General features: G+C 45.9%; 49 protein-coding genes (1 of these 49 running past the window's edge). 43 read left to right on the top strand and 6 right to left on the bottom strand.

The window, feature by feature from the left end; translation table 11 throughout:
- From FGQ85_RS09810 to FGQ85_RS09800, 3 genes are all read left to right on the top strand, one after another.
- A protein-coding gene (locus tag FGQ85_RS09810; protein ID WP_118637225.1) for an acetylornithine/succinylornithine family transaminase crosses the window boundary here: on the top strand, window positions 1-793 show its 3' portion. Its footprint begins 452 nt before the window's first position; only the last 793 of its 1,245 coding nucleotides appear in the window; its start codon lies off the left edge, out of view; the stop codon is at window positions 791-793.
- Window positions 794-849: 56 nt separating this feature from the next.
- Window positions 850-2,097 (top strand): alanine--glyoxylate aminotransferase family protein, encoded by a 1,248-nt coding sequence (locus FGQ85_RS09805; RefSeq protein ID WP_118637227.1) that lies wholly within the window; start codon window positions 850-852, stop codon window positions 2,095-2,097.
- Window positions 2,098-2,267: 170 nt separating this feature from the next.
- Window positions 2,268-3,524 carry a dicarboxylate/amino acid:cation symporter gene (locus FGQ85_RS09800; RefSeq protein ID WP_138373356.1) on the top strand — a complete coding sequence of 419 codons (1,257 nt, stop codon included), beginning with the start codon at window positions 2,268-2,270 and terminating at the stop codon, window positions 3,522-3,524.
- 89 nt (window positions 3,525-3,613) lie between these two features.
- Here FGQ85_RS09800 and FGQ85_RS09795 read toward each other — a convergent pair whose 3' ends face one another.
- The gene (locus tag FGQ85_RS09795) at window positions 3,614-4,483 is read right to left on the bottom strand and encodes a DUF2877 domain-containing protein (protein ID WP_138373355.1); all 870 of its coding nucleotides are present in this window, start codon (window positions 4,481-4,483) and stop codon (window positions 3,614-3,616) included.
- 215 nt (window positions 4,484-4,698) lie between these two features.
- Here FGQ85_RS09795 and allB (FGQ85_RS09790) point away from each other — a divergent pair, with 215 nt between their 5' ends.
- From allB (FGQ85_RS09790) to allB (FGQ85_RS09780), 3 genes are read left to right on the top strand one after another with little or no spacing between them, the layout of a single operon-like run.
- A complete protein-coding gene (gene allB, locus FGQ85_RS09790) occupies window positions 4,699-6,105 on the top strand; it encodes an allantoinase AllB (protein ID WP_087253822.1) in 1,407 nt (468 codons plus the stop codon).
- 51 nt (window positions 6,106-6,156) lie between these two features.
- On the top strand, window positions 6,157-7,500 hold the full coding sequence (locus FGQ85_RS09785; protein WP_138373354.1) for an NCS1 family transporter: 1,344 nt from the start codon (window positions 6,157-6,159) through the stop codon (window positions 7,498-7,500).
- 36 nt (window positions 7,501-7,536) lie between these two features.
- Window positions 7,537-8,910 (top strand): allantoinase AllB, encoded by a 1,374-nt coding sequence (allB, locus tag FGQ85_RS09780; RefSeq protein ID WP_087253815.1) that lies wholly within the window; start codon window positions 7,537-7,539, stop codon window positions 8,908-8,910.
- A 72-nt stretch (window positions 8,911-8,982) separates the two neighbouring features.
- Here allB (FGQ85_RS09780) and FGQ85_RS09775 read toward each other — a convergent pair whose 3' ends face one another.
- On the bottom strand, window positions 8,983-9,831 hold the full coding sequence (locus FGQ85_RS09775) for an alpha/beta hydrolase (RefSeq protein WP_138373353.1): 849 nt from the start codon (window positions 9,829-9,831) through the stop codon (window positions 8,983-8,985).
- Between the two features lie 441 nt (window positions 9,832-10,272).
- On the opposite strand from FGQ85_RS09775, the gene allE reads away from it, so the two are divergent.
- The 22 genes from allE (at window position 10,273) to FGQ85_RS09665 (ending at window position 34,128) form a co-directional block, all read left to right on the top strand.
- Window positions 10,273-11,061, top strand: a complete 789-nt coding sequence (gene allE / locus FGQ85_RS09770; RefSeq protein WP_087253812.1) for a (S)-ureidoglycine aminohydrolase — start codon at window positions 10,273-10,275, stop codon at window positions 11,059-11,061.
- Window positions 11,062-11,422: 361 nt separating this feature from the next.
- Entirely contained in the window at window positions 11,423-12,475 is a 1,053-nt protein-coding gene (allD, locus tag FGQ85_RS09765; protein WP_138373352.1) for an ureidoglycolate dehydrogenase, read from the top strand.
- A 15-nt stretch (window positions 12,476-12,490) separates the two neighbouring features.
- Window positions 12,491-15,499, top strand: coding sequence for a DUF1116 domain-containing protein (gene fdrA / locus FGQ85_RS09760; RefSeq protein WP_138373351.1), 3,009 nt, complete (start codon window positions 12,491-12,493; stop codon window positions 15,497-15,499).
- A 20-nt stretch (window positions 15,500-15,519) separates the two neighbouring features.
- Window positions 15,520-16,455 carry a carbamate kinase gene (gene arcC, locus FGQ85_RS09755; RefSeq protein WP_087253801.1) on the top strand — a complete coding sequence of 312 codons (936 nt, stop codon included), beginning with the start codon at window positions 15,520-15,522 and terminating at the stop codon, window positions 16,453-16,455.
- 41 nt (window positions 16,456-16,496) lie between these two features.
- Entirely contained in the window at window positions 16,497-18,107 is a 1,611-nt protein-coding gene (locus tag FGQ85_RS09750; RefSeq protein ID WP_138373350.1) for an L-lactate permease, read from the top strand.
- A 14-nt stretch (window positions 18,108-18,121) separates the two neighbouring features.
- Window positions 18,122-18,331, top strand: coding sequence for a hypothetical protein (locus tag FGQ85_RS09745; protein ID WP_087253794.1), 210 nt, complete (start codon window positions 18,122-18,124; stop codon window positions 18,329-18,331).
- 21 nt (window positions 18,332-18,352) lie between these two features.
- Complete coding sequence (locus tag FGQ85_RS09740) at window positions 18,353-19,591, top strand: M20 family metallo-hydrolase (protein WP_087253791.1); 1,239 nt, start codon at window positions 18,353-18,355, stop codon at window positions 19,589-19,591.
- A gap of 114 nt (window positions 19,592-19,705) precedes the next feature.
- On the top strand, window positions 19,706-21,370 hold the full coding sequence (locus FGQ85_RS09735) for a PucR family transcriptional regulator ligand-binding domain-containing protein (RefSeq protein WP_138373349.1): 1,665 nt from the start codon (window positions 19,706-19,708) through the stop codon (window positions 21,368-21,370).
- 137 nt (window positions 21,371-21,507) lie between these two features.
- Complete coding sequence (locus FGQ85_RS09730; RefSeq protein ID WP_087169063.1) at window positions 21,508-22,749, top strand: Zn-dependent hydrolase; 1,242 nt, start codon at window positions 21,508-21,510, stop codon at window positions 22,747-22,749.
- A 28-nt stretch (window positions 22,750-22,777) separates the two neighbouring features.
- Window positions 22,778-23,935 carry an FAD-dependent oxidoreductase gene (locus FGQ85_RS09725; RefSeq protein ID WP_087169064.1) on the top strand — a complete coding sequence of 386 codons (1,158 nt, stop codon included), beginning with the start codon at window positions 22,778-22,780 and terminating at the stop codon, window positions 23,933-23,935.
- Window positions 23,936-24,014: 79 nt separating this feature from the next.
- Window positions 24,015-24,809, top strand: coding sequence for an electron transfer flavoprotein subunit beta/FixA family protein (locus tag FGQ85_RS09720; protein ID WP_138373348.1), 795 nt, complete (start codon window positions 24,015-24,017; stop codon window positions 24,807-24,809).
- Window positions 24,809-25,789 (top strand): electron transfer flavoprotein subunit alpha/FixB family protein, encoded by a 981-nt coding sequence (locus tag FGQ85_RS09715; RefSeq protein WP_138373347.1) that lies wholly within the window; start codon window positions 24,809-24,811, stop codon window positions 25,787-25,789. Before FGQ85_RS09720 ends, FGQ85_RS09715 begins: the two co-directional genes overlap by 1 nt.
- 24 nt (window positions 25,790-25,813) lie before the next feature.
- Window positions 25,814-26,338: a nitroreductase family protein gene (locus FGQ85_RS09710; RefSeq protein WP_087169067.1), complete on the top strand. Its 525-nt coding sequence runs from the start codon at window positions 25,814-25,816 to the stop codon at window positions 26,336-26,338.
- Window positions 26,339-26,502: 164 nt separating this feature from the next.
- Complete coding sequence (locus FGQ85_RS09705; protein WP_087169068.1) at window positions 26,503-26,961, top strand: hypothetical protein; 459 nt, start codon at window positions 26,503-26,505, stop codon at window positions 26,959-26,961.
- A 42-nt stretch (window positions 26,962-27,003) separates the two neighbouring features.
- The gene (locus FGQ85_RS09700; RefSeq protein ID WP_330677465.1) at window positions 27,004-28,296 is read left to right on the top strand and encodes a TrkH family potassium uptake protein; all 1,293 of its coding nucleotides are present in this window, start codon (window positions 27,004-27,006) and stop codon (window positions 28,294-28,296) included.
- 20 nt (window positions 28,297-28,316) lie between these two features.
- Window positions 28,317-28,982: a TrkA family potassium uptake protein gene (locus FGQ85_RS09695; protein WP_087169070.1), complete on the top strand. Its 666-nt coding sequence runs from the start codon at window positions 28,317-28,319 to the stop codon at window positions 28,980-28,982.
- Window positions 28,983-29,108: 126 nt separating this feature from the next.
- Window positions 29,109-31,106, top strand: coding sequence for a beta-galactosidase (locus tag FGQ85_RS09690; RefSeq protein WP_138373346.1), 1,998 nt, complete (start codon window positions 29,109-29,111; stop codon window positions 31,104-31,106).
- Between the two features lie 319 nt (window positions 31,107-31,425).
- Entirely contained in the window at window positions 31,426-31,761 is a 336-nt protein-coding gene (locus FGQ85_RS09685; RefSeq protein ID WP_138373345.1) for a hypothetical protein, read from the top strand.
- A 62-nt stretch (window positions 31,762-31,823) separates the two neighbouring features.
- On the top strand, window positions 31,824-31,994 hold the full coding sequence (locus FGQ85_RS18580) for a sigma-70 family RNA polymerase sigma factor (protein ID WP_195481779.1): 171 nt from the start codon (window positions 31,824-31,826) through the stop codon (window positions 31,992-31,994).
- 6 nt (window positions 31,995-32,000) lie between these two features.
- On the top strand, window positions 32,001-32,666 hold the full coding sequence (locus tag FGQ85_RS09675; RefSeq protein WP_087255508.1) for a zf-HC2 domain-containing protein: 666 nt from the start codon (window positions 32,001-32,003) through the stop codon (window positions 32,664-32,666).
- Between the two features lie 152 nt (window positions 32,667-32,818).
- Complete coding sequence (locus FGQ85_RS09670; protein WP_138373344.1) at window positions 32,819-33,181, top strand: hypothetical protein; 363 nt, start codon at window positions 32,819-32,821, stop codon at window positions 33,179-33,181.
- Between the two features lie 167 nt (window positions 33,182-33,348).
- Window positions 33,349-34,128 (top strand): hypothetical protein, encoded by a 780-nt coding sequence (locus FGQ85_RS09665; protein WP_138373343.1) that lies wholly within the window; start codon window positions 33,349-33,351, stop codon window positions 34,126-34,128.
- A gap of 247 nt (window positions 34,129-34,375) precedes the next feature.
- Here the strand turns inward: FGQ85_RS09665 and FGQ85_RS09660 are convergent, their stop codons facing one another.
- Window positions 34,376-34,984, bottom strand: a complete 609-nt coding sequence (locus FGQ85_RS09660) for a TetR/AcrR family transcriptional regulator (protein WP_087169655.1) — start codon at window positions 34,982-34,984, stop codon at window positions 34,376-34,378.
- Window positions 34,985-35,152: 168 nt separating this feature from the next.
- On the opposite strand from FGQ85_RS09660, the gene FGQ85_RS09655 reads away from it, so the two are divergent.
- From FGQ85_RS09655 to FGQ85_RS09645, 3 genes are all read left to right on the top strand, one after another.
- On the top strand, window positions 35,153-37,261 hold the full coding sequence (locus tag FGQ85_RS09655; RefSeq protein WP_138373342.1) for an MMPL family transporter: 2,109 nt from the start codon (window positions 35,153-35,155) through the stop codon (window positions 37,259-37,261).
- A 27-nt stretch (window positions 37,262-37,288) separates the two neighbouring features.
- Window positions 37,289-39,961 carry a hypothetical protein gene (locus FGQ85_RS09650; RefSeq protein WP_171027931.1) on the top strand — a complete coding sequence of 891 codons (2,673 nt, stop codon included), beginning with the start codon at window positions 37,289-37,291 and terminating at the stop codon, window positions 39,959-39,961.
- 190 nt (window positions 39,962-40,151) lie between these two features.
- Entirely contained in the window at window positions 40,152-40,649 is a 498-nt protein-coding gene (locus tag FGQ85_RS09645; protein ID WP_195481778.1) for a DUF4143 domain-containing protein, read from the top strand.
- 199 nt (window positions 40,650-40,848) lie between these two features.
- On the opposite strand, the gene FGQ85_RS09640 is transcribed toward FGQ85_RS09645, so the two are convergent.
- Window positions 40,849-41,094 (bottom strand): hypothetical protein, encoded by a 246-nt coding sequence (locus FGQ85_RS09640; RefSeq protein WP_138373340.1) that lies wholly within the window; start codon window positions 41,092-41,094, stop codon window positions 40,849-40,851.
- Between the two features lie 437 nt (window positions 41,095-41,531).
- On the opposite strand from FGQ85_RS09640, the gene FGQ85_RS09635 reads away from it, so the two are divergent.
- The 12 genes from FGQ85_RS09635 (at window position 41,532) to FGQ85_RS09580 (ending at window position 56,154) form a co-directional block, all read left to right on the top strand.
- Entirely contained in the window at window positions 41,532-42,389 is an 858-nt protein-coding gene (locus FGQ85_RS09635) for a tyrosine-type recombinase/integrase (RefSeq protein ID WP_087169659.1), read from the top strand.
- Between the two features lie 370 nt (window positions 42,390-42,759).
- Entirely contained in the window at window positions 42,760-43,137 is a 378-nt protein-coding gene (locus tag FGQ85_RS09630; RefSeq protein ID WP_087169660.1) for a hypothetical protein, read from the top strand.
- 100 nt (window positions 43,138-43,237) lie between these two features.
- Window positions 43,238-47,707 carry a fibro-slime domain-containing protein gene (locus tag FGQ85_RS09625; protein WP_138373339.1) on the top strand — a complete coding sequence of 1,490 codons (4,470 nt, stop codon included), beginning with the start codon at window positions 43,238-43,240 and terminating at the stop codon, window positions 47,705-47,707.
- Between the two features lie 106 nt (window positions 47,708-47,813).
- Window positions 47,814-49,322, top strand: coding sequence for a SpaA isopeptide-forming pilin-related protein (locus tag FGQ85_RS09620; RefSeq protein WP_138373338.1), 1,509 nt, complete (start codon window positions 47,814-47,816; stop codon window positions 49,320-49,322).
- A 184-nt stretch (window positions 49,323-49,506) separates the two neighbouring features.
- Window positions 49,507-50,403, top strand: coding sequence for a class C sortase (locus FGQ85_RS09615; protein ID WP_118637954.1), 897 nt, complete (start codon window positions 49,507-49,509; stop codon window positions 50,401-50,403).
- A 3-nt stretch (window positions 50,404-50,406) separates the two neighbouring features.
- Entirely contained in the window at window positions 50,407-51,288 is an 882-nt protein-coding gene (locus FGQ85_RS09610; RefSeq protein ID WP_138373337.1) for a class C sortase, read from the top strand.
- A gap of 49 nt (window positions 51,289-51,337) precedes the next feature.
- A complete protein-coding gene (locus FGQ85_RS09605; protein ID WP_138373336.1) occupies window positions 51,338-52,348 on the top strand; it encodes a DUF5979 domain-containing protein in 1,011 nt (336 codons plus the stop codon).
- 13 nt (window positions 52,349-52,361) lie between these two features.
- A complete protein-coding gene (locus FGQ85_RS09600) occupies window positions 52,362-52,898 on the top strand; it encodes a hypothetical protein (protein ID WP_138373335.1) in 537 nt (178 codons plus the stop codon).
- Window positions 52,898-53,665, top strand: coding sequence for a hypothetical protein (locus FGQ85_RS09595; protein ID WP_087169667.1), 768 nt, complete (start codon window positions 52,898-52,900; stop codon window positions 53,663-53,665). Before FGQ85_RS09600 ends, FGQ85_RS09595 begins: the two co-directional genes overlap by 1 nt.
- A 15-nt stretch (window positions 53,666-53,680) precedes the next feature.
- The gene (locus FGQ85_RS09590; RefSeq protein WP_087169668.1) at window positions 53,681-54,505 is read left to right on the top strand and encodes an LPXTG cell wall anchor domain-containing protein; all 825 of its coding nucleotides are present in this window, start codon (window positions 53,681-53,683) and stop codon (window positions 54,503-54,505) included.
- The gene (locus FGQ85_RS18375) at window positions 54,502-55,605 is read left to right on the top strand and encodes a MucBP domain-containing protein (RefSeq protein ID WP_171027930.1); all 1,104 of its coding nucleotides are present in this window, start codon (window positions 54,502-54,504) and stop codon (window positions 55,603-55,605) included. The genes FGQ85_RS09590 and FGQ85_RS18375 overlap by 4 nt, the downstream gene beginning before the upstream one ends.
- 30 nt (window positions 55,606-55,635) lie before the next feature.
- Window positions 55,636-56,154, top strand: coding sequence for a signal peptidase I (locus tag FGQ85_RS09580; protein ID WP_243128532.1), 519 nt, complete (start codon window positions 55,636-55,638; stop codon window positions 56,152-56,154).
- 78 nt (window positions 56,155-56,232) lie between these two features.
- Here FGQ85_RS09580 and FGQ85_RS09575 read toward each other — a convergent pair whose 3' ends face one another.
- On the bottom strand, window positions 56,233-57,300 hold the full coding sequence (locus FGQ85_RS09575) for an Rpn family recombination-promoting nuclease/putative transposase (RefSeq protein WP_138373334.1): 1,068 nt from the start codon (window positions 57,298-57,300) through the stop codon (window positions 56,233-56,235).
- 170 nt (window positions 57,301-57,470) lie between these two features.
- Window positions 57,471-57,671, bottom strand: a 201-nt coding sequence (locus tag FGQ85_RS18575; RefSeq protein ID WP_207670228.1) for a hypothetical protein, incomplete at its 5' end; no start/stop codon positions are given.

Genomic DNA, 57,671 nt, shown 5'->3' with positions numbered 1-57,671 from the left:
TGCGCTTTCCGCGACAGGACAGCCGGACAACGGATGCCAGCTGGGATATAAACCGGTACTTCCGGGATTTTCCTATGCGGAATTTAACAATCTGGAAGATTTTAAGAGCAAATGTACTGAAAATACGATTGCGATCATGATTGAGCCGGTACAGGGTGAAGGCGGAGTTCATCCGGCCAGCCAGGAATTTATCGAAGGCTTAAGGAAGCTCTGCGATGAGAGAGGAATGCTTCTTCTCCTTGACGAAGTACAGACCGGATGGGGAAGAACAGGAGATATCATGGCATTTATGGGATATGGCGTGAAGCCGGATGCGGTCACGATGGCAAAAGCGATGGGAGGCGGAATGCCGATCGGTGCATGTTGTATGTCAAAGGAGCTCGCAAGGGTCATGACATCCGGATCCCATGGTTCTACTTATGGAGGACATCCGGTAGCATGTGCGGCGGCGCTGGCATCAATTTCAGAAATCCTTGATCAGAATTTGAGCGAAAATGCCAAAATCATGGGAGAGTATTTCATGAAACGGATGAAAGAACTTCCTCATATTAAAGAAGTCCGCGGAAGAGGACTCCTGACAGGATGTGAATTCGATATTCCGATTGCACACGAAGTCAAGGCGGAATGTATGAAGAGACGCCTTTTGATCACGGCGATCGGCGATAGCACCAACCGGATGATCCCGCCGCTGATCTTAAAGAAAGAGCATGTCGACCAGGCAATTGATATTATGAAAAAGGCAGTCCATGCGGCGGTGCTTTCCTATCAGTCTGAGAATTTCCGGACTGCATAATCAAAACAGGAATTCGAAAAAAGGGTTTGTAAAGTAGGAAAAGGAGTTAACGAAACATGAGAAAATTCAAAGAAATCAATCCATCACCACGCACACTGATGACACCGGGACCGGTTGAGGCGGACCCACGTGTGCTGCGCGCGATGAGTGCACATATTCTGGGACAGTTTGACCCGGAGTTTACCGAACTGATGAATGAGACAATGGAGATGGAACGCTATGTGTTCCAGACGAAAAACCGTCAGACATATCTTGTGGATACTACCTCCAGAGGAGGACTTGAGACGGTTCTTACCGGAGCCATCTGTCCGGGGGATAAAGTACTGATCCCGGCATTCGGACGTTTCGGATATCTGCTGGCGGAGATCCTGGAGCGCTGCGGAGCGCAGATCACGCTTTTGGAGAAAGAATGGGGAACTGTGTTTGATCCGCAGGAAGTGGAGGATGCGCTGAAAAAAGACAGCTATAAGGCAGTAGCCTGCATCCACGGGGAGACTTCTACATCCATGATGCAGCCGCTGAAAGAAATCGGAGAAATCTGCGAGAGGTACGGAGCCCTTCTGATTGTAGATGCAGTGGCAACTCTGGGAGGAGCAGAAGTAAAAGTCGATGAATGGAAATTATCTGCCTGCATTTCCGGAACACAGAAATGTATTTCCGCTCCGTCAGGCTCTGCCCTGATCACTTACAATGAGCAGATCGAGCAGATTGTCAAAGCGAGAAAACGTGTGGAGAAAGGAATCCGTACGGCGGATGATGTGGCGGGGCAGCTTGCCGGAATCCCAAGCAACTATCTGGACCTTGGACAGCTGGAAGATTACTGGAGCCCGCGCCGGCTTAACCACCATACAGAGGCAACCAGCATGCAGTATGCGGTGCATGAAGCACTCCGCTGTATCGTGGAGGAAACGCTCGAAGCACGGTTTGCAAGACATCAATTAAATGACCGGGCACTGACAGCCGGCCTGCAGGCGATGGGGCTTGAAATTTTCGGGGATCTGGAGCACAAGATGCCGGTTGTAACCGCCATCAATATTCCGGAAGGAGTAGACGGAAAAGCAGTCAGAGGAATGCTGTTAAACGAGTTCGGTATTGAAATTGCCACCTCCTTTGGCCCGCTGGACGGAAAAATCCTGAGAATCGGAAATATGGGATATTCCAGCCAGAAACGAAATATCCTTCTGCTTCTTGGAGCGCTGGAAACGGTTATGCGAAGAAACGGCGCAAAAGTGACAGCAGGAAAAGCCGTAGATGCGGCGCTGGATGTTTATATGGCAGAAGAAATAAACAAAAAGAAAGAATAATTTTTGGTTGAATAGACGAAAAACAGAAAGAAACAAGGATTAAATTATACAAAATGGATAAAAAAAAAATATTTTCCCTCCTTTTTGCATTGTAATGTGCGAAAGCATTCTGTAGAATAAAACTATATTTTCCGTATGAGAAATATTATAAAGAAAGGAAGGAAATATGGATGGAAAAGAAGAAAAAACTGTCAATTTCGTTGACAACACAGATCCTGATCGGTACGGTTGGTGGTCTGGTTTTCGGAGCGATCGTAGGACCGTGGGCATCCAACCTGAAGTTTATCGGTGATATCTTCTTACGTCTGATTCAGATGTCCGTTGTGCTTCTGGTTATGTCTGCCGTGGCAGGCGCTGTCGGTGGAGGAGACGGACGGGATGTTGGAAAGATGGGCTTCCATACATTCAAATGGATCATCGGGTTTACAATTTTCTCTGCTGCACTTGGTGCAGTAATGGCAATACTTGTAAAACCGGGACTTGGCATTGATCTGTCAAGTGCAGAGGAAGTTACGGAAACAGCAGTATCCACATCTCTTCAGGATACGATCACTGCATTTGTACCGACCAACATCATTCAGTCCATGGCAGAAGGATCCATGGTTCCTTGTATCGTGTTTGCATTGTTCTTCGGTGTGGCGATGGGACAGTACACAAAGACGACAAAGAACAGAAACATTGCGGATCTGGTAGTGGGCGTGAATGCTGTCATTACAAATATTATCAAGATTGTCATGAAAGTAGCGCCGATCGGTATCTTCTGTCTGTTGGCAAATGTTGCCGGAAAGACAGGATTTGCGGTTATCGTGCCAATGGCAAAATTCCTTGGAATTCTTCTTGTCGGCGATGCAATTCAGTTCCTTGTATTCGGACCGCTTACTGCGGCTCTCTGCAAAGTAAACCTGTTTAAAATGCCGAAGAAATTTGCGAAGATGTCCATGATGGCTATTACAACCACATCCGGTGCCATCTGTCTTCCGACAAAAATGGAAGATGAAGTGGAGAAATTCGGTGTCAGCCGTAAGGTTGCAGACTTCACAGGCCCGATTACCATGGCAATGAACAGCTGTGGAGCTGCCCAGTGTTATGTGGTGGCTATTTTCTTTATGGCACAGTCCACAGGAATTGATCTGAGCCCGTATCAGATGGGTATGGCGATTCTTCTTTCCTGTCTGATGTGTCTGGGAACCATTTCCGTTCCGGGCGGATCTGTGATCGTTTATACATTCCTTGCGTCCTCTCTTGGACTGCCGATGGACAGTATTGCAGTTCTGATCGGTATCGACTGGTTCGCAGGAATGTTCCGTACATTGATGAATGTAGACGTAGACGTTATGGTTGCTATGCTGGTTGCATGCAAGATCGGAGAATTCGACTATGACGTATACAACGACAAGAAACAGGTTTCTTATCAGAGCCAGAAATAGTAGATGCGTGTCTGCCGGATAAGGTAGCACATAGAAAGAAAGTGTGTATCAGCTGAGACGCATATTCACTCAGCCGGTACACACTTTTTTTATACAGTTGGTTCTTTTGAAAAAGAGGTAAAAATATAGTAGATTCCACATAGGGTATCCGTCCCTGACGAGTGTCCGATGGCCTGGAAAGAGGAGAGGATTTCTCCAGCGGACCGGGCGGACGAAAGGGAACAGACTGCCTGGCTGAACTGCCCCAGAAGAGCACAGGAGAGAAAAGCCCGGCTGATGTCGTTGGTCTGATTCAGATGCTTGCGGACTTCCTGTTTCAGTGCAGTAAAAAAAGGATGACCGGTCATGTCGGCAAGGATCAGCCCTGCAAGAGCGCCGCACAGGAAGTCGTCACCGCTTGGGGTCAGACCGATGCCAAGCCCGGTCAGGCGGGACAGAAAACAGGCGGCCATCTCCCAGTTTCCCTGCCGGATTAAAGCTGTACACTGATCCAGAAGATGCTGTGCCGCTTCGTTGATCAGAAACTGACCCGGCGGGGCAGGATTTGCTTCCAGCTCAGGAAATAATATCCGGAATCCTGTAGTTTCAGCTGATGAGAGGGCCTTTCGGATGAGCGGTACAGCATGGTCAGGCAATCCTGAGCGGAGAAAAGAGTCCACAGTCTGCGTGCCTAAGAGCGTAAAGATATATTCCTCTCCGGAGGCGGAGAAAGCAAGACCGTCCGGTCTATTCTGGACGGGGATGCCGGGTGCTGCTTTTAGCATCTCCATTTCCGGCAGGGACAGGCAGGTGATCAGACTCAGCGGAGAGACAGGGGATCCAAAAGCCTGCAGGGAAAGCAGAGAGGAACCGCCGGAAAGATTGATGGTTTTCCGGTACACGGAATGCACCTGAAAAGATGCTGTTTTCTGCAGAAGAGAGAGAGCATACGAAGATGCGCAGATAACAGGAATATTCATAAGCAGTACGTCCTTTCTATCATGATAAGGGAATTATACCTCAGAAAAGGATAGATAAAAAGCACAAAAAAAGCGAAAATCAGGAGAAAAATTATACATAATAGATAAAAAGGAACAGTTTTTTTGCCTATTCGTACACTTGTTATGTGATACAGATTTTTTTATACTTTATAAAGCGGAAAAAATATATTGGGGAAAAGAAGGAGGTACACACCATGTATGACTTAATTGTAAGAAACGGGAAACTTGTTACACCAGACAGAATTTACGAAGCCGATATTGCAATCAAGAACGGCGTATACGCCGCATTTCTTGAAAAGGGGACCCCGGCAGAAGCAAAAGAAGAGATTGATGCCGGGGGGAATTATGTATTTCCGGGTATTATTGACTGTCATGCCCATTTAAACGAACCTGGATTTGAATATCGGGAAGATTTTGAAACAGGATCAAGAGCAGCTGCGGCGGCAGGGTGTACATGTCTGATTGACATGCCGCTGAACAATAACCCATCTCTGATGAATAAAGAAATCTTTGATCTGAAAATGGGAAAAATCAGCAAGCATTCAGCAGTGGATTTTGCTCTCTGGGGAGGAATTGTAGGAGACTATGATGATAAACCGGATTCGGTAAAGAATAATATGAACGATCTGGTTGACCTGCATAAATGCGGTGTTGCGGCATTCAAAGGATTTACATGCCCGAACGGCGATCTGTTTCCTACCGTTAACATGGGAAATGTCAGAAAAGCACTTGAAATTCTGAAACCTTATAATGCACTGTGCGGATTCCACTGCGAAGAATACGGACAGGTGCTTGAGCGGGAAAAAGAAGCGAAAGCAAAAGAAGGACTGAGCAGAGAAGAAAAGATCCGTGCATTCCTTGACGCGCACGACGTATGGACAGAATACGTTGCTACAAAAAATATTATTGATATGGCAAGAGCAACGGGAGGACGCGTCCATATCTGTCATGTGAGCCATCCGATGGTGGCACAGGTAGTAAAAGATGCAATTCACGAAGGACTTCCGGTAACTGCGGAGACATGCCCGCATTATCTTGGATTTACAGAAGACTTTGTATTTGAAAAGGGTGCTCCAGCCAAATGTACGCCTCCGATGAGGAAGAAAGAGGATATGGAAAAACTCTGGGATTACGTTCTGGATGGAACACTTTCCTGTGTTGGAAGCGATCATTCTCCGGCAGCAGATGAGGAAAAAGACAATGAGACAAAAGATATCTGGCAGGCATGGGGCGGACTGAACTCCATCCAGTTCTTCCTCCCTATGATGTTTGATATGGTAGTACATAAAAAAGGACTCAGCCCGAGTCTGATTGCCAAAGTTATGGATTATAATCCGGCAAAGGTATTTGGGCTGTATGGACAGAAAGGTGCATTTGAACTCGGCTTTGATGGTGACATTGTCATTGTGGATCCGGAGAAAGCATGGAAATGCAGACAGGAAGAACTGCTGACAAAAGGTCATGTGTCCTGCTTTGACGGTCTGGAAGGTAAAGGAGCACCTGTCTATACAATCATCCGTGGAAAAGTGGTCGCGAAGGATGGTATGTATAAGGAAGATGCGGTCGGCTACGGCAAATATGTGACACCGACAGAGAAATAAGGAAATTTCAGCCCTCTGATCAGGAGGGGGGATTAAGACAGGAGGAATAAAATGAGCGGACAGACAAGAGAAGGAGAAAACACAGGAGTTGAAGTCGGGAAAGACGGACTTGGCCCGGTACCGGCAGAAAAGAGGACAATGGGAGCCTTTTCCTACTGGCTGGTTTGGATTGGAGGGAGTGTTTCCACAGCGAACCTGACTTTAGGTTCCAACCTTGTGTCAGGAGGAATGAACCTGATGCAGGCCATTATCGCCATTGCATTAGGCGGATTAATCTGTGCAGTCTGCATGGCATTAAATGACAAACTCTGCTATAAGACAGGAATTCCGTATGTTGTACAGTTAAGAGGGGCGTTCGGATATAAAGGTACACTGCTGCCATCGTTATGCCGTGCGATTCCGGCGGTTATCTGGTATGGATTCCAGAGCTGGGTAGGCGCATCTGCAATTAATGAAATCAGCAAAATTATCTGCGGATTTGATAATATTGTATTATGGTTCATCCTGTTCCAGGCACTTCAGATTGTGCTTTCAGCAAAAGGATTCCAGGGAATTAAGATTATCAACAACATCGGCGGTGCGGTTGTTATTCTTGCCCTGATCTATGCATTGATTACGATTTTGAGCATGCATGGAGACGTTGTAACAGAAGTGGTAAACAAAAAAGGATCCTGGGGACTTCCGTTCTGGGGAGCGATTACAGCTTTCATCGGATCCAACTGCGCGCTGCTTGTAAATATCGGAGACTCTGTAAGAGAGCTGAAGCCGGGATACGGCGCAGGAACCCGCTGTGCAGCATATGGATTTGCGATGGTTCCTTCTGTGGTATTTATGGGAATCATCGGTCTTCTGGTTACAAGCGTAACAGGAATAGCAAACCCGATTGTTGGATTTGCCTACATCATGCCGAACAAAGTGATTACGGTTATTACGCTTTTAGGTATTGTATTCGGTGTTGTTACTGTTAATATGCTGAATAATGCACTTCCGCCTATTTATGTCCTGGCAGAGCTGGCAAAACTTCCGGTTAAGAAATGTGCGATCATTATCGGACTTCTTGCTTATGTGACATTCCCTTGGGAACTGGTCAAAGACTCCTCGGCGGCAGGACTGAATATTTTTGTACTGGTTTCAGGCGCTGTTCTTGGACCGATTTTTGCGATTCTTGTTGTTGATTACTATATTAATAACAGACAGAAAGTAACATTGAAAAACTATTATAATCCGGACGGACCGTACAGAGGAATTAATCTGGCGGCCATTATCGGTGTTGCAGTGGGAGCTGTTGTAGGTATTATTTTCCTGGATATTTCCTGGATTATCAGCCTTGTCCCGGCCGGACTGGTTTACTATATCCTGAATAAAATCATGAATAAGGATAAAGCGGCAGATTAAAACAGCATGATCTTAATGTAAAAGGAGGAAAAAGACATGTATGATTTATTGGTAAAGAACGGAAAAATTGTAACTGCAGAGGCTGTTTATGAAGGAAACGTAGCAGTGAAGGACGGAAAAATCGCGGCAATTCTTCTGGCCGGAGAGGAACCGGAAGCTTCCAGAACTGTGGATGCAAAAGGGGGTTATGTATTCCCGGGTGCAATTGATACTCATGCACATCTGAATGATCCGGGTTATGAATGGCGTGAAGATTACGAACACGGTACAGCAGCCGCGGCAGTAGGTGGATATACTACAATTATCGACATGCCGCTCCAGAATGAACCGGCTATGACAACGGCAGAAATTATGGAAAAGAAAATCGCGAAAGTCGACCCGAACGCATATGTAGATTACTGCTTCTGGGGCGGATTGATTCCGGATAACTTCCAGGATCTGAAAGGGCTTGACGAGAAAGGATGCGTGGCATTTAAATCTTTCATCGGACCTGTTTCTCCGGATTACTCTCCGCTGACGTATGGACAGGCTTACGAGGCAATGAACATTATTAAGGAATTTGGCGGAAGAGCCGGATTCCACTGCGAAGATTTTTCAACAATTAAATGGCTGGAAAAGCGTATGAAAGAAGAAGGACGCCTTGACTGGCAGGGGTTCCTGGATTCCAGACCGGTTGCCGCAGAAATGCTTGCGACAGTTGATATTATTGAACTTGCAAAAGCAACAGGATGTAAAGCGCATATCTGTCACGTCAGCAGTCCGGATGTTGCGCAGAAAATTAAAGAAGCACAGCAGGAAGGCTATGATATTACGGCCGAGACATGTTCTCACTATCTGAGCATGACAGATCAGGATGTGCTCAAGAACGGACCAATGTTCAAATGTGCGCCGCCGCTCCGTTCTCAGGAAGAAGTAGACAGACTCTGGAGCTACGTAGAAGACGGTACATTCAGCGGAATCGCAAGCGACCATTCTCCGTGTTCCTATGATGAAAAATATAATGAAATTCTTGGAACAAAGATCGAAAATGTATTTGACGTATGGGGCGGAATCAGCGGAATCCAGAGCGGTGTCCAGGTAAGCTTCTATGAAGGATGCGTAAAACGTAATGTATGTCCGACAGTTCTTGCAAACGCAATGGCAAAGAAACCGGCAGAAGCATTTGGAATTTATGGCAAGAAAGGTGATATCCGTGTAGGCTTTGATGCGGATATGATTATCATCGATCCGGAAAAAGAGTGGGAAATCACAAGTGATTCGCTGCTTTATGTTAACAAAATTTCCGCTTTTGTAGGAATGAAAGGAAAAGGTCTTCCGGTATGCACAATCGTAAGAGGAAATATTGTAGCAGAAGACGGCAAAATTGTTGCGGAAAAAGGCGTTGGAGAATTTGTAAAGAAAATCAAATAGACAGAAGAAGCTGTTAAAGAAAGGGACTATCTATTTACCGATAGCCCCTTTTTCTATCCACCCTTTTGCGGTTTACTCTATGGTTTTCAGAAAAGCAATTGTTTCGTCCAACAGTTTTGTGGTCTCCGGCGATTTCTCATCCCGGTCAAAGTCGTGGATGTTTCCGGCTGAAATATATCGAACCGGATTATACCGGCTGCAGAGGGCAGTGAATTCTTCATAAGGAACATCAGTATCCCCGGTACTGTGTGCGGTGAAAAGAGGGCACGGCAGTGTATCGATGGTACGAAGAGAGTAATCCAGATAAAAGAATTTTTCGCGTCCTTCGTAGATGAGCGATTTCCATTTTCCTGTCTGCCGTGCATATACATAGACACTGTAATGGGTATCCAGATCTCCGGAAGTATGGATTTCTTTTGGAATAGCATCCAGACAGGCTTCGGAAACTGCCGGGAGAGAGCAGTAGTAACTGCTGGGTGTTTCGTACCAATGGTCACAGAGAAATCCATAGCCATAGTAGGACAGGATTCCTGCGGGTTTTTCATCAAGTTTTCCGTGGGCGGCAGCGGTCAGGCAGAGATATGCTCCGGCAGAACGGCCAAAAAGAACATATGGAAGTCTTTTCGGGACATATTCCTGCCAGTGATTCAGGTAATGATTGATGGAACTGCATACACATGCCAAAATGGTGTCCAGCTTTGCGGCCGGAGCCAGAGGATACTCAAAAGAAACGACAGGGTAGCCGGCCTCGGTCAGTCTCTGCAGATGCAGGGAAGGAAGATCTTCCGCGTGTCCATATAGAAGCCCGCCTCCGTGGAAATAGAGAATACAGGCCCTGGGTTCGACAGATGGATTCGTATAGACAACGGCACGGACCGGAAATGCGCTGCCTTTTGTTTCGAGTTCTTTTATCGATATCATATTAACGATCCTTTCTTTTGTTATATTTGGAATTTCTGCCCGCATCCGGCACAGCTGCTGATGCAGGGCAGATGATTTCGATGTTTTGAAAAAACAGCAGTTTTGGTATTTACAACGTACAGCCGGATTGATGCACGGGAACCTGCTTCATAAATACGTAAACCGCTATGATTAGTTTAGCACGTATTTTGATACCCAACAACTATATATGCTGATTTTAAGATGATGGTATGGAGATGTAGGATTTATGAATGACAGACAGTGTCTGTTTACTGGGATCGGGAAGGAAGTCAGAGCTCCTGTGGAAGAAAAACAGGGCAAAACTGGATAAAAAACGGCAGGTATTTTATCTGATATTTTGCTTGAAAAAGGGAAAAAGAATTGTAATAATAAAATCATAAAGACTGAACGGTCCAAATAAAGTGAAAGAGAGGATATGTTATGAGCTATTTAAATGGTCAGACAGGATATCGCGAAGATCTTCTTAATACAAGATCCGTTGTAAAAATGGGAAGCTACGCAGTAATTGAACCAGACGGAATTGTAAAAAATGCAATCCCGGGATATGAGAACTGTGATGTGACCATTCTTGGATCTCCGGCTATGGGAGCAACTTTTGCGGATTACTTGATCACAGTACATGAAAACGGAAGCAATCCTGCATTTGGAGGAGAAGGCATCGAATCTTTCATCTATGTGGTAGAAGGAAGCATTACTGTGAAAAACGCAGATGAAGAGGCAACTCTGACAGCCGGCGGATACATCTATTCTCCGGCAGGAAATACAATTGCATTTAAAAACGCAGGTGCACAGGACGCTACACTGTTTGCATACAAACGTAGATATGAGGCGGTAGAGGGATACAGCGCTCATACAGTTGTAGCCAATATTAATGACACACCGTGGATGCCATATGAAGGAATGGAAAACTGCCACAGCAAAGATTTCCTTCCGGCAGCAGGAGATTTTGGATTTGATATGAACATGCATCTTCTGAAATTCAAACTGGGCGGATCTCATGGATATATTGAGACTCATATTCAGCAGCATGGTATGTACTTCCTTCAGGGAAAGGCAATGTACAGAATCGGTGATGACTGGATTCCGTTAAAGAAGGGCGATTATGTATTCATGGACAGCTACTGCCCTCAGGCATGCTATGGTGTAGGTAAAGAAGAGGATCTGATTTACATCTACTCAAAAGACTGCAACAGAGACGTACAGCTCTAATCAGCAGATGACGGTAAGTTATTCCTTAATAGTTTTATATAGAATGTTTGCGCAGAAATCGGCATTATCCATTTTGGATAATGCCGATTTCATTTTATCTCATAAAGGATGTGCAAAAAAAAGCAGGAGAGACGGAAAAACTGGGCAATAACACAAGGGATTTTAACCGGATGAAAGAACTTCTTGTCTGAAAGTACATAGAATCGGAAAATAATTGATAAAAATGAGACAAATTATACAAAACTAGATAAAAATGTTTTTGGTGTTTATCTAGTTCTACGCTTGAAAAATCCCCGGTAAATTGGGATAATAATGCTATCAGTTTTAAGAAGGGAACGAATAGTTAAGGAGAGATGGAAAAATGAAATTATCCAGAGAAGAATTGAAAGGCCTGATGAAAAACAAGCTGATGAAAGCCGGACTGAACGAAAAGCATGCTGATATTGCGGCAGAAGTTATGACATGGTCCGATGAGAGAGGCTATCATTCTCATGGAGCAGTGAGAGTGGAATACTACAGTGAAAGAATTGCCAAAGGCGGCATTACCGCGAATCCAAATTTCACATTTAAGGAAACAGGTCCATGTTCCGGTATGTTTGACGGAGACAATGGATGCGGATATGCAGCAGCAAAAGAGGCAATGGACATAGCGATCGAGATAGCAAAGAAGAACGGAATTGCCGTTATCGGTATCAGTAATATTTCTCATAGTGGTTCTATCGGTTACTACACGGAGATGGCGGCAAAAAACGATCTGGCTGCGATTTCTTTTTGCCAGTCTGATCCGATGGCAGTACCTCCGGGAGGAACAGAACCTTATTATGGCACCAACCCGATTTCTTTTGCGGCGCCGACAGCAGATGACCGGACAGTAGTTTTCGATATGGCAACTACTGTACAGGCCTGGGGCAAGATCCTGGATAAGAGATCCAGAGGTGAATCTATCCCGGACAACTGGGCGGTAGATGAGAAGGGAAATCCGGTAACTGATCCGAACAAGGTGAATGCCCTCCTTCCGATTGCCGGAGCAAAGGGATACGGACTGATGATGATGGTAGATATTTTCTCCGGTATCATGACAGGGGTTCCGTTTGGAAAGCATGTCAGCTCCATGTACCATGACTGCTCCAAGGGAAGAGAGCTTGGACAGATGCATATCGTGATGGACCCGGAACGCTTTGTGGGACTTGAAACATTTAAGAGAAATATGTCCGCAACCTGTGATGAGCTGAACGCAATGCCGACAGCCGACGGATATGATAAAGTGTATTATCCGGGAGAACGTGCGCAGATGAGAAAAGAAAAAGCATACAAGACGGGCGGCATTGAGATCGTAGATTCTATTTATGAATACCTGAAAAGCGATGATATCCACTACAATCGATATGATCATAAAAACAGATTTGCAGAATAGGAGTGAGAGAAAGACATGTTAAAAACAGTAGTAAAAAAAGGCAGCTATCATGACTCTGTTGTGCTGATGCTTCTGACCAACAAGATATCAGCGATTGAAGGAGTCAAAAAGGTTTCCATCATGATGGCAACGCCTGCCAACAAGGATATTTTCAAACAAAGCGGGCTGGACACAGAGGAACTTATGGCAGCAACAGCGAATGATATGGTTGTTGTAGCGGATATTGATGATGACAGCCTTCTGGATACAATTATGGAAGAAACAGAAGAGTTTTTCCGCCAGCAGTCCGCGGAAAGCGGTGAAAAAAAAGGAACAGAAAGCGTGAAATCATGGGACAAGGCGCTCCAGAAGCTTCCGGATGCAAACCTGGCTGTGATTTCCATTCCTGGTGCCTATGCAGCTCTCGAAGCAGACCGCGCGCTTGATGAAGGAATGAACGTATTCATGTTCAGCGACAACGTGACACTTGAGGACGAAGTCAGATTGAAAAAGAAAGCACATGAAAAAGGGCTGGCTGTAATGGGACCGGACTGCGGCACCGGCATTATTCAGAGCGTTCCGATTGCGTTTACCAATAATGTAGCGCCTGGTTCTATTGGGATTATCGGAGCATCAGGCACGGGAATTCAGGAACTGACAACAATTATCGACCGTCTTGGTGAAGGTGTAACCAACGCGATCGGAATCGGAGGAAGAGATCTGAATGCAGCGGTAGGCGGAATCACCATGATGGATATGATTGACGCAATGGAAGATGATGACACGGTGAAGGTTGTCATCATTGTTTCCAAACCGCCGGCAAAAGAAGTCCGTGACAAAATTGCCGCAAGACTGAGTAATTTCAGCAAACCGGTTGTCACATTGTTTGTAGGCGAAAAACCGGAATACCATGAAGAAAACTTCTACCATGCGTATACACTGGATGAGGCGGCAAGACTGGCAGTGGGGCTGATGAGAGGAACAGAGATTCCGGAAGCTGTTGCGGATGTGGATGAAACTACGTTTTACAAGGCGGAAGACGGAAAGACGATCAAGGCATATTATTCAGGCGGAACTCTGGCAAATGAAGCTGCCATGCTGATCAAAGATGCGATGGATGTGAAAGTACCGCCGGAAGATATCGAAGGATATATGCTTCAGCTGGATGGTAATGTTGTTGTGGATCTTGGGGATGACGCTTATACTCAGGGCAAACCTCATCCGATGATTGACCCTGCGAAACGGATTGAATGCATGCAGGAAGCGGTTGATGACGAGAGCACAGGAGCCGTTCTCCTTGATATTATGCTTGGATACGGATCTCATGAGGATATGGCAGGAGCTCTTCTTCCTACGATTAAAGAGCTGAAAGCAAAGGCTGATGCAGCAGGAAGGAAAGTGTTCTTTATTGCGACTGTCTGCGGGACAAGAAGAGACTATCAGGGATATGATGAGGCTGTACGTAAATTAAAAGAAGCAGGCGTAATTGTCTGTGAAAACAATAAACTTGCATGCCGGACAGCAATCCGGGCTGTCGGAAGAGATTTCACGGAACCGGTTAAGGAAGTACGTCCGAAGAAGGCAGTAGAAGCAGAAAAGGCAGTACCATCTGAAAAGCTTCGCGCGCTTCTTTCCGAGAAACCGAAGATCATCAACATCGGTCTGAAGAGCTTTGCGGAAGTCGTAGAACAGTTCGGATGTCAGGTTGTACAATATGACTGGATGCCGCCGGCAGGAGGAAATGTAGAATTAATCAGAACACTCAACTTCCTGCGTCACTATGAAGGTCTGGATATTGATGAAGCGAACCGGGAGGTTATTGCGAAAGTGGTTGCCAGCCAGCCGGTAATTATCGATAATGTCAGAGCAAAAGACGTGATTCCGGAAATGAATGAAGGAAAAGTGATTTTACATGCAGGACCGCCGGTTGCGTATGAGAACATGCCGGATCCAATGCAGGGTTCCTGTGTGGGAGCAGTTCTTTTTGAAGAGTGGGCGGATAATGAAGCGGATGCAAGAAAACTTCTGGAATCAGGGGAAATCCGGTTTATTCCATGCCACCATGTAAAGGCGGTAGGACCGATGGGAGGTATTACGTCCCCGAACATGGCAGTTTTCGTTGTCAAGAACATGACAGATGGAAATGAAGCATACTGTACAATGAACGAAGGTATCGGAAAAGTACTTCGGTTTGGAGCATATTCAGAAGAAGTAGTAGACCGTCTCCGCTGGATGAGGGATATTCTTGGGCCGACACTTGGAAAGGCAATCCGTGAGCTTGGCGGTATTGCAGTAAATCCGTTGATCGCAAAAGCGATTGCGATGGGAGATGAATTCCATCAGAGGAACATTGCAGCTTCCCTTGCGTTCTTAAAGGAAGTTGCGCCGACTATTACAAAGATGGAAATGGATGATAAAGATCGCTATGATGTGATTAAGTTCCTTTCCGATACAGACCAGTTCTTCCTGAATATCATGATGGCAACCGGAAAAGCTGTTATGGATGCGGCACGTACGATCGAAAAAGGAACCATTGTAACTGCGATGTGCAGAAACGGTTACGAGTTTGGAATCCGGATTGCCGGCATGGGAGACGAATGGTTTACAGGTCCGGTCAACACACCTCAGGGACTGTATTTTACAGGATATGATGGAGAAGATGCATGTCCGGATATGGGTGACAGCGCAATTACAGAAACATTTGGTGTCGGAGGAATGGCGATGATTGCGGCCCCTGCTGTTACGAGATTTGTAGGAGCCGGCGGATATGAAGATGCACTTCGTACAAGTACGGAAATGACAGAAATTACTATCGACAGAAATCCGAACTTTATTATTCCGAACTGGAACTTCCAGGGAATCTGCCTTGGAATTGATGCAAGACTCGTTGTGGAGAAAGGCATTACCCCGGTTATCAATACAGGTATTGCGCATAAAATTGCAGGATACGGACAGATCGGAGCAGGAACAGTACATCCTCCGATTGAATGTTTTGAAAAAGCAGTTGCTGCATACGCAAAGAAACTTGGCTATACTTCAAAATAAAGCCGGAAAGGAAGTCGGCGATGGAAGCAAAAAAGATTGTAATTGCCCTGGGCGGAAACGCCCTCGGCAATGATGTAGAAGAACAGAAAGAGGCTGTCGCCAAGACGGCGAAAGTGATTGTAGATCTTGCAGAAGAAGGATATCAGATGATTGTAACTCATGGAAACGGGCCTCAGGTCGGAATGATTCAGAATGCCATGGATGAGTTTGACAAAGATCAGGTGGATTCCAAGAAAGTTCCGCTTCCGACAAGCGTGGCAATGAGCCAGGGATATATTGGAATAGATCTGCAGAATGCAATCAAATATGAATTATTTAAAAGAAATATTGATGGAAAAGTATCTACAATTCTTTCTCAGGTGGAAGTAGATGAGAACGACGAAGCGTTCAGAAATCCGACGAAACCGATCGGAAGATTTCTTACAAAAGAAGAAGCCGAAGAAAGAGAAGCAAAAGGAATCCGCTGCATGGAAGATGCCGGAAGAGGATACCGTATTGTGGTAGCCTCCCCGATGCCGAAAAGAATCCGCGAACTGGAAACAATCCGGACCCTTATGAATGCCGGACATATTGTTATTACATGCGGGGGCGGCGGAATTCCGGTAATCAACCAGGGAGGAAAACTCGTAGGTGTCAATGCTGTCATTGACAAGGATAATGTAAGCAGCCTTCTGGCATCTAAAATCGGCGCGGATTATCTTGTAATTCTGACTGCCGTGGAAAAAGTTGCCATTAATTTCGGGAAACCGGATCAGGAATGGCTGTCTGATCTGACGGTAGATCAGGCTGAAAAATATATTGAAGAAAATCAGTTCGCAAAAGGATCGATGCTGCCGAAAATAGAGGCTGCGATCCGGTTTGCAAAGTCCGGAGAAGGACGTAAGACACTGATTACACTGCTGGATAAAGCAGCAGAAGGTATTGCCGGAAAAACAGGTACGGTAATCCATCAATAAAAAGATTGCGCTGAAGCGTAAGACAGTTTAGGAGAGAAAGCATGAATATACCGGTAAATCTTTTTATGTGGGTTCTGGCATGTCTGCCGATCATTGTACTTCTGGTACTGATGATCAGGTTTCAGTGGGGCGCGACCGATGCGGCTCCGATCGGGCTTGCCATTACCGTGTTTACAGGCATTGTATTTTACAAGGCAGATTTGAAAGTGATTGTTTCGGAAGGAAGCAAGGGAATCTGGAATGCACTGACGATTCTGATTATTGTATGGACAGCAGTACTGCTGTATCAGGTGGGAAATGAGACCCATGCATTTCTTGTCATTCGGGACGGCATGAGAAAGCTGCTCCCGAATGAGCTCCTGCTGATCCTGGCGATGGGATGGATTTTCGAAAGCTTTCTTCAGGGAATTACAGGATTCGGGGTTCCGGTAGCGGTGGGAGCGCCGCTGCTGATCGGAATCGGAGTAAAGCCGATGTGGGCGGTTATTATTCCGCTTCTTGGACAGTCCTGGGGAAATACTTTTGGAACACTGGCAGCAGCATGGGATGCGCTGGGAATGAGCGTCGGGCTGACTACCGGGAGCAGAGACTATCTGGTTACTGCATTATGGGCCGCTGTTTTTATCTGGGTCTGGAATCTGATTATCGGCGTAACAATCTGCTGGTTTTATGGAAAAGGAAAGGCAATAAGAAAAGGAATTCTTGCAGTTGCTCTGATTTCCGTGATTCAAGGCGGAGGTGAGCTGCTGCTGACTCAGGTAAATACAACAATTGCATGCTTTGTGCCGGCATGTATTTCCCTGATTATTATCCTGATGCTGGGCAGGCTGCCTGCTTTTCGCAATGAATGGAATGTAAAAGAAAGTCAGATTATGGAAAGAAAAACTGTCGCACAGGAAGATGGGGAGAAGCCGGAAGGCATGACGCTTGTTCAGGCGTTTGTTCCGTATTTCCTGCTTTCGGTAATTGCGCTGGTTGTTCTTCTGGTGGAACCGGTGCATACGTTTCTGGACCGCATACAGATTGGATTTTCATTTCCGGAAACAGTGACAGGATACGGATATGTAAATGAAGCGGTGGAGAGCTTTTCACCGTTATCGCCATTTACTCACGCAAGTATGTTTCTTCTTATTTCCTCTTTGGCGGGAATGATCTATTACCGGAAAAAAGGATGGATCAAAAAAGGAGGAATCGGAAGAATTTTTATCAGAGCCGTGTCCATGACCATGCCGTCCGGAATGGCAATCATCGGGCTGGTTATTATGTCAAAGATTATGGCAGGTACGGGGCAGACAGAGGTTCTGGCTAATGGTATCGCAAATGTGCTGGGAAAAGTCTACGTCATTCTTTCCCCGTTTATCGGACTTCTTGGCTCCTTTATGACAGGAAGCAACATGAGTTCCAACATTCTGTTTGCAGGATTCCAGTCCACAACGGCAAATCTGCTCCATGTAGATCCGTCTATCGTTCTGGGAGCGCAGACAGCCGGAGGGTCCATCGGAAGTGCGATCAGCCCAAGTAATATTATTCTCGGGACTACGACAGCCAATATTCTTGGAAGCGAAGGCAAGGTACTGAAGAAGATTATTGTAATTACGGTTCCTGCGGCTGTAGTGATCGGTATACTGGTGCTTGCGTTGACAAGCCTGTAAAAAGGAGGCGGATCATGGAAGAACAGAAATTTTTTCGGACAAGAGCAGGACGGCTGACGATTGCATTCTGTGTTATCATGGCGGCATTTGTGCTCATGCTGACAGGCCTGCATTCAGACAACAGTATGTTATATTCAGTCGGTTTCGTTATGACAGCAGCAGCAATGCTGTATTCTCCGATTGAAGTACATATATATCAACGCTTAAAAAAATCCAAAAAATAAAAAGAAAGAGAGGAACTATTTATGGGCATTGAAGAAGTAACAGGAAGAATTGCCGCGAATCTGGAACACTTGAAACAGTATACAGCGACACCGGGAGAGGGCTGTACAAGACTGCCGTTCACAAAAGAGGCAAGAGAAGCGGCGGAATATCTGAAGGGACTGATGGAAGAAGCAGGCCTGGAAGTCCGTGAAGACGCAGCAGGAAACGTAATCGGAATTATGAAAGGGGAAGATCCTTCTCTTCCGTGCGTTATGATGGGCTCTCACTATGATTCTGTTGTAAACGGCGGGGACTATGATGGTATTGCCGGCGTTATCTGCGCGGTTGAGGTTGCAAGACAGTTAAAAGAAAAAGGCATTACTCCGAAGAGAAACTTTGCGGTTGTAGGTTTCTGCGATGAAGAAGGAATGCGTTTCGGTACGGGATATTTCGGATCCGGAGCAATGCTTGGACACAGAGATGTAGAATACTGCAAAAAATTCAAAGACACTGACGGTATTTCCATTTATGATGCCATGAAAGGATACGGACTGGATCCGGAAAAGATCGGAGACGCAAAGTGGCCGGATGGATCTATCGGATATTTTCTGGAAGCACACATTGAGCAGGGGCCTGTTCTGGACGCAGAGAACATTGAACTTGGACTTGTCGACTGTATCGTAGGAATTCAGCGTTACATGGTAACCGTGCACGGAAGATCCGATCATGCAGGAACTACCCCGATGGATATGAGAATGGACGCTGTAGATGCAGCTACAAAAGTTATCTCCAAAATTGCGGACTGGGCAAGAGAAAAAGCAGACGGTACGGTTTCCACAGTAGGATATATCAATACGGTTCCGGGAGGCATGAATATCGTTGCGGAAGAATGTCAGTTTACAGTAGATATCCGTTCCAAGAATAATGACAATATCAATGATATTGCAAACCGGATCCGCGCCGCACTTGACAGAGAAGTAAAAGCAATGGGCGGAAGCTATGATATCGAGACAAAACTGGTAATCACACCGGTTGATCTTTCTCAGGAGATGCTTGGAATTATGGAAGAAAGCTGCAAGCAGCACGAATACAGCTACAAATACCTTCCAAGCGGAGCCGGACATGATGCGCTTGAGATCGGTCAGGTTCTTCCGACAGTTATGCTTTTCGTACCGAGCAAAGACGGAAGAAGCCACTGCCCGGTAGAGTTTACAAAGTACAGTGATTTTGCAAAAGCAGCAACAATCATGACAGAACTTGCAGAGAAGCTTCTCGGATAATCAGATCTGAAAAATAATTTGTTTGAAAGAGGCTGTGTCACAGGATTTTCTGTGACACGGTCTTTTCATTATGTTATACTATATGTATTACGAGAAAGAAACGGATGAGAAAACATGGGATTTACAGTAGAGGATCTTCTGCGTACGGAAGAAGGCAGAACGATGAAAATTGTCTGCGGAGAGCAGGGGCTGAATAATGAAATCAAAGGGGTAACCATAATCGAAGCACCGGACATTGTAAAGTTTATTAATGGCGGAGAACTTCTGCTAACCGGACTTTATGCGTTTAAATCCTGTAGTGTTGAAGAGTTCAAAAGTTATATCTATGAATTCAGAAAAAAGAAAATCAGCGGACTGATTGTAAAAAGAGGCAGGCTGGTAGATGATGCGGATAAGAAAATCGAACTTCTTCAGGAATATGCCCGAAAAAACAGGATACCTATCATGGAAGTGCCGTTTGAGATGTCATTCCAGAGGATTCTGGCGATAGTCATGGAGCATCTGTTTGATGAAGAGGTCATGCTTCTTAAATACTTCAAAACAACACATGATAATTTTACCGCGCTGACACTTGGAAACAGTGGATCAGAGAATCAGTTTCAGAAAATTCTGGATATGCTGGAAAAGCTGATTCGGAATCCGGTCTCATTATATAATCAGAATCTCACCTGCTATGCTTCCTCGTCAGGGGAGAAGGGAAATCTGAAGTTACTTGATAATCTTCAGGATTACGATCCGGATGTACTGACCAATTATCAGTACTGGAAACAGGTGGGAGAGTATATCCAGTATGTGATCCGGGTACGGATGAATGTCGGTATTCAGATGTATCTGGTGGTGACAGAAAAAACGCCTCCGTTTACAAAAATGGACTGTATTGCGATTGAAAATGCGATTGTTGCCCTTCAGTATGAGTTCTCCAGACAGTTTGCAGTTGAAGAACTGGAAAAGAAATTTCAAAATGATATCCTTAACAATATTTTAAACGGCAAGGTAACATCTGAGACAGAGCTTGAGAAGAATGCGGGGCTGCTCCAGATGGACAAAAACGGAACCTACAGGGTGCTTGTCTTTGGTGTAAAGCAGGATGGAAAGCCTCAGAAGAACATGAATGAAAAGCTGATGCATATTACCTGTCTGGAAGAGGCGGTAAGACGCCGGTTTCCGAACCTGAAAATTCACCGGGACCTTGATAAGATAGTGACTATCCGGGAAGCGGATTCTTCCAGAACACAGTCCGAGCACAGAAAAGAAATGCAGGACATTGTCCGTCAGGTTCAGGAGGAAATGAAATATCAGAACCGTAATCTGTGCGTGAGAGCAGGAGTTGGAAAGATTGTTACAGGAATAGCCAATCTCCCGGAATCGTACAAGGAGGCCGATGAGGCACTGACGTTCATTGATATTGCGGGCGATATATCGGGAGACGGAAATTCTTCGGTAATGATGTTTTCGGACTTTGGAATTTTCAAGCTGCTGTGCGAGCAGGACAATCTGCAGAATCTGATAGAATACATACCGGAATCTCTGCAGAAACTTCTTCAATATAAGAAGCCGCAGCAGGAGGATCTGATTACGACGTTAAAATCATACCTGAAGAATAATCAGAACCTCTCCAGAACTGCGCAGGAACTTTATGTACATTATAAAACTGCAGCGTACAGAATCGAAAAAATCGCAAGAATTACAGGCATGGATTTCGACAATGCCAACGAAATGCTGGCGGTGCGCATAGGCCTTATTGTGTATAAAATGATAGAAAACTACAATAAAATATAGTCAAAAAATTCTTTTTTAGGCAGTTTATCCAATCTGGATAAACTGCCATCTTTTTTTTATCATCTTCCGCCGATGTAATTTGTTAAATAATTATCTATACTGATCTCATAAGGAAGAGCCGGAAAGGAAGGGATTACGTGGAAGTTGATGTAAAAAAAGTCATGGAACATCTGGACGAAATCTATCAGTGCGGTGCAAAGCCGGACGGCACTTTTACAAGAATGGCATACTCCGAAGAGGATAAAAGAGGAAGAGCACTTTTCCGGAGCTGGTTTGAAAAACTTGGAATTCCGACACGGGTGGACGAGGCAGGCAACCTGATTGCCCGCATGGAAGGATCCGATCCGTCACTGCCGGCGATTCTTGTCGGCTCCCACCTGGACACGGTGCCGGACGGAGGAAAGTACGATGGAGCAGTCGGATGTATGGGAGGGCTTGCCGTATGTGAGACACTCAAAGCGGCGGGACAGATGCTCCGCCATCCGCTGGAAGTCATCGTCTTTACCGATGAGGAAGGCTTCCGATTTGGAAGCGGCCTGACGGGAAGCAGCGCCATCTGCGGAGAAAAGCTGGATATCAGTCCGGATGATCTGGATATGGACGGAAGAACGAGACGGGAAGTCTTTGAAAGCTGCGGAATTGACATTGAACGTATTCCGGAGGCAAAACGGGATCCGAAGTCCATTCACTGCTTTATCGAGCTTCACATTGAGCAGGGAGGAACCCTTGATAAAAACCAGATTCCGGTAGGAATCGTATCCTCCATTGCAGGCGTGAGCCGGTACGAGGTGACTATCACAGGCGAGGCAAACCACGCAGGAAGTACGATGATGGAGGACAGAAAGGATGCCCTTGTAGCAGCATCGCAGTTTATCGCAGAAGTGCCGAAGACCGTGAAGGCCTGCGGCAACCCATACACCGTAGCGACGGTGGGGACGATCCGGGTGACACCGAATTCTGTCAATGTGGTGCCGGGTACCTGCACATTCCAGCTGGAGATCCGGGATCAGCATGCGGAAGTTATGAAAGAGATCGAGACGAAGATGTTTGCATATCTGAAGGAGATCTGTGAAGAGGGAGGCTATACTTACTCCGTTTCCCCGATTTCCTACCACGCGCCGGCCCCGATGCACGAGGCGGTCAAAGGCGCGATCGAGCGGGCCGTGAAACGGACCGGAACGAAGTACACGGTGCTCCCAAGCGGAGCATTCCACGATTCCCTGCTGATGACAGGGTTCGTACCGACGGGCATGATTTTCGTGCCGAGCGAAAAAGGAATCAGCCATTCCAGATATGAATTTACAAAAGAAGAAGATATCGGACGCGGCTGTAATGTATTACTGGAAACTGTTTTAGAAGCAGACAATATGAAAATGTAATGAAAAAGAATAGAAAGGAGAACATCTTATGGAGAAGAAAAAAATTGGTATCATCGGCGGAGGTATTTCTGGTACATGTTTAGGTTACCATTTAAGCCTCTATGACAACGCGGAAGTGATCGTATTTGAAAAAGCTACGATCGGCGGAGCTTCCACAGCTAAATCCGCAGGAACAGTATGTCTTTTTGATGACTCTCTGAAAAACAGATACTGGGACGTAAGACTTTACGGATTTGAATCCTATCTGAAAATGGAAGCGGAAGAAAAAGGATCCGCTGGATTTGACAAGACCGGCACACTCGTTGTCGCTACAAACGAGCAGGTAGAAGCAACAATCAAAACCGGTATCGCACTTGCAAAAGCAGCAGGATATTCAGGTGAATATATCACAGATAAAGACAGAATCAAAGAGATTCTTCCGGACATCTCCACAGAAAATATTCTTGGAGCCGGATATACACAGGATGACGGCTACTTTGACGGAACCATGATCTCCAACACTTATGCAAAGAAACTGCAGAAAAACGGCGGAGTGATCAAGACCGGCGTAAAAGTGACAGAAGTCATTGTGAAAGACAATAAAGTCAAAGGATTAAAGACAAGCGAAGGCGAAGAATATGAATTTGACTATGTTGTAGACTGTACAGGACCATGGAGCAAATTTACAGGGGAACTTGTAGGTCTGGATGTACCGATCTGGCATACAAAAGCCGAGGCATTCTTCCTTTGCCCTCCGGGAAAGAAACTCAGCTACACATTCCCGGTACTGAAATATCCGGAATTCTATGCTTTAAGAGCGGGAGACAACATCTTTATCTGCAAATCCCACCTCTCCATGGATCTGAACAATCCGATGCATGCAGGACAGTGGGATCCGGACAAACTTCCGGAAACAGGCGGAACAGATGATTACTTTATCGACTTCCTGCTTGATCAGCTTGAAGTAAAAGTTCCTGGAATCGTAGACAGTGGTCTTGTATCATCATGGCTGTCTTACCGTGCAGAGCCGAAGGATTTCCTTCCGATTCTTGGAGAAACTCCAGTAGAAGGATACATCCTTGCTACGGGCTACGGCGGAAATGGTGTCATCGAAGCACCGGCAGCAAGCCGTGATCTTGCAAAACTGATTATGCGCGGCGAGTCCACTCCGTTACTGGAAGACTGGGCATTCAAACGTCTGCTTTAATTTTAGATAAAAATCTGGTGCAGTCCGGCAGTGAAGTTTCTTCGCGGCCGGACTGCTGTGAAAATTTCAGGAGGAAAACATGGATATAGCGGTTCTTATTAAACAGGTACCTGTTTCAAACAATGTATCAGTAGATCCGGAGACACATGCCCTCATCCGTGCAAGTGCAGAGGGAATGATCAATCCGGCTGACTTAAATGCAATCGAAGAAGCCATGATGCTCAAAGAGCAGACAGGCGGAAAGGTTGTAGTTTTCACGATGGGCCCTCCGGATGCCGAAAAGGCACTTCGTGAGGCAATGGCACACGGCTGCGATGAAAGCTGCCTGATCACAGACAGGGTAGTAGCAGGAGGCGATACGATTGCGACAGCAAGAGTACTGGCGGAAGCAATCAAAAAATATGGACAGTTTGATCTGATTCTTGGCGGCGCTCTGTCTGCGGACGGAGCAACAGGTCAGGTTGGAGCAATGGTTGCGGAATGTCTTGGAATTCCTCACATCTGTGAGATTCAAAGCATCAAGTATGATGAAGCTACTCCGGACAAAATCGAAGCGGTGAAAAAAGTATACGGGGAACGTTTCCTTGTACGTACTTCGCTGCCGGCAGTACTGTCTGTAAACTTTGGATGCAATGTGCCAAGACTTGCTACACTTCGTAGTACAAGAGCGGCAAAGAACAAACCGCTTGCTGTCTATACTAACGCGGACCTGAATCTTCCGGAGGACCAGGTCGGAATTAAAGGTTCTCCGACAGCAGTCATCGATTCCTTCGAACCGACAGGAGGAAGAATGGCAGAAATGCTGACCGGAACACCGGAAGAACTGGCTGTGAAACTGAAAGACCTGATCGATGAGGAGAAAGGAAATTTATAATGGCTAATGGAATTTGTATTTTCGCAGAAAATTATAATGGAAAATTAGAGCCGGCTTCTGCAGAACTTGTCTCCGCGGCACGTCTGATTCAGGAAACAACAAAAGAGCAGATCAGCGCGGTTGTTGTGGCAAAGGACTGCGACGGTATTATTGAAGAATTAAAAAATATTGGCGTAGAGAAAATATACGCTGTAAAGACAGATCATGATATCCTTTTTCAGGATGATGCTGCAAGTCAGGTACTTGCTGATATGATCAGAAAGATCGATCCGTCTTCTGTTCTGATTCCGGCGACACCGGCAGGACGTTCCATATTCTCAAGAGTAGCGATGAAATTAAACTGCGGACTGACCGCAGACTGTACAGAGCTGCTGGTGGGCACAAAAGAGGATGGATCCTACTATATTAAACAGAACAAACCATCTTATGGAGAAAACGTTTTTGTTACCATCGTTACAAGAGACGGATACTATCCTCAGATGATGACAGTACGTCCGGGTGTTTACACAATCCCGGAAAAGTCAGAGGGAGACGCGGAAGTTGTCTACATGGATGATATTCAGATCCCGGAATCCAGAATTGAGATCGCGGAAATTCTGCCTCAGGAAGATTCTACAGACAGCATTCTCTCCGCGGAGATTGTTGTCGTAGGAGGAAGAGGAACTCTGGAAGACGATAATTTTGAACTTGTAAAACAGTTTGCGGATAAGATTGGGGCTGCTATCGGCGGTACCCGTCCGATGGTAGATACAGAGACAATTCCGTTTGACCACCAGATCGGTCAGACCGGACTGACAATCCGTCCGAAAATCTGTATTTCTCTTGGTGTATCAGGAGCAATCCAGCACACAGAGGGTATCAAGGATACCAAACTTTTTGTTGCAGTTAATACCGATGAGAATGCGGCGATCTTCAAAGTGGCTGATTATGGAATGGTAGCCGATCTCCGTGAGGTTCTGGAAAATTATCTGAAACTGTAGTACAATACAACTGAGGTGAGACAAATGGAATTATTAGAATTAATGAGAACAAGACACAGCATCCGCAGCTATGGCGATGCGCCGGTATCTGAGGAAGACATCACAAAAATCCTTCAGGCAGGAATGCTTTCCGCGTCAGGAAAAGCAATTCGTCCATGGGAGTTTATCGTCGTGACAGATAAAGATGTCCTGCAGAAAATGTCCGACTGCCGGGCAGGATCTGTGAAGATGCTCAAAGAAGCAGCCTGCGCTATCGTGGTAGTCGGCAATGAGGACGCATCAGATGTCTGGATCGAGGACTGCTCCGCAGTGATGAGCAACATGCATCTGATGGCTCATGCACTGGGACTTGGCAGCTGCTGGGTACAGGGAAGACTCAGAAAAGCAGAGGACGGAAGAGACACGGAAGCATTTGTACGGGATATTCTCGGATATCCGGAAAACTACAAGCTTCAGGCGATTCTTACGGTCGGAGTGCCGGCGGAGGAAAAGAAACCTTATGAGTTAAGTGATCTTCCGACAGAGAAGATTCACTACGGAAAATTCTGATAAAACCCGGTGTCATGCGGGGTGGATCTGTACAGAAAACTGTATAAATCCACCCCGCTTTTTTTGCGTTTTTTTGCGGTTGACAAACGGTATTTTTCGTGATATGTTTAGGACAATTTCGTTATAAACAAGAAGAGAAATCAAGGTGAAAGGCGGTGGAGAATATGGATCTGGTCAAGAAGGTGATAGTGCTTGTCTGCAGTATCATCCTGGTAGGGTTTACCCTGACCGATTTCCATTCTGTCATTGCGGAGGATCCGGCGTATGCCGGACATCTTTTTGTCAATAAACCGGAGAAGCAGACACTCACAGCACACGAGAAGAAAAGCCATCCTGATTCGGACGCCAACAGAGAAGAAGCCGGAATTATGTGGAAGTATCTGAGAAGTGGAAAACAGAAAGCGGCCAGAGGACTGGCACTTTCCACGATCTTTCTGGCCGGGTCGGCTGCTGCATTGTTCCGGATTTTTGAAAACCGGCATTATCTGGGAGGTCTTCTCCTTCAGGTAGTTTATATGGCACGGTTCCTTTATGAACTGTCAGTGCAGAAAGACAAGGACGGCAAGAAAAGAACTTCCGCACGGAGGCTTCTGCTTTCGTTCCAGGACAGTTCAAAAATATAAGGAAGACGTGAAAGGAATTAAGGGAAAACCATGGAACGGTTTATGAATTTTATAAAGCGTCAGTCACCGGGGCTTGTCATCACATCAGGGTTTGCCATTGTGATTTTCATTGGAGCTCTGCTGCTTTTGCTTCCGTGTTCCGTGAAGGACGGGGCGACAGTGACATTTGTGGACGCACTCTTTACATCCACGAGCGCAGTCTGTGTAACCGGACTGATAGCCATTGATACGGCAGATCATTTTACTGCGATTGGACAGGCTGTTGTAGCACTGCTGATTCAGATCGGAGGTCTTGGAGTGACATCTGTCGGAGTCGGAGTTATGATCGCGGTAGGACACCGCGTCAGCTACAGGAGCCGGACACTGATCAAAGAGGCACTTAATGTGGATACCTACAGTGGAATTGTGAAGTTTGTAAAAGCGATTCTTCTGACGACGTTGTTTTTTGAAAGTTTGGGAGCAATTTTAAGCTTTATCGTATTCAGTCAGGATTATCCGACACTTCATGCCCTTGGAATCAGTGTATTCCATTCCATTGCGGCGTTTAACAATTCGGGATTTGATATTCTGGGCGGATTGAGAAATCTGATCCCGTATCAGGAGAATGTCCTGCTGAATCTGACCACCTGCGGATTGATTTTCTTTGGCGGTATCGGTTTCCTTGTCATTATGGATATTCTGAAGCAGAGAAAATTCAAGAAGCTTATGTTTCATTCAAAAGTTGTACTGACAACAAGTATTGTCCTGATTATTGTAGGGACAGTCCTGCTAAAGCTGACCGAGCACATCACATGGCTTGGCGCGTTGTTTCACAGTGTTTCGGCGAGAACAGCAGGTTTTTCAACATATCCGATCGGAAGCTTCAGCACAGCCGGACTCTTTGTCCTCTGTGTTCTGATGTTTATCGGTGCTTCTCCGGGATCAACCGGAGGCGGTATCAAGACGAGTACATTCTTTACCCTTGCACAGGCAGTCCGGAGTATGTTTTCAAAACGTGCGGTTGGCGCATTTAAGAGAAGCATCTCAAAACAGAATGTCAGCAAGGCGTATGCGATCACACTGCTTTCTGCAATTGTCGTGGTCGTAGCGGTATTTTTGATGTGCATTATTGAGCCGGATATCGACTTTATGAAAATCCTTTTTGAAGTGATTTCGGCGTTTGGTACCGTAGGACTTTCTACCGGCATTACGCCGGATTTGAGTGATCCGGGGAAATTGATCATTATCCTTGTCATGTTTATTGGAAGACTCGGAGCTATGACCCTGATCACCATGTGGGTAAACCGGCCGGAGCCGAATATCCGGTATGCGGAAGAACAGATTTCAGTTGGTTAAGAGAAAGGAATAAAATAGAGATGAAAAAGAAAGCATCAGCAAAAACTTTTGGAGTGATCGGGCTGGGACGTTTTGGTATGGCGCTTGCCATGACGCTTGCAAAAGGCGAGAAAGATGTCATTGTTATTGACGAAAATGAAAGTAAAGTAAGAGAAATGAGACCGTACACGGATTATGCATTTGTGACAAGCAATTTGAATGAAGAAAGCCTTCGGGAGGCGGGCATCCAGAATTGTGACGTGGTAATTGTCTGCATTGGTACGAATGTAGGAGTTGGAATATTAACAACACTTAGTGTCATTGAGATGGGAGTACCAAGAGTGATCTCCAAGGCGCTTAGTACAGAACAGGGAGCGGTTTTGAAAAAGATCGGTGCAGAGGTTGTCTATCCGGAAAAGGATATGGCATATTTCCTCGGGAAACGTCTGATTTCCGATAATTTTCTGGACTTCATCCATCTGAATGACAGCGTAGAGATCCGGCAGGTACGTGTATCCGGAAGCGCGAGCGGAAAGAGTATTGAAAAACTTGCTCTTCGGAAACACTATCAGTTGAATATTATCGCTTTGGAAAGAGAGAATAAGACAACGATAGAGATCCACCCGGAAGACACTCTCAGAGAAGGCGATATCATTTCTGTAATCGGAAAGGTCGAAGATATCGACGCTTTTGAAAATCAGCTTTAACAGATAAGATAAAAGGTTCTCCTGACAGGAGAGCCTTTTTCGATGTGCAGAACAGTCAAAAAAGAGGTGCATTGTGAGCTGATTTCTATATAATAGAAAGCAGGAATGAAAGGAGTGAAACAGACGATGGAAAAGGAAATCTTGTTTGGCGCTGCATACTATCCGGAGTACATGCCGTATGAAAGAGTAAAAGAGGATATCCGGATGATGAAAGAAGCGGGAATGAATGTGGTGAGAATTGCGGAATCTACATGGAGCACGTTGGAACCGGAAGATGGTGTATTTGATTTTTCCTATATCGACCAGGTTATAGAAGAAGCCGGTAAAGCCGGAATGAAAGTGATTATCGGGACACCGACCTACGCGGTACCGTCATGGCTTTGCAGGAAAGATCCGGGTGTACTGGTAGAAACCGGACAGGGAGAGTCTTACTACGGAAGAAGGCAGATTTTCAATCTCCTCAATCCGACCTTCCGATGCCACGCAGAGCGGGTTATCCGAAAGCTGGCGGAACATACGGCCGGAGCCGGACCGGTAATAGGATTCCAGATTGATAATGAGACAAAACACTACGGAAATATGGGCAGGGAGATACAAGCCGCATTCAGAAAGGCCATGGAAGAAAAATTTCAAACCACGGAGAATCTGAACAAGGCCTTCGGACTTGCATACTGGAGCAACTCGATTCATAACTGGGAGGATTTCCCCGACATGAGAGGCTGTATCAACGGCGGTCTTGCCTCTGAGTTTTCTGCGTTTCAGAGAAAGATGGCAGCGGATTATCTGATGTGGCAGGCGGATCTGATCCGGGAATACAAGCGGGAAGATCAGTTCATTACCCACAATCTGGATTTTGAATGGAAGAAATTCGGGGCCGATATCGCGCAGGACGGCTATTCCTACGGGGTGCAGCCGGACATTAACCATTATGAGGCAGCAAAAGCGCTGACCCTTGCAGGTACGGATATTTACCATCCGACACAGGACGATCTGACCGGAGCAGAGACGGCCTTTGGCGGAGATTCGGTCCGAAGTCTCAAAGACAGCGGATATCTTGTTCTGGAATGTCAGGCACAGGCTTTTAAATACTGGACGCCGTATCCGGGGCAGCTGAGACTTCAGGCATACAGCCATCTGGCATCCGGTGCCATCGGAACACTTTACTGGAACTGGCACTCCATTCACAGCGGATATGAGACATACTGGCGGGGAGTTTTAAGCCATGATCTGGACACGAATCCGGTCTACGAAGAAGCCGCTGTTATTGGAAAAGAATGGTCAAAACTGGGAGAAAAAATCAACGGACTGCAAAAAAAGAACGAGATTGCCCTTGTAATTGACAACCATTCGATGTCAGCATTGAACTGGTTCCCGATTGATAAGGATCTCAGTTACAACGACGTTGTAAGGTGGATGTATGACAGCCTTTATGAGATGAATCTGGAGTGCGATGTGGTGGATGTCCGGGCGTTGGACCCGTCCAGATATAGGATGATTGTGACGCCGACGCTTTACAGTGTGCCGGAGGAGATGCTGAAAAAGCTGGAGACATTTGTCAGAAAGGGAGGCGTTCTGGTCAGCTCTTTCCGATCCTTTGTGGCGGATGAGTACCTCAGAGTGTACCATGACAAGGCACCGCATATCCTGCACGAATGCTTTGGAATGAGCTACAATCAGTTCACCGAGCCCGGGCGTACCCGGCTGAAAGGGAAGGAGGTCCGGTATTTCGCGGAACTTTTGAAAATGGAGGGAGCCGAAAGCATGGCGGACTATGAGCATAAATACTGGGGCCGGTACGCGGGAATGACGCATCACACGTTTGGAGAAGGACATGCATATTATATGGGATGCTGGACCTGCAAAGAAACGCTGAAAGAACTGTACCGGAAGGCAGCAAAATCCGCCGGAATCTTCTGCCCGGAACTGGCCTGGCCGGTGACAGTAAGAAGCGGAGTGAACCGGGAAGGGAAACAGATTCATTATCTGCTGCATTACAGCGAAGAGGAACAGGAAATTCTCTGCCCGTATGATAATGCCGTAGATCTGCTGACCGGGAAATCATACCGGAAAGGGGAGCCAATCTGTCTTTCGGACTGGGATGTGAAAATACTGGAGGAAGCGTAGATGAAAGCGTTTTTATATACGACAACAGAACAAGTCGAATTTTCCGGAATTTGCTCAGGATTCATGACAGGACATTGCCGGTTCTGTATGGCCGGGACGGTTAAAAATGAAAGAAACTCTATTTTCTCCGTAGCATATCAGGTCCGAATACGGTTATAAATGGGAATTTCTTTTTTTAATCCGTAGTAAAGCAAGTTCTAATACGGTGCGAATAATAGAAAATGGATTTGTAACCGTAGTAAATTGGATCGGGATACGGTTTAAATATAAGAAAATATATTTTTGACCGTACAAACCGCACCTAAAATACGGTTGTAATATGGAAAAATCAATTTGCAACCGTAGAGACCAGGTAAAAAATACGGATGAGGGAGCAATAAGTTTGTTTTTAACCGTACCAGCTTCAATAAAATCAGGTTTTGAAGCTAAAAACTTGATTTGTAACCGTAGAGGAATGCTTGCAGGGGGCAGGACGCATTCACATGTTTTAATAAAATTGAAAAATCTATGTAACGAAATCATCCTTTTTCGGATATATGGGCACAAAGGAGGTGAGGGGGAAGATGCAAAGTTTCCACCTGGCTGTGTCAGATCGCGAAACATCTCTGGTATCAGGAACTGGCGAGGCGCAGGCGGAAAGGCACCAGTGAATTAAATGAAAAGCTTGCCTCCTCCGGCGCAGATCTGTCCGAGACTGTCTCTATCAGGGAAGAGAAGATGGAACTGTTCAGGAAAGTGCACATTCTGGACGAGACTGCGAAGGAGGTTGTGTTTCTCAGGCTTACAGGAGCCTTTTCCTTCCGGGAGATCGGAGACATCTTCGGGAAAAACGAAAACTGGGCCAGAGTGACATTTTATCGGGCGAAACAAAAACTTGTGAAAGGATGATGAAGTATGAAATTAAATTGTGAAATAATCAGGGATTTACTGCCGAGTTATATTGATGGACTGACAAGCCAGGAGAGCAACAGACTGGTTGAGGAACATCTGGAAAGCTGTGCAGAATGCAGAGAATATCTGAAGGAAATGCAGGCGGATCTTTCATCAGAGGCTTCTGTAGAAAAGAACAAGAAAGCCATCCGGCCATTCCGAAAGCTGAACCGGAGGGTAAAGCAGAGGATTGCGGCAGCGGCTGGAGCTGCGGTACTGGTCTGTGTGGTTCTCTTCGGAGTAGGAACGTGGTACTATGGCCGCACATGGACTGCGGATTCCTCGGATGTCAAGATGAGCGTGGAAGCCTCGGGGAGCATTGCAACATTAAGATTCACCCCACAGGAGGACACAGTCCTCTATGTAGAGGCAGATGAAAACGAGGAAAATACGATTGTGATTACAGAAGGATACCGCAATCCGCTGAAAAAGGTATATCAGAAATCCGCCTATTATGGCTATACATTTATTGATAAAAATACCGTGATGGGGCTGAACGGAAAAAGCACAAAAATTGACGAGGATGATGTGCTGACCATCCGGTATGAAGATAAGACAGAAACAATCTCCATGCAGGAACTGGCAAAAGAAGCGCTGGCAAACAATCCGGAACGGACATTCTCTGAATAGAGAATGTCCGCCCGGTCGTTGGGAACAGAAGGGCGGACAAAAGATGAAATAGAGTAAAAGATCAGACGAAAAAAGTACTTTACAATCCTGTAGATATATTGTAAACTCTTGGTTAGTTATTGCTAACCAAGAAAAGACTTGCAGGAGGTACTATGACAATATTAAATCTGATTATGACTGTTATTTCATTGATACTGCTGATCCTCTGTATTATGGCACCCTTTCGGAAAAGCGGTGCGGCAAGAGGACACCAGATGATTCAGGCGGTTTTAAAGCCCCACACGATCTATGGGATTCTCCTCCTTGTGACATCACTTGTCCACGGAATTCTCTCCGGAAACAACCCGGCGATGATGAGCGGAAAGCCGGCATGGCTCTGCCTGTTGATTCTTCTGATTTTCTCGGCGTTCAAAGGCAAGATGAAGACCAGAAACTGGATCAAAATCCACAGAGTACTTTCAGTATTGCTCTGCCTTCTGATTGTGGTACATATTGTACATGCCATTGTAGTATAAAAGCTACGGTTGGAAATGGAAAAGGCAGCGGATGAACATTGTACTTACACAGTGCGTATGGTACAATGGATAAAAGAGCAGAAATACAAGTTGTTCAAGTTTTAGCAACAGATACGACCCTCGAAGCGGCAACTTCGGGGGGGTCTTTTACGAGAGGGGCTGTTTTTATGTTAAAGAAAACCGTACTTTCCGGATGCGCAGCAGGAATCTTTCTGGCAGTATTGGCAGGAACAGTTGTGACAGGGGTAAAAAGTCCGATTGAAAGCCAAATTGCACCGGGACTGAAAAAGGAAGCAAAAGAGATGAAGTCCTTTTTTCGCTCGCCCGAATCAGAAACAATGATTGCTGAAATACAGAGAAATCTTACAACATCACATACCGGAGAAGAAAATTCCGTGGAACTCTATGAGGGCCTGGCGTTTGAACCGAAAAAAGCGTATGAAGTTTACACATTAAAAAGTGAACACGTTATTCGTGAATTTGACCAGAATGGCACGTTTAAGGATAATATATCCGAAGAATATGTATTACAGGTACCGCTCAGCAACAGCCAGAATGAACTGGTCGGCCTGACCTTGTTTTATCAGGAGCAGGGAGGTTTTGAATTAGTCGCCTATGGAGAAATGGAAGAAAAGCAGGAAGTCCTGACAGATATGGAAGAGTTAAACGCACTTGTAAACGGTCAGGAAGAACTGAGAGGGCAGAAAGAAATCAAAGATGCAAAAACAGTTGTTCTGTATCAATATAATACATATGCAATTTATATCGAGACAGCAGACGCAGAATATATGATTCCGATTTCGGCCAACAACGTCATGACACAATTAGAAGAAAACAGAATTTATACAGCAGAAGAATTTATAGATGTGCTGCGATTGACTTCCAGTGAAGATATAAACAGCGAAAACCCGCTAACCTTAAAGGTTGGCGGGTTTCGCTGTTTATAAGTTATCTAAAGGAATGAGAGTAAAGTGCGGCACTTTGAAGTGCCTTACTTTATGAGGGGGGAGATAGTGATTTGTTTATCAACTATCTGATTCTTAGTATAACCAGAAAATGTGTCTAAAATATGTGCAGATCATAAAAGAAAACGAAATTTTCTTAATGGTCTATTAAGATTTTAACGCAAATGGCCGTTTTACCCGGGAAAAACAGGGTGATCAAGCAGATTTTTCGGTATTGTTGAATAAGCTATCAGATTTTTTCATCCGTATATATCCGGATAATCTGCCTGAGAATACTGTGAAGATAAGGAAGATATTCCTCAATCGGAACCGGCTGACTGTAGAGGATGCAGTTATAGCTGGTGGAACCGATAAGTTCGATAATAGTAAAAAGCATCAGTTCCGGGGTATCGCAGTGAACTCCGTATTTCAGCATTGATTCCAGAAAATGCTCATAAAATTTCTGGGAGGTTAAAAATCCTGTATCAGAAACGGTATTCTGAAAAATTCCCCAGGAGAGATTTTTGGCAACAAATTCCATTAATGCGTGCTGGCTGCGGAAACAGTCAATGATATAATCTGTAATAAACAGCAGTTCCTCCTCAAATCCGGAGGCGTGAGATGTTTCCAGCGCACGGTGTGCATCATCAAACAGCTGGCCGGCTTTAAAGACGATCAGTTCATTTCTTAGATCATATTTATCCTGAAAATACAGATAAAAAGTCCCTTTTGCAAGTCCCGCCTCCTGAACAATATCAGATATGGTTGTTTTCGAGAATCCTTTCTCTGTAAACAGACGGAAGGCTGTTTTGAGAAGCAGATCCTTTTTCTGCTTTTTATTTTCTTCTACCTTTCCCATGCAGATGTCTCCTTTTTACAATTTGCTATTAGACACATTATGATAGATTTGTCGTGAAAAGTCAATAAAATGACTAAAATTCATTTTTTATACCCAAAATTATTGACTGATAGTCATTTTTGATTATACTTAAGGAATAACGTTTACAAGTGAAAGGAGTTGGTACAGGTGGTGAAAATCGGCAAATGGATTGCCAGGCACAAGGTACTGATTTTAATTCTGGGGATTCTCCTTGTTGTTCCATCGGTGATCGGGATGGCAAAAACACGGGTTAATTATGATTTGCTCAGTTATCTTCCGGAGCATCTGGAAACTGTGAAAGGGCAGGATCTTCTGGTGGATGAATACGGCATGGGGGCATTTTCCATGGTTGTGGCGGAGGATATGGAACTGAAAGACGTGCAGAAGCTAAAAGAGGCATTTGAAGAGATTCCGCATGTGAAAGATGTACTCTGGTACGATGATATAACGGATATTACAGTTCCGGTGGAAATGCTGCCGGATGATTTGGAGGAGGCGTTTTTCCGGGGAGATGCTACAATGCTGCTGGCGCTTTTTGACAATACGACATCCTCGGATGAGGCAATGGATGCAGTGACGCAGATGAGGAAGACCGCGGATAAGCAGTGTTTTATCAGCGGAATGACCGGTGTTGTAACGGATATCAAAAATCTTTGCCTGAAAGAGATGCCGGTCTATGTTGTCATTGCAGTGCTGCTCTGCCTTTTCATTCTGGAACTGACATCGGGATCGTATCTTGTTCCGGTATTGTTTCTGCTGAGTATAGGGCTTGCGATTCTCTACAATATGGGAACAAATATTTTTCTGGGCGAGATTTCCTATATCACTCAGTCGCTGACGGCGATACTGCAGCTTGGGGTGACAATGGACTATTCTATTTTTCTGCTCCACAGCTATGAAGAAAATAAAAAACGTTTTCCGGGTGAGAAAGAACGGGCCATGGGGCATGCGATTGCAAACACGTTCCAGTCGGTCATCGCAAGTTCCGTTACAACAATTGCGGGATTTGCGGCATTGTGCTTCATGACCTTCGCGCTGGGAAGAGATCTTGGAATTGTCATGGGAAAAGGCGTTTTGATGGGCGTATTGTGCTGTGTAACCATTCTCCCGTCGCTGGTACTTGTATTTGATAGAGCAATTGAAAAGACAAGCCACCGGCAGCTGCTGACAAATATGGACCGGATTTCCGGATTTATCACAAAACATTACAAAGTGTGGATCGGGGTATTTCTTATTCTGATTATTCCGGCGGCGTATGGAAACAGCCGTACGGAAATTTATTACAACATCGCTCAGTCCCTGCCGGAGTCTTTGCCAAGCAACATTGCGAATGAAAAACTGGAGAAGGATTTCGATATGGCAAATGTGCACATGGTATTGATGGACAAACATATGGACAGCCTGAAAAAACAGGAGATGATGGAAAAGATTGATGAGGTGGACGGCGTGAAGTGGAGTATCAGTATGAATTCCCTGATCGGTCCGGCAGTTCCGGAATCCATGATTCCGTCAGAAGTCAAAGAGATGCTGCAAAGCGAGAACTATGAGCTGGCATTTGTCTGTTCAGAATACGGGGCGGCGACAGAAGCGGTAAACCGGCAGATTGCTCAAATTGACAGGATCGTAAAAGCCTACGACAGCGATGCCATGGTTATCGGGGAAGCTCCTCTGATGAAAGATTTGCAGGACGTGACCGATATCGATTTGAAAATGGTCAATCTGGTGTCTATAGCTGCAATTTTTCTCATTATCATGCTGACCTTTAAATCGATTTCTCTCCCTGTCATTCTTGTTGCGGTGATTGAATCTGCCATTATGGTCAATATGGCGGTTCCTTATTTTCAGGGAGAGAGCCTTCCGTTTGTCGCAAGCATTGTAATCGGTACAATCCAGCTTGGAGCAACTGTGGATTATGCTATTTTGATGACAAGCAGATATCAGAAAGAGAGAAGAAGAGGAAAAAATAAAAAAGAGGCGGTTTCCATCGCGCACCGGATGAGCATGCCGTCGATCGTAAGCAGCGGTCTGAGCTTTTTTGCGGCTACATTCGGTGTGGCGGCATATTCCAATATTGATATGATCAGTTCGATCTGTACGTTGCTGGCAAGAGGTGCATTGATCAGCATGTGTGTAGTAATTCTCATTCTTCCGGCTATGTTTATGATTTTTGACGGTGTAGTATGCAAAACGTCCATCGGATTTCTTGGACAAAAGAAGAATGCGGCAGGTTTTTCGGGAAAGAAAAAAACAGCCTGATTTTAAATGAAGGAAAGGAAATGAATGATGAGCAGAAACAGAAAATGGAAACAGAAAATGGCTGCGTCTCTGGCAGCCGGGATGTCGGTGGTGTTGTCTGCGGTGCCGGTGTGCGCTGCAGGAAGCGAAAATGCAGGAAATAATGCGGTCTGTAAGGAGGAAACGGTTTATGTTAATGCAGATGCTGCGGGAAAGCAGAAATCGGTAACCGTTTCCGAACAGTTGAAAGGGATTCAGAGTACCGGAACAGTCGCTGACGAAAGTATTCTGGACGGGATAAAAAACATCAAAGGGGACGAGAACGTTTCGCAAAATGGAAACCGGCTTACATGGCAGGCAAAAGGAGAGGACATCTTTTATCAGGGGACAACAGAACAGGAACTTCCGGTCTCCATGAAAACAGTGTATATCCTGGATGGAAAAGAGATTTCGCCGGAAGAACTGGATGGGAAAAACGGCCATCTGGAAATCCGGATTACATATGAAAATCACGCAAAGCGTACGGTAAGCGTAAAGGGCGGGGAAGAAACAGTATTCAGCCCGATTGTTCTCGTGACAGGACTGATCCTTCCAAATAAAACATGTTCCGATGTCAGAATTGACAACGGGAAAGTTATCAATGACGGGGATAAAAATATCATTCTGGGCGTGGCTATGCCGGGGCTGAAAGAAAGTCTTGGTATGAAAGAAGGAGAGGCGGCGGCAGAAATACTTACGATTCCGGATACGCTGACAATTTCTGCGGATGTGGAAGATTTTTCAATGCCGTCGACTTATACGGTCGGACTGACAGACGTACTGGACGAAATTGATCCTGATAGTTTTGACAGTTTAGATGAACTGTCGGATTCTCTTGCGAAAATGGAAGATGCGGCACTGGAACTGGTGCAGGGCTCAAAAGAGCTGTCCAAAGGAGCTGACACGCTGGGAAGTAGATATGCAGAATTTGATCAGGGGATCGATACGATGCAAAGCGGAATCGATGCTCTGGATGCGGGCGCGGCTTCCCTTGCTGCCGGAATCGCAGAATATACCTCAGGTACGGACACATTAAATGCGGGAATTCAGACGTATTTTGGCGAGAACGGGGAACTGTCCGCTACTATTACAGAGTATAAGAACGGAGTCAATACTCTGCTTGCCGGAATCGAAGAGTATACAGAAGGAGCGGACACTCTGGCAGATGGAGTCAATACCTATGTGGCCGGAGAAGAAAAGCTGGCTGAAGGAGCAAAGCAACTGTCTGCACTTTCCGAAGGCCTGACCAGAATACAGGAGGCCGTCCGGATACTAAGTGAGAGCGCGGACGGAACAGGAAGCGCAGAGGAAGACCTTCTTGCGGCCGCCGGTGAGCTTGCGGACGGAACGGAAACACTCAGTCAGGCGCTGAAGTCAGAGACCGTCCAGAAACTGCTGGAACAGGTTGATGAAATGACGAAGACCGGGCAGGAACTGACTTCAGCCGCCGGCGAACTTGGCAAAGATATTGAAAAGGAGATTGCCGGACCTGCGTCGGAGATTACGGCATCTCTTCAAACACTGGCCGGTCTGCTGAATGAGGTAAACGAAAAAGCTAGTTTGCTGGAGAAAGGATGCAGTGAACAGGTCGCAAAGATCAACCGGACGGTAGAAGAGAATAACCGGAAAATACAGATGGCAAAAAAGGCGGCGGCTGAAGGAGAGGAACAGATTGCCGCGGCTCAGGCCGGGCTTAATCAGCAGATACAGGCACTTCGCGCGGCAGGGCAGGAGGAGGCTGCCGCTCAGATAGAGACAGCCGTGCAAAGCCTGGAGAATGCCCGCACATCCGCACAAAACCTGCAAAATCTTTCCGGATTGGATACAGTAGAAATGCCGGACTTTTCCGGAATTGATACGGAAGAACTGTCCCGGAATGCATCATCGCTGGAATCAGAGATCCGGACAGTTGTGACATCATCCGGCAGGCTTTCTTCCCGGATGACAGGACTGCAGGACGGACTAAAAGAAATGGAAGAGAAGAAGGACGCACTTCCGCAAACATCTATGCAGGAAATTTCACGGCAGGTTGAAATTCTTAACCGCGGAATGCAGGGACTGTACCAGGCAGCAGGGACTCTGTCGGGAGGCCTTTCTGAACTGGGAGAAGCATCGGACGCCTTGCGGAATGGAGCAGCAGGAATTCAGAATCTTCAGCAAGGATTTGAGAGTCTTGGACAATATAATGAAGCATTGAAAAGCGGAGCAGGAAAACTCAAAGACAGCAGTCCGTCGGTACGGAAAGGCGCACAGACCTTACTGGGCGGTACAACACAGCTTTCCAACGGGCTGGACACTTTAGGAAGCCGGCTTTCCTCCGGTTCTGCTGCACTTTCTCAAAACAGTCAGGCGCTAAAGGAAGGCGCTGCCACGCTGAAAAGCGGAACGCAGAAACTGGTATCCGGAGGTGCATCTTTGAAAACAGCAAGCGGTCAGGTACAAAGCGGCATTGATACACTGAGCACCGGTGCCAAGACGTTGGCAGATGGAATGAAACAGTTTGAAGAAGAAGGAATTTCCAAACTTCAGGAAGTGACGGATACAGAGTTTCAGGATATTGCTGACCGGTTCAAGGCGCTCACAGGCGAAGAGTGCAGATACGATACTTTTGCCGGAAAACCGGAAGAGATGGAAGGAACTGTGAAATTTGTCATTGAGACAGAAGCAGTACCGGCCAGATAACAGAGAAGGGGAAAATTCATGAAATGTCAAAACCATCAGTCAGAGATGCCTGATGGTTTTTATGTTTTGAAACGAAAGAAAACAATATGATAAAAATGTGTAAAATGAGAGTAGAAAAGTATGGAAAAATGTGTAAAAATTTATTGAAGAAAATTTTCATAACCGTTTGATGGAGGCTTACAATTATTATTTGATTATCGGAGGGATGCCCGAATGTGTTGTTGCATGGATGGAAAGTAAAGATCCAAGGCAGGTCAGCCAGATACAAGAGGAGCTGATTACAGTTTATGAGAATGATTTTTCTAAACACAATGGAAAAATAAACAGTGGCCGCATTTTGATGGTCTTTCGGAGTATAGTGACACAGCTTGCAAAAGAGAATGAGAAATTTATATATGGTGTGGTCAAAGAAGGGGCCAGGGCACGGAAATTTGAAGAGGCAGTAGAGCCAAGATACTATTCCACGTCACGGGAGGAGATCGACTTTATTGTTCAGCATGGGATGGAAATCGTGCCGATTGAGGTGAAGGCAGGGACAGATAAGTCAGCGGCTTCTTTTAAAAATTATATAAAAAAAAGAAATCCAACTCATGCGGTACGTCTATCAAAAAGAGAATATCGAAAAGATGGTGCAATTACCAATATTCCACTTTATCTGGCAGGAAAACTTCCGGTATTTTTAGATTAGTTGCCTGATTGCATTGTCTATTTAGAAAGGCCTTCGGTTATCTGACATCCTGATAACCGGAGGCTTTTTGTGAAAAGTGAGGACTGGAGTATATTCCAGAAGCAAATGAAAATGACTTGTCATTGCCCAAAATACCCCGGGAAGAGACCGTGACAGGAACTCTTCCCGGGGTTTACACATCCAGATCTGAGAGCAATTATTATGATTCCTTTAACTCCGGCAGATATTTCATGATAAATTCCTCCACGGAGGCTGCTCTGGCAGATCCCTTGACCCAGGTCGTAAGAAGATCCAGATCCTGCTCTTCCAGAATTCGTGTGCGTAAATTGTCAGGCACACGGCCAAGATCTTCTAAAATAGAGAGTACATCTTCCGCTTTCCCCTCTGCTTTACTTTCCCGTCTGGTTGCCTGCACGTCATAGTATTCAAAGTGATCGAAAAACATTCTCTAATCCCTCCATTCAATCGGATCTGTTTGTCTGCTGGTCATAAATCTCCTTTCCGAAGGGAGCAAAGACAAACAGACAGACATTGAAATTAATTTTATTGTACCAGTGAATGAAGTGAAATACAATAAACAGCAAGTCCTTTCTATATCTGTTTTCCCTGTTCCCGTCTGTAAAAATGAATCATTGAAAAATGTGGCCGAACGGCTGGAAATCAAAGGACAAAAGAATGACTGTCCCGATTTGATAAGGAACAGTATATACCCGGAAGAGGGGAAAAGCAAGGAGAAAACGTCTATTCATAGCATATTCCGATAGTTATGACAGAAAAATAAGGCAGAATCAACGAAAAGGTGAACCTTTTTTCAAGTTCAAACCATCTTTATTTAATAGAAGGGTAAAAGATGGGGAACAGTAGGTTCAAGGAGGAATCAGTATGAAGGAAAAAGTGACATTGAAGATACAGGGGACAGAAATCAGGGAGTTTGAGATGTATCTGTATGAAAGAGAAAATGCAGAGGCGACAATCCGGAAATATATCACGGATCTGAAGTGCTTTTTTTCGTTTCTTGGAGGAGATCAGGAAGTGGACAAGCCGCGTCTTCTTTCTTATAAAGAATGGCTTCTCGAGCATTATGCGGTAAACAGCGTGAATTCCATGCTGGCGGCTCTGAATCAGTTTTTGATATTCTGCGGATACTGCGAGCTTAAAATCCGGCGCGTAAAAACACAGAAGAACCTGTTTTTGCAGGAGGAGAAAGAGTTGACCCGGAAAGAATACAAACGCCTGGTGCAGACAGCGAGAGCGGAGGGAAAGGCACAGCTTGCCCTGTGCATCGAAACGATCGCTGTCACCGGAATCCGGGTCAGCGAACTGAAATATTTTACGGTGGAACAGGTGAAAAAGGGCAGAATCGAGGTACACAACAAAGGAAAATACCGGAGAATCTTCCTGACGGGAAGCATCCGTAAAAAACTGCTGATATATGCGGCAGCGCGGAAAATCCGGTCAGGCTGTATTTTCGTGACGAAAAACGGAAAGCCAAAAGACAGGAGCAATCTCTGGAGCGAGATGAAAGCGTTGAAAGAAAAGGCGGGAGTCAGCGGCGAGAAAATCTTTCCGCACAATCTCCGCCACCTGTTTGCAAGAGTCTACTATCAGACAACCAAAGACCTTACAGGACTTGCGGATGTCCTCGGACACAGCAGCCTGAACGTGACAAGAATCTATACCTCCAATACAGGAGAACTCTATCAAAGACAGCTCGATCGCATGACCGTCTTGCAGATTTAAGAGGGAAAAGGGGAAAATAAAAAACACCACATAATATCAATTATGTGGTAATGCAAAGTCGGCCTATCTCATCTAGTCACCAGTTTTTAGTTTTCTACCCTATTTTATAGCAAAAAACGTACTGCGTCAATGCAGCGACGGAAGATTTCACAATTTTATACATCAAAATAACACCCGCCTTTTACATATCATTTGAAAAATCGACGGGACACCGAAAAACAGGACTTCACTTTTTAATTAAGGAAAAGCCATGTACCACATAATTGATATTATGTGGTTGTTTGCGTTCTATGGAATGAGGCAGAGGAAAGATATGGAAAATAGATGCAGTAGCCTGAAACGGGGAGACATCATAATCTCACCCCAGAGGATGAAATTTATAAACCATGGAATTCTGTTTGTAACGGAGGAAGGAAAGTCCGACAGCCTGGATGAAGACCGGATCCTGCTGGCCTGTATTGAGCAGAGCGGGAAGGACGGCACAATCCGGACCCGGCTTCCCGTGGAAGAGGTTACGTCTGATACGGAAGGACGCTTTTTCCTCGGCACGATTTACGGTACACGGTGCGAAATCCAGACGAACCGGATGGGCGCCACGGCGGGGGAACTGCTGATGGAAATTGTCCGGCATTATCCCTGGCTCTGGATCGGGGATCATGAGTGCCTGGACTCCGGGGACAGGAAGAAATGGCAGGAATTACAGAATATGGTGGAACAAATGCGTGCCTGCAGTATTTTGCTTGACTGAGGGGAGATTTGTTTCGATTAAGAAAGAAAAGAAGGGGGAAGGAAATTGAAACTGATGGATCAGGCAATAGAAAAGAAAGCGGAAGCTAAAGGAGGAGACCATGAAAAGTAAAAGAAGGAAGAGAGTCATAGCAAGCGTGCTTTGCATGGTTTTGATGCTGAGCACGGGAATGTCCACACTTGCGGAAGCAGATGCAGGAACAGTGCCTGCGGTGGAAGAGACGGCAGCTGCCAGGACGACGGCGCAGGAGACGGAAAGTACTTCGACGGATGTGCAGACTGCGGAAACGGAAACACAACCCCAAACGGAGACCGAGAACCAGACAGAAACAAAGCAGACCGAAGAAGCAGCGCAGACACAGCCGGAAGAAACGACAGCCGCTCAGCCGACAGAGGAAGCTTCCGGCGGAGAGACAACACAGACAGAGACAGATCAGACTGCACAGAATACGCAGGATCAGACTACATCTGCGGAAACTTCCGGGACAGAAACACAGAATGAGGCAGTAGAGACACAGCCGGAAGAGACTGAAACAACAACACCGACAGAGGAAACTCAGGAAACGAAGGAAGAGGCAGGTGTTTCTCCTGCATTTAATGAGACTTATGAAAATAGTGAAGTCACTGTAAAAGTTACGGCAGATGAAGGAATCGTACCAGAAGGCGCAGAACTTTCTGTTACTCCGATTGTGAAGAAAGAAATCACTGATCAGATGTCCGAAGAGGAAAAAGCTGAGGCAAAGAAAATCAATGATCAGTATGATCTGACAGAAAAGAAACTGAGCGAAGACAGCGATAAGAATAAGGAAATCATGGAAGGTTTCCTGGCTTACGATATCAGCTTTCTTGTGGATGGCAAAGAAGTAGAGCCAAGCGGTGATGTGAAAGTAGTCATCGACTTTAAAAAAGCAGCTGTACCGGAAGGTGTCTCTGAAGATGCTACTGTAGCGGTAAAACATCTGAAAGAAGATGAGAGCGCGGAAGATGGTATCGTGGTAGAGGATATGACAGAAAAGGCAGAAGTCCAGACTACGGAAAAAGCGGAAGTCGAGAAAGTAGAGCTAGTTGCGGAGAGCTTTTCGACGTTTACGATATACTGGGGAGATTATTCAACTATTCAAGTTCAGCTTGTAGATGAATCCGGGAATCGAATAAATGGGAATGATAACTATCGAAAGTTTGATGTTAGTGGAGAGCAAACAGTAGAAAGCCTTGCTAACGATTCGGCACTTAACAGTATAACTGAAAAATATGATTTTCAAAGAGCCGTAATTGGGCAGAGCTATAGTTCGGATAAGGAGATTTATTCATTACGTAAAAATAATGATGGCTACCGAATTCAATATAAAACAGAAAAAAATGGACAGTGGCAATATGTGAGTGACCAAACAATATGGTTTATCTACAGGGCAAAGAGCAGTCAGTCATTAGGGACTATAGAAACTGTAGATAGCCGGGCAAAGGGTATTCATGTGAATTTGTTTGACTATACAGCTACATCTTCAGATCAAGGTATAAATTCAGGGATGAATTTTAAATTTACTGATGGTAATAGCGAAATAGGAGGTGCGTGGAATAAATATCATAGTGGAACAGGAGATGACGCGGTATACACTGGTATTTTCAAAAAAGAAATGTCGACTGATGGGAATGGTCAATATACTTATCCTGAATTCAAAATAGATGCCGGAAAAGAATCTGATGCCTCCTATCTCTTCTCTACGAGCCCTGTTAGTGGAAAAGAAGTTTTTAAGGATGTAAATCATTTATTCACCTTAGATGAGAATGGATATTATGAATATAATAGCAGTAATAACTATGCATATTATGATAAAGCACAAGGTGATGGAGGAGATTTTGTGGTATACGATGTACCAGCGGCTCCAAGTGGAGAAGCGAATTGCTATATGATAGGAAATTTCTTCCCATTTAATACTCTGGCTTCAAACAGCACCATTAAGAAGGATACATTAAGAAATTTTGAAACGGGAACAGGCCATACTAATAAAAATTGCTTTTTTGGAATGACGATGGATGCTTCGTTTATCCAACCAGCAGGCGGCAAGGTAAATAACCAGAATATGGTATTTAACTTTACTGGTGATGATGATGTTTGGGTATTTATAGACGGAGTGCTAGTACTAGATATTGGAGGTATTCACGATGCCTTAAGTGGAAGTATCAATTTTGCAACAGGTGATGTTCAGGTTACAGGACAGCGAAAGACTAATCTTAAAGATTTGTTTGAAGATGCGGGAAGAGATACTTCAGGATTTTCAGGAAATACATTTGAGAACTATTCAGACCATAAGATTAATTTTTATTATTTAGAGAGAGGTGAAGGTGCTTCCAACTGTAGATTAAGGTTTAATATTCCCTTTATTCCATCAGAAGCTATTTCTATCCAAAAAGTTATTGATAATTATACTACAGGAGCGTATACGGATGTAGAATTCCAGTTTGAGTTATATCTGGATACGAATGAGAACGGTACTATCGAGGAGAATGAAAAAGTCACATCTCAGAACACAGAGTGTAAGGACTATCTTGATTATGTAGTGACACAAACAGGAAGTACAGCAGAAGGTATAAAAAAGGCGTTGGGAGAAGACGGAGTTTTTTCATTAAAACACGGAGAAATGGCGACTTTTTATAATATCCCAGCGACTATGCTGTATAAAGTAAAGGAAATAGGAATCACCAAGGGCGAATATGATCAGGTGACTATAACATCAAGCGGAGTATCTGATGCGACAGGCGATACGAATCTGGGCAATACAGACACAAATGCATATGCAGAGAGTAAAGAGTTAGTAGCAGGCAATAATGAACTGATAGTCTTTCACAATCGATGTAACGCTAACAATATGCAGCAGCTTTATATCGAGAAAAAGCTGAAAGGCGAAAATGCTTCTAATGAAGATTTTACTGTATTGGTAAAGGCTGGAGGACATGCATATGTTGGGGAATATCTTGTTGGGACACAACCAGGTCAAGGTACTAAGTGTAAGACGGGAGATGGAAAAATCACATTTAAAGCAGGGCAGATAATTACGATTTTAGGAAATGTCAAAACATCTGAGAATACCACGACAGGTTTTCCAGCAGGAACGACATTTGAGGTTACTGAAGTAGATCTAAATGAAAATGTTTATGTTTCACCTAAATATGAGATTAAATTAAATACCGCAAATGTTATTAGTGAAGAAAATAAAGCAGAAGGAAAATTTATCCTGGGAAGTAATGCAGCAGTTACAGTTACGAATTCATATAAATCAGCTCCAGATACAACCTTTATAAAAGTACAGAAAACTTTTAAAGGTTTGACAGATGCAGAAATTGCTCAGCTTTCGGAATTTGGTATAGAAGTGTTTGATAAAGAACAATGTACGGATGACGATAAAGTAGGAAGCCTAACATTAGATTCAGATTCGTATGAAAGCAGAACAACTAATAGTGATGGCAGTGTTACATATTTATGGTATTTGGAAGGATTAAAAGGGGGAACATATTGGATTAAAGAAAAAGGAAGTACGCTACCGGCTTATGAGGTAACGACAACAGTAAATGGGACAAGTGTTGATATCACGAAAAATGCAACAAAAGTAACAACTGAACCGCCCACATTTGTATTAGACGAGGATCATTTTGCAGGTGAAATACATTCAAATAGCAGTGTGGATTTAAAGTTTGAAGCAAATATTGTAGCCGCAAGGTTAGATGGAGGTGATAGTTATTTTGTCTGGACAAAGACGCCAGTTTCCTATGAAGAAAGAAAAGCTATTATTTTGGCGATAAAATCGAAGCCAAATGGCAACAACTGGGGGAAAATGAATATCACTAATACATCCTTCTATAGTGGATACGATGAAGGTGATGATGGATACAGTACCCCAAAAGGCACAATATCCATAAAGGCTGTAGATAACGTAACACACATGGAATTTTCGACAAAAGATGTATGGACAAGCGCCATTGCAAGTATTTATGAAAGAACGAAAGGAACCAATGCTGAAATCGAGGTTGTAAATGAATATAAGCTAAAGGTTATGGATGTCGATCTTCAAAAATACGGAAGCAGCTATGACCCAGGGAATCAACAAGCTGGTGCTCAATTTGATTTGTATAAAGGAAGTAAAGCGGAAGAAAACGCAGATATTCAGTGGGAGACTAGCCCGATAAAAAGATATGAGGTAGTTAATTCTACAGAGACTAATGGAATTGAGTTAAAGGGATTACAATCTGGCTATTACAAATTGAAAGAGGTTGTTGCTCCGTTAGGTTTCCAATTATTAAATGAAGATATTTGTTTTAAAGTAGATGCCACTACAGAAACAATTACATTAGTAAATGGTCAGACTGGGGAGGAAATTTCAGGTGGTACGTGTACTATGTGGCGAATTAATTCGGAAGATCCTTGGCAGATTCAAATTAAAAATAAAGCGCTATATGATCTTCCTTCTGCAGGCGGCCCAGGAATCTTCGGGTATACAATCGGCGGAGCACTGCTCTTAATGGCAGGAACGTTGATTTTATATAAGCTTAAGGACAGGGAGGTGCTGAAAAAGTAGGAGTATAAATAACCATTCAGCATATCCGCCACAGCAGAAAAGAACGGCAGAATTTTTAAGGTGGAAGCTGAAAACAACAAAAAGAATTAAAGAAAAGGAGAGAATTATGAGGAAATTAAGAAAAGTAATGGCCTTGTTATTAACCTTGGCAATGGTAATGGGAATGTCGTTGACGACATTTGCAGCTACAAGGGAGAGTGCTTACATTAAAATTCAAGATAGCGATGGTAATCCATTGTCTCTTTATAATGTGGACACTAATCCAAATGGAGTACAACTTCAATATGCACAGATTATAAAACCAGCACAAAATAAAGTAACAGGATGGGATTTTGTTAACGATAATGTTGCTAAATGTTTTATTAATGCATTTACAACGGAGGAGACCCCGAATCTCTCGGCGCAAGATGTTATTAAGAAGTTGATAGACACTCAAAAAGACAAAGATACAAATATAAATACTACACAAATAGCAAATGCATTAAGTGGAATTGTAAATGCAAGTCCAAGTATTATTGATTATACACTAGCTACAGCAAATCCATTTGAGGTAAAACAGGCAGGGGTATATTTAATTACAGCAGAGCAGGAAGGATATACATACAACACTATGGCAGCATATGTAGGATTTGGAGAAGTAACGATCGATGGCATTAAATATGATTATCCATCTCTTACCGATGCTGAAATTACAGCGAAGCGTTCTCCAGAGACTGTAGTAAAGGGGACAGACGATCCTGATCATGTAGTAGCTGTAGATGATATCGTAACATATACGATCAGAGCTCATGTTCCATTTATTGATCCTTCTGATATCAATAAAAAGTTTAGCATCGTGGATACACTTTCAGGTGCAGATTATTATTTAACAGGACCTAATGCTGTTGCAAAAGTAGAATATGTTGGAACTCCTAATAATACTCCAATTTCAGAATATGACGCATCAGATTTTGTAATTACAGATAATAGTTTCGAAATTGATTTATCAAATCTCATTACCGAAGATAATGAAAATGCTGGAAAAGAAATTATTGTGACATATACAGTAAAAGTAACAGGGGAAACAGTACATAATACCGCTGCAAGCCATGTAGGAGGGGAGCAGCATAATAGTGAACCAGTTGATATTTATACTGGTACAATTACTTTGAAAAAAGTGGATGCAGATAATACGGAGAAAACACTAGCAGGAGCTGGATTTGAAGTTAGAAAAGATGATGGAAATGAGCCATTGACATTCACTGAACTTGAAGAAGGGGTTTATGTTTATGATGAAGATGGAGCAATTACAGAAGTTGTAACAGGCAGTGATGGAACGTTGGTTCTTAAGGGCTTGGATGTTGGAACATATAAATTCAAGGAAATTACAGCGCCGGAAGGATATCATATTAAAAATGATCCAAGTGGTGTAGATGGTTCAGCAAAACTAGAAGTTGAAGGTGGAACAGCATCAGAAATATTAACGGGAGAAGAAACAGTAGAGAATACTAAACTTGCTTCCCTTCCATCCACTGGTGGTATCGGTACCACAATCTTCACCATCGGCGGATGTGTCATCATGATCGCTGCTGCAGGCCTGTACTTCGCAAGCCGCAGAAAACACGGTGAAAACTAAAGTTCAGTTTTGATTCCTGACTGCTGACAGCAGGGAAATCAAACATCTAAAACTTCACTACATACGGCAGAAGCCCGGGAGCGGGGGATTTCATCCCCGCCCGGCGGCCCTGCCGGATACAATTTTTCTTCTATATAAAGAAGAAATCAAATGATAACAAACTACAACAACAAGGAGAGCCCGGATGAAACGAAAACGACTGATTTTGACGATTGCAATGATTCTGTTATTTTTAGCTGGTCTGTCCTTGCTGCTGTATCCTTTTGTGGCAAACCAGTGGAACAATTACCGGCAGCAGAGGCTCATCAGCAGTTATGAGGACACGGTCGCCCGGAAAGAGGAGGCCGGAGAGATTGACTACGATGCTGAGTGGGCGAAAGCGCAGGCTTACAATGAGGCACTGCTTCCATCCATCCTTCCGGATTCTTTTGCGGTAGCGGAAGCGTCCGATGAACCGGACGAGGAATACATGTCCTGTCTGAATATTACAGGGGACGGGATGATGGGAATGGTGGAGATCCCGAAGATCGATGTGAATCTTCCGATCTACCACACCACATCGGAAGAAGTGCTGGAAAAAGCCGCGGGCCATCTGGAGGGAAGTTCCCTTCCGGTCGGCGGGGAGAGTACCCACGCCGTAATCTCGGCCCACCGGGGACTGCCGAGTGCATCCCTGTTCACCGATCTGGACCAGCTGGAGGAAGGAGATCATTTCCTGATCCATGTGCTGGATGACACCCTCTGCTATGAGGTGGATCAGATCCTGGTGGTGGAGCCGAAGGAAACCGAAAGCCTTGCGGTAGAAGAAGGAGAAGATCTGGTGACACTGCTCACCTGTACCCCGTACGGGGTCAACAGTGACCGCCTTCTGGTGCGGGGACACCGTGTGCCGTATGTGCCGGAAGAGGTAGAAGAGGAACAGGCAAACGCCCTGTTCGGAACCAGCCTTCATACCAATTACCTGCTCTGGGTAGCTGCGGGGCTTGCTGTAACGGCTGCCTTTATCGGATACCTTTCTTACCGGGAACGGAAGAGACAGGGAAAGAAAAGCAGCAGGAAAAGACATCAGGGGAGGGACTAGAGGATGAAGAAAAAGATTCCCGGCATCCTGTTCGGCCTGATGTTCCTCATTGGCTTTGGCGTTCTGGTCTACCCTACGGTGGCGGACCAGTGGAACACCTACCGGCAGAACCGTCTTATTTCTTCCTATGAAGATACGGTGGAAGAGATGGAGCCGGAAGATTTTACAAGAGAATGGGAGGCAGCCCGAAGCTTCAACGCCACGATTCCTCAGAATAATATCTACGGAGATGTGTTCGGGGAAGACGGAAAGGAAGCGGAAAATACTGCTTACTGGCAGGTGTTGAATATCGCGGGAGACGGAGTGATGGGATATCTCTCTATCCCGAAAATTGATGTGAAACTGTCAATTTATCACGGTACCTCCGACGAGGTCCTGCAGACGGGCATCGGCCATCTGGACGGGACGGCCCTTCCGATCGGAGGGGAGAGTACCCACAGCGTGCTGGCGGCCCACCGGGGACTGCCAAGTGCAAGGCTCTTTACTGACGTGGATCAGTTACAGGAGGGAGATAAATTTTACATCCATGTGCTGGATGAAGTTCTGGCATACCAGGTGGACCAGATCCTGGACATGGTAGACAAAGACGACCATGAAACACTGGAGGCAGCCCTCCAGACAGAAGAAGGAAAAGACTATGTAACCTTATTTACCTGTACTCCATACGGCGTCAATTCCCACCGGCTGTTAGTCCGGGGCGTGAGAGTGCCGTACAATGGGGAGGAAGATGTGGAACCTACGGCAGCAGAATCCATGCTGCAGTCCATACAGGATTACTATATGTTGTATCTGATTCTGGGTCTTGCGGTGACTTTCCTTGTCATCCTGCTTTTGCGGTTTTTGATGAAACCGAAACGGCAGGGAAAGGAAAAGAAGCAGGAGTAACCGGATCAGAGCGAAGCAAGAAGAGATCAGAGGAGGGTAACGATTGAAGATGAGAAAACGAATCAGACAGGGAGGAGCAGTCATGCTGGCTCTGGCGCTGGCATGGCAGACAGGGCTGGTTTCCCACGTTACGGCGGCGACGGCAGTTGAGACCGGCCGGGAATGTTCGGTGACGGTGGAGCTGGATGGAAGCAGTGAAGAACTGAAAAGCTTATCCATTCCGGTGAAGCTGTACCGGGTGGCGGAAGTCAGCGAAAGTGGAAATTATACGATGCTGCCGGGCTATGAAAGCCTGAAGCTTTCTGAGGTGGACAGTGACACGTCCGCTCAGGAATGGGAAGAAAAAGCGAAAACAGCATCCGATCTTGTCAAGGAGCAGACCCCGGAAGCAAATGCAGAGCTTACCGTAACCGGAGGAACCGGGACAGAGGACGGCCTGCCGACGGGCATGTATCTGGTGGAGGCAGAAGAAGTACAGTCTCCGGAATACACTTATACGTTCAGCCCGTTTCTGTTGTCCCTGCCAAACAATTACTATGGATCCGGCGGATCGGATGACTGGGTATATGATGTGACTACCGGATTGAAACCGGATCAGGAAGAGCGGCTGGGAGATCTGGAGATTGAGAAAACGCTGACATCCTACAATGCAACAGTCGGCGGAGCGACCTTTGTCTTTTCCGTGGAAGCGGTAAAAGAGGACGAAGTGGTGTACAGCGATGTGGTTTCCGTGGCATTTGACCGGGCAGGCACCAGACAGATCCTGGTGGAAGACATTCCGGCAGGATCCGAAGTAACGGTAACCGAGGTCTACAGCGGATCCAGCTATGAGAATACCGGCGCGGCATCACAGACCGTGGAAATCCTGGCGGACGGAACAGCCGGTTCTCCGGTACAGGTTTCCTTTACCAATACATATGACCATGGACTGAACGGCGGCTCCGGCGTAGTAAACCACTTTGATTACACGGAAGCGGAAGGCGCACGGGAGGCCGGACAGAGCGGCTCCGGCACCTGGGAATGGAACCAGCTGCGTGACAACACGGCGGCAGAGGAATAAAGGGGGAGACGAGATGAGAAAAGGATGGAGTAAAAAGACCATAGGTCTGGCTGCCGCGGCCTGTATTCTTGCAGCAGGAGCCACAGCAGGCAGCGCCATGGCATATTTCACCACCTATGCGGAAGCGGAGGGAAGCCAGACATTAAGTCTTGGCATGACCACCACCATTCCGGGTGAGGAAGTATCCGACTGGACGAAGCACATCCGTGTGCAGAATACCGGAGACTATTCCTGCTATGTGCGGGTGAAAGTCTTTGCGGGAAGCCAGCTGGAAGGAAGGCTTAGCTTTTCCGATGAAAGCGGAAAATGGACACCGGGAGCGGATGATTACTATTATTACAGTGACATTGTAGCACCGGGCGAGTCCTCCGATGAGATGAAGATCAAGATCGACAGTACCGGACTGGATCAGGATTTCAACGTAATTGTGGTTCAGGAATGTACACCGGTTCTGTATGATGAGAACGGCAATCCTTATGCCGACTGGAATGCGGTAGCGGATTCCACAGAATCATCCTATACCGAGGCTGACGGGGAGGTGGCTGAATAATGAAAAAGAAAAACAACAAGCACACGTTCCCGATTGTGCCGGCAGCACTGATCGGCGCGTCTGCCCTGCTTTTAATCGGAAGTACGGTTGGAAGCACCCGGGCAGCCCTGACTTATTACAGTGAAAACTACGGTGCCCGGATTCAGGTATCACGAATCGGCGTGACGTTAAAGGAAAACGGAAATGCCATCAGCAGCCGGGATTACACCGAGGACAGCCGGTGGAGCGAGACGAAAGGAACCTTGCTGGAAGGTCTTCTGGAAGAAGGGGAAACCATTCAGCCGGGAAAGGCGTATGACGAGACGTTATCCGTCAGCAACAGCGGGTCTATTGATTCTTTTGTCCGGGTCGTGCTCAAAAAGAGCTGGGCGGGTCCGGAAGGAGAGAAAGATACGACCTTGTCACCGGATCTTATTGATCTGAACCTGACGGAAGGAAGCGGCTGGGTGATCGATGAATCAGCCTCTACTGCAGAGCGGACGGTGCTGTATTATACAAGAGCACTGGCGCCGGGCGAGAGTACACCGGACCTGTCCGACACCCTGCGGATTGATCCTGCGGTTCTGACCAAGGTAACCGAGACGGTGACGGAGGATGAAAACGGATACAAGACGATTGAGACGTCCTATGATTATGACGGCTATCAGTTCCGGATTGAAGCAGAGGCGGACGCAGTCCAGACCCACAATGCGGAAGACGCCATCAAGAGTGCATGGGGCGTGGATGTGACGGCTTCCGAAGACGGGACCGGCATCAGTCTGGAATAGAGGGGGTACAACATTATGAGAAAGAAAATGTGCAGCCTGATCCTGGCATCGGCCTGCAGCGCGGCCCTTGTGGTTCCGGCCTGGTGTATGGGACCGGTCCATGCGGAAGAGCTGACAGGAAGCCGGAACTGGCTGGTGGAGTTTGACGGGGAGGAAATGCAGAGTAATTTCAGCTCCGACGAGATGGCAGAGGAGATTTACGGAATCCTGCCGGGAGATACCATGGACCTGCAGGTGGCGATTAAAAATTCCGGTGAAGAGGCGATGGACTGGTATCTTTCCAATGAAATTCTGCAGAGCCTGGAAGAAGGAAGCGAAGCCGAGGGAGGTGCCTACACCTACCGGCTTGTCTATACAGATGACGCAGGGGAGGAGACCATCCTTTATGACAGCAACACCGTAGGAGGAGAAGGAGCATCTCAGTCCGGAGAAGGACTTCATCAGGCAACGGACGCTCTGGAAGACTTCCTGTATCTGGATCAGCTGGCTCCGGGAGCGGACGGAGAAGTGAACTTAAGTGTTACTCTGGACGGCGAGACGCAGGGAAACGGCTATCAGAACACACTGGCAGCCCTGCAGATGAATTTCGCGGCAGAGACGGCAGCGCCGGAGACCATTACTCAGAAAGGCGAGGACCAGATCGTTGAGCGAACCGAGCGGGGCGAGAATACCGTGACGACAGTATATGAGACACAGCACCAGACGCCGAAGACCGGCGATACCGCACCGCTGCTTATTCTGAGCGCGTTGATGCTGTTCAGCGGAATCGTTCTTCTGGTATTTGCGGTTCTTTACTTCAAGAAACACCGCCGGAGCGGGGAAGGAGGGCTTCAGTCATGAGAAAGATCAAAAAAGTGATGCAGTCCCTGATTGCGGCGGCAGCCCTTCTGGGGATGACAGCCCTTCCGGTATCCGCGGCGGATAATTATACTTATACCGTGACTTTTTACGCGGGAAATCAGGGAACCTTTGCAAGCGCATCAGGCCTGACCGTAGCAGGACAGGGAAATGTTTCCATCCAGAATACCGGAGACCGGATCACGGTCAGCGGCCTGCAGACCGGCGATACCGTTTCCTTTGATATCCAGCAGGGAGCAGTCCGGCCTGGAGATGACAGCCGGTATTATGTACAGGGCGTACGTCCGAGCGCGCGGGACAATGACACGGCAAGTCTGGCACCGTCTGCATTCCGGGTAACCGAGGATGCTGACTACGTGGTAGCATACGGAATCCGGGGAGACCAGGTGGCTTATACGGTCAATTACGAAGATGAAGACGGCAATACTTTGGCACCGTCTCAGACATATTATGGAAATGTAGGAGATAAGCCGGTGGTAGCCTATCTCTATATCGAAAACTATCTTCCAGAGGCCCTGGCACTGACCAGGACGCTGTCCGCAGATGCATCGGAGAATGTATTTACCTTTGTATATCAGGATGCATCTCCGGAAGTCATTACGGAACCGGGTGACATCGTGACGATCACGACTGTAATTCCGGGTACGAATACGGTACAGACGATTCAGGTTCCGGCTCAGGCAGCCGGTGTGGCAGGAGCTGCAGGTGCAGGAGCGGGAACGACAGCAGGAGGAGCCGGAACTGCCGGTGGTACGGGGACGGCCGGTACAGCCGGAACGACGGGCGGCACCGGAACAGCAGCCGGAGGTGCAGGCACAGCCGGAACAGATGAGCAGGCACAGGGGGGAACCCAGGAAGCTGGAGAAAATGCAGACGGCCAGGGAGAAACCATCAATCCAGACGAGACCCCGCAGGGTGTTGTAGATCTGGATGAAGACGAGACTCCGACAGGGGACGGCTCTGACGTAGTGGAGGAGACCGGAAAAGACGGACTTCCGTTGGCAGCCGGCATCGGAATCGGTGTGGCAGGTCTTGCGGCACTCTGTGTGATCCTTGCGCTGATACGGAAGTTCCGCAGATAACCGGATCAGACAGCGAAAGGACGGACAGGATTGAAAAACAAAGAGAAAAGAAAAACTCACCCAGTGGCTGCATTTTGCAGTGCACTGGGTACGGTTTTGCTGATTCTGGTAGTTGTGGCCGCAGCCCCGGCGGCAGTGCCCCGGGCCTTCGGGTTTCAGGTTTATGAGGTCATCAGCGGCAGCATGGCGCCGGAGATTCCGACCGGCAGCCTGGTGTATGTAAGAAAAGCCAAAGCTGAGCAGATACAGGCGGAAGATGTAATCGCCTACGATGGAGGAGGCGGCGCGCTGATCACCCACCGGGTAGTAGAAAACCGGACTCTGATGGGAGAGTTTGTGACAAAAGGGGACGCCAATGAAAAGGAAGATCCGAATCCGGTGTCCTATGACCAGCTGAGAGGACAGGTCGTGTATTCCATTCCGTATCTGGGATGGATTGCAGGACTGCTCTCCGAGACAACCGGGAAACTGGCAGCGGCAGGAATGATTGCAGCGGCGGTTCTTCTGCATGTGGCGGCAGGCATTATGTTCAGGAAAACAGAATCGTAAAAGAGGACGGAAGTTTCCGTAAAGAAAAACAGGATGTACAACGTTCATGGCGACATGAAAGGTACATCCTGCTTTTGGTTATGCTTCTTTTAAATCAGGCAGATATTTCTCTGTGAATTCCTCTACAGAGGAAGCTCTGGCAGCGCCCCGGATCCATTGATCCAGACATTCCATATCTGTTTCGTCCATGATCCGTTCACGAAGTGCCTCCGGAACCGCCCCAAGATCGGATAAAAGCAGCAGTATGGAATCGGCTTTACCCCTTGCTTCTCCTTTTGCCCCGGCTTTTGCTCTCTCCGCCTGCACGTCATACGCTTCAAAATGCTCAAACAACATGGTAAAATCCCTCCGTTCGATTTGATCAGTGAAGTCGCCGATTTCTTCTTTCGGAATGTTCAGTCGATGCAGGAATGCCGCAATGATCTTGGCGATCAGTTTTAAAAGAGACTCAGGGGAGTCACGGCTGATCTTCTCCAAATAGTCATCCGGAATTTCTGCGAGTTCGTGAAATTCGGCGGAGCTTCGCAGTTTGTCAATTAGCATGATCAAAGACAACTCATCTTCTTTTTCAATCAACTCCTGATTGGAATAGCGGGAGAGCGGCACGACCAGATACTGAAAGTTTGGAATATACTCTCCCAGAAGATCGGAAAGTGCGGTGCGTTCCTGAAAGTTTTTTGCAGCTGTCCAGTTCCGGTCTCCATCATAGAAGACAATTGGAAGAACAGGAGGATACCGGAAGCCCTTTAAAGCTGTGCATCCAGCCTGTTTTTTCTCGGCCTCTGCGGCATAATCTGTCAGGATCAGGACGATATAGCGGAGGATCCGGAAAGACATGTCATAGTCCACCTTGGTCTGATGCTCGATCAGCGTGATCAGATAAAGAGTGTCTATGTCTTCCTGATTTTTCAGATGGATCTTCTTTACCGTATCGGAATCCCGTTCTTCCTGCCATACGGAGATGAAGCGATCTGTGACGTCCTCAATATCTTCCGGCTGGACATCTTTTAGAAGTTCGATATCCGTATATCCGCGAAGAAACTGGGCGCAGAGGATGGGATCACCGAAGATCAGCCTGGCACCGCTGTCTTTGACTTTTTTGTTTTGTGTACTGGTTTTTGGTTTGTGACTGTTCGTCTTCGTCATAAGGACTCCTTTCCGAAAGGGAGCAAAGACAAACAGTCAGACACTGAAATTACTTTTATTGTACCAGTGAACGATGTGAAATACAATAAATGCTCAGTTCTTTCCCGTTGATTTCTTTGTTCCCCGTCTGTAAAAATAAAATATTGAAATTTGTGGCCGAATGGCCGGAATCATGCATCAGCGGGAAAAGATTCCCGAAGGGACAAAAGAATGCTGTCCCGATTTGATGTAAGGCCAGTATATACCCTCAGTGAGAAAATAACAAGAGAAAAAATGGGCGGAATTCTGATATAACCCGACTTTGCCACTTTCTCCATTCTAACAACTGAAAAATATATTGAAAATACAGCCTTTGGGTTGTATTTTTTTAC

It is taken from the genome of Pseudoflavonifractor sp. BSD2780061688st1 E11 (assembly GCF_005844125.1).
Classification (GTDB): Bacteria; Bacillota; Clostridia; order Lachnospirales; family Lachnospiraceae; genus Sellimonas; species Sellimonas catena.
This window is presented reverse-complemented; position numbering and strand designations above follow the sequence as displayed.

What these genes read in the sequence shown, in the direction of transcription:
- FGQ85_RS09685 (WP_138373345.1), top strand. Translation starts at nt 31,426, where the DNA reads ATGGAAAAATCAATTTGCAACCGTAGAGACCAGGTAAAAAATACGGAT.
- allB (WP_087253822.1), top strand. Translation starts at nt 4,699, where the DNA reads ATGTATGACTTAATTGTAAGAAACGGGAAACTTGTTACACCAGACAGA.
- FGQ85_RS09595 (WP_087169667.1), top strand. Translation starts at nt 52,898, where the DNA reads ATGAAAAAGAAAAACAACAAGCACACGTTCCCGATTGTGCCGGCAGCA.
- FGQ85_RS09745 (WP_087253794.1), top strand. Translation starts at nt 18,122, where the DNA reads ATGGAAGAACAGAAATTTTTTCGGACAAGAGCAGGACGGCTGACGATT.
- FGQ85_RS09795 (WP_138373355.1), bottom strand. Translation starts at nt 4,483, where the DNA reads ATGAATATTCCTGTTATCTGCGCATCTTCGTATGCTCTCTCTCTTCTG.
- FGQ85_RS09720 (WP_138373348.1), top strand. Translation starts at nt 24,015, where the DNA reads ATGGATATAGCGGTTCTTATTAAACAGGTACCTGTTTCAAACAATGTA.
- FGQ85_RS09675 (WP_087255508.1), top strand. Translation starts at nt 32,001, where the DNA reads ATGAAATTAAATTGTGAAATAATCAGGGATTTACTGCCGAGTTATATT.
- FGQ85_RS09640 (WP_138373340.1), bottom strand. Translation starts at nt 41,094, where the DNA reads ATGTTTTTCGATCACTTTGAATACTATGACGTGCAGGCAACCAGACGG.
- FGQ85_RS09690 (WP_138373346.1), top strand. Translation starts at nt 29,109, where the DNA reads ATGGAAAAGGAAATCTTGTTTGGCGCTGCATACTATCCGGAGTACATG.
- FGQ85_RS09650 (WP_171027931.1), top strand. Translation starts at nt 37,289, where the DNA reads ATGAGCAGAAACAGAAAATGGAAACAGAAAATGGCTGCGTCTCTGGCA.
- FGQ85_RS09750 (WP_138373350.1), top strand. Translation starts at nt 16,497, where the DNA reads ATGAATATACCGGTAAATCTTTTTATGTGGGTTCTGGCATGTCTGCCG.
- allB (WP_087253815.1), top strand. Translation starts at nt 7,537, where the DNA reads ATGTATGATTTATTGGTAAAGAACGGAAAAATTGTAACTGCAGAGGCT.
- FGQ85_RS09660 (WP_087169655.1), bottom strand. Translation starts at nt 34,984, where the DNA reads ATGGGAAAGGTAGAAGAAAATAAAAAGCAGAAAAAGGATCTGCTTCTC.
- FGQ85_RS09805 (WP_118637227.1), top strand. Translation starts at nt 850, where the DNA reads ATGAGAAAATTCAAAGAAATCAATCCATCACCACGCACACTGATGACA.
- FGQ85_RS09670 (WP_138373344.1), top strand. Translation starts at nt 32,819, where the DNA reads ATGACAATATTAAATCTGATTATGACTGTTATTTCATTGATACTGCTG.
- allE (WP_087253812.1), top strand. Translation starts at nt 10,273, where the DNA reads ATGAGCTATTTAAATGGTCAGACAGGATATCGCGAAGATCTTCTTAAT.
- FGQ85_RS18580 (WP_195481779.1), top strand. Translation starts at nt 31,824, where the DNA reads ATGGAACTGTTCAGGAAAGTGCACATTCTGGACGAGACTGCGAAGGAG.
- FGQ85_RS09625 (WP_138373339.1), top strand. Translation starts at nt 43,238, where the DNA reads ATGAAAAGTAAAAGAAGGAAGAGAGTCATAGCAAGCGTGCTTTGCATG.
- FGQ85_RS09665 (WP_138373343.1), top strand. Translation starts at nt 33,349, where the DNA reads ATGTTAAAGAAAACCGTACTTTCCGGATGCGCAGCAGGAATCTTTCTG.
- FGQ85_RS09590 (WP_087169668.1), top strand. Translation starts at nt 53,681, where the DNA reads ATGAGAAAGAAAATGTGCAGCCTGATCCTGGCATCGGCCTGCAGCGCG.
- FGQ85_RS09785 (WP_138373354.1), top strand. Translation starts at nt 6,157, where the DNA reads ATGAGCGGACAGACAAGAGAAGGAGAAAACACAGGAGTTGAAGTCGGG.
- allD (WP_138373352.1), top strand. Translation starts at nt 11,423, where the DNA reads ATGAAATTATCCAGAGAAGAATTGAAAGGCCTGATGAAAAACAAGCTG.
- FGQ85_RS09605 (WP_138373336.1), top strand. Translation starts at nt 51,338, where the DNA reads ATGAGAAAACGAATCAGACAGGGAGGAGCAGTCATGCTGGCTCTGGCG.
- FGQ85_RS09600 (WP_138373335.1), top strand. Translation starts at nt 52,362, where the DNA reads ATGAGAAAAGGATGGAGTAAAAAGACCATAGGTCTGGCTGCCGCGGCC.
- FGQ85_RS09705 (WP_087169068.1), top strand. Translation starts at nt 26,503, where the DNA reads ATGGATCTGGTCAAGAAGGTGATAGTGCTTGTCTGCAGTATCATCCTG.
- FGQ85_RS09710 (WP_087169067.1), top strand. Translation starts at nt 25,814, where the DNA reads ATGGAATTATTAGAATTAATGAGAACAAGACACAGCATCCGCAGCTAT.
- FGQ85_RS09735 (WP_138373349.1), top strand. Translation starts at nt 19,706, where the DNA reads ATGGGATTTACAGTAGAGGATCTTCTGCGTACGGAAGAAGGCAGAACG.
- FGQ85_RS09725 (WP_087169064.1), top strand. Translation starts at nt 22,778, where the DNA reads ATGGAGAAGAAAAAAATTGGTATCATCGGCGGAGGTATTTCTGGTACA.
- FGQ85_RS09630 (WP_087169660.1), top strand. Translation starts at nt 42,760, where the DNA reads ATGAAATTTATAAACCATGGAATTCTGTTTGTAACGGAGGAAGGAAAG.
- FGQ85_RS09715 (WP_138373347.1), top strand. Translation starts at nt 24,809, where the DNA reads ATGGCTAATGGAATTTGTATTTTCGCAGAAAATTATAATGGAAAATTA.
- FGQ85_RS09620 (WP_138373338.1), top strand. Translation starts at nt 47,814, where the DNA reads ATGAGGAAATTAAGAAAAGTAATGGCCTTGTTATTAACCTTGGCAATG.
- FGQ85_RS09775 (WP_138373353.1), bottom strand. Translation starts at nt 9,831, where the DNA reads ATGATATCGATAAAAGAACTCGAAACAAAAGGCAGCGCATTTCCGGTC.
- FGQ85_RS09575 (WP_138373334.1), bottom strand. Translation starts at nt 57,300, where the DNA reads ATGACGAAGACGAACAGTCACAAACCAAAAACCAGTACACAAAACAAA.
- FGQ85_RS09635 (WP_087169659.1), top strand. Translation starts at nt 41,532, where the DNA reads ATGAAGGAAAAAGTGACATTGAAGATACAGGGGACAGAAATCAGGGAG.
- FGQ85_RS09800 (WP_138373356.1), top strand. Translation starts at nt 2,268, where the DNA reads ATGGAAAAGAAGAAAAAACTGTCAATTTCGTTGACAACACAGATCCTG.
- arcC (WP_087253801.1), top strand. Translation starts at nt 15,520, where the DNA reads ATGGAAGCAAAAAAGATTGTAATTGCCCTGGGCGGAAACGCCCTCGGC.
- fdrA (WP_138373351.1), top strand. Translation starts at nt 12,491, where the DNA reads ATGTTAAAAACAGTAGTAAAAAAAGGCAGCTATCATGACTCTGTTGTG.
- FGQ85_RS09610 (WP_138373337.1), top strand. Translation starts at nt 50,407, where the DNA reads ATGAAGAAAAAGATTCCCGGCATCCTGTTCGGCCTGATGTTCCTCATT.
- FGQ85_RS09615 (WP_118637954.1), top strand. Translation starts at nt 49,507, where the DNA reads ATGAAACGAAAACGACTGATTTTGACGATTGCAATGATTCTGTTATTT.
- FGQ85_RS09700 (WP_330677465.1), top strand. Translation starts at nt 27,004, where the DNA reads ATGAATTTTATAAAGCGTCAGTCACCGGGGCTTGTCATCACATCAGGG.
- FGQ85_RS18375 (WP_171027930.1), top strand. Translation starts at nt 54,502, where the DNA reads ATGAGAAAGATCAAAAAAGTGATGCAGTCCCTGATTGCGGCGGCAGCC.
- FGQ85_RS09740 (WP_087253791.1), top strand. Translation starts at nt 18,353, where the DNA reads ATGGGCATTGAAGAAGTAACAGGAAGAATTGCCGCGAATCTGGAACAC.
- FGQ85_RS09695 (WP_087169070.1), top strand. Translation starts at nt 28,317, where the DNA reads ATGAAAAAGAAAGCATCAGCAAAAACTTTTGGAGTGATCGGGCTGGGA.